The 54547-nt window shown below is 73.6% G+C and carries 53 protein-coding genes and 2 pseudogenes (1 of these 55 cut by a window edge); 19 read left to right on the top strand and 36 right to left on the bottom strand.

What is annotated here, in order from left to right:
* Together HMPREF3159_RS12875 and HMPREF3159_RS12870 are read left to right on the top strand one after the other, a co-directional pair.
* Nucleotides 1-24, top strand: the end of a protein-coding gene (locus HMPREF3159_RS12875) for a UvrD-helicase domain-containing protein (protein WP_070501455.1). It extends 3273 nt beyond the left edge of the window; only the last 24 of its 3297 coding nucleotides appear in the window; its start codon lies beyond the left edge, outside the window; its stop codon occupies nt 22-24.
* Nucleotides 14-664 carry a nucleoside/nucleotide kinase family protein gene (locus tag HMPREF3159_RS12870; protein WP_070501440.1) on the top strand — a complete coding sequence of 217 codons (651 nt, stop codon included), beginning with the start codon at nt 14-16 and terminating at the stop codon, nt 662-664. Before HMPREF3159_RS12875 ends, HMPREF3159_RS12870 begins: the two co-directional genes overlap by 11 nt.
* Here the strand turns inward: HMPREF3159_RS12870 and HMPREF3159_RS12865 are convergent.
* The 4 genes from HMPREF3159_RS12865 to HMPREF3159_RS12850 form a co-directional block, all read right to left on the bottom strand.
* A complete protein-coding gene (locus HMPREF3159_RS12865) occupies nt 651-1151 on the bottom strand; it encodes an FBP domain-containing protein (protein ID WP_070501438.1) in 501 nt (166 codons plus the stop codon). The genes HMPREF3159_RS12870 and HMPREF3159_RS12865 overlap by 14 nt on opposite strands.
* Nucleotides 1152-1505: 354 nt before the next feature.
* The gene (locus HMPREF3159_RS12860) at nt 1506-1721 is read right to left on the bottom strand and encodes a hypervirulence associated TUDOR domain-containing protein (protein WP_070501436.1); all 216 of its coding nucleotides are present in this window, start codon (nt 1719-1721) and stop codon (nt 1506-1508) included.
* Nucleotides 1718-2275, bottom strand: a complete 558-nt coding sequence (locus HMPREF3159_RS12855) for a DUF488 domain-containing protein (RefSeq protein WP_070501434.1) — start codon at nt 2273-2275, stop codon at nt 1718-1720. The genes HMPREF3159_RS12860 and HMPREF3159_RS12855 overlap by 4 nt, the downstream gene beginning before the upstream one ends.
* Before the next feature lie 17 nt (nt 2276-2292).
* A complete protein-coding gene (locus HMPREF3159_RS12850) occupies nt 2293-2862 on the bottom strand; it encodes an XRE family transcriptional regulator (protein WP_070501433.1) in 570 nt (189 codons plus the stop codon).
* A 162-nt stretch (nt 2863-3024) separates the two neighbouring features.
* Between HMPREF3159_RS12850 and HMPREF3159_RS12845 the strand changes: the two genes are divergently transcribed.
* Nucleotides 3025-4293 (top strand): MFS transporter, encoded by a 1269-nt coding sequence (locus tag HMPREF3159_RS12845; RefSeq protein ID WP_070501431.1) that lies wholly within the window; start codon nt 3025-3027, stop codon nt 4291-4293.
* A gap of 62 nt (nt 4294-4355) precedes the next feature.
* Here HMPREF3159_RS12845 and HMPREF3159_RS12840 read toward each other — a convergent pair whose 3' ends face one another.
* The 9 genes from HMPREF3159_RS12840 to HMPREF3159_RS12800 all read right to left on the bottom strand — a co-directional run bounded on the left by HMPREF3159_RS12840 (nt 4356) and on the right by HMPREF3159_RS12800 (nt 13301).
* Nucleotides 4356-6101, bottom strand: coding sequence for a glycoside hydrolase family 3 protein (locus tag HMPREF3159_RS12840; RefSeq protein ID WP_070501430.1), 1746 nt, complete (start codon nt 6099-6101; stop codon nt 4356-4358).
* A 35-nt stretch (nt 6102-6136) separates the two neighbouring features.
* On the bottom strand, nt 6137-7477 hold the full coding sequence (locus tag HMPREF3159_RS12835; protein WP_070501428.1) for an exo-beta-N-acetylmuramidase NamZ family protein: 1341 nt from the start codon (nt 7475-7477) through the stop codon (nt 6137-6139).
* Between the two features lie 107 nt (nt 7478-7584).
* Nucleotides 7585-8226: a TetR/AcrR family transcriptional regulator gene (locus tag HMPREF3159_RS12830; RefSeq protein ID WP_070501427.1), complete on the bottom strand. Its 642-nt coding sequence runs from the start codon at nt 8224-8226 to the stop codon at nt 7585-7587.
* A gap of 84 nt (nt 8227-8310) precedes the next feature.
* On the bottom strand, nt 8311-8745 hold the full coding sequence (locus HMPREF3159_RS12825) for an MFS transporter (protein ID WP_070501425.1): 435 nt from the start codon (nt 8743-8745) through the stop codon (nt 8311-8313).
* Nucleotides 8746-8835: 90 nt separating this feature from the next.
* Nucleotides 8836-9120, bottom strand: coding sequence for an MFS transporter (locus HMPREF3159_RS12820; RefSeq protein WP_070501423.1), 285 nt, complete (start codon nt 9118-9120; stop codon nt 8836-8838).
* A gap of 49 nt (nt 9121-9169) precedes the next feature.
* Entirely contained in the window at nt 9170-10063 is an 894-nt protein-coding gene (locus HMPREF3159_RS12815) for an endonuclease domain-containing protein (protein ID WP_070501421.1), read from the bottom strand.
* Nucleotides 10064-10240: 177 nt separating this feature from the next.
* Entirely contained in the window at nt 10241-11548 is a 1308-nt protein-coding gene (locus tag HMPREF3159_RS12810; RefSeq protein WP_070501420.1) for an alpha/beta fold hydrolase, read from the bottom strand.
* Entirely contained in the window at nt 11538-12437 is a 900-nt protein-coding gene (locus HMPREF3159_RS12805) for a substrate-binding domain-containing protein (RefSeq protein WP_070501418.1), read from the bottom strand. Before HMPREF3159_RS12805 ends, HMPREF3159_RS12810 begins: the two co-directional genes overlap by 11 nt.
* A gap of 114 nt (nt 12438-12551) precedes the next feature.
* Nucleotides 12552-13301, bottom strand: a complete 750-nt coding sequence (locus HMPREF3159_RS12800) for a GAP family protein (protein WP_070501416.1) — start codon at nt 13299-13301, stop codon at nt 12552-12554.
* A gap of 102 nt (nt 13302-13403) precedes the next feature.
* Between HMPREF3159_RS12800 and HMPREF3159_RS12795 the strand changes: the two genes are divergently transcribed.
* The 3 genes from HMPREF3159_RS12795 to HMPREF3159_RS12785 all read left to right on the top strand — a co-directional run bounded on the left by HMPREF3159_RS12795 (nt 13404) and on the right by HMPREF3159_RS12785 (nt 17043).
* Nucleotides 13404-14687 carry a sensor histidine kinase gene (locus HMPREF3159_RS12795; protein WP_246821634.1) on the top strand — a complete coding sequence of 428 codons (1284 nt, stop codon included), beginning with the start codon at nt 13404-13406 and terminating at the stop codon, nt 14685-14687.
* Complete coding sequence (locus HMPREF3159_RS12790) at nt 14684-15397, top strand: response regulator (RefSeq protein WP_070501414.1); 714 nt, start codon at nt 14684-14686, stop codon at nt 15395-15397. The genes HMPREF3159_RS12795 and HMPREF3159_RS12790 overlap by 4 nt, the downstream gene beginning before the upstream one ends.
* Nucleotides 15398-15558: 161 nt before the next feature.
* The gene (locus tag HMPREF3159_RS12785) at nt 15559-17043 is read left to right on the top strand and encodes a DHA2 family efflux MFS transporter permease subunit (RefSeq protein WP_083305945.1); all 1485 of its coding nucleotides are present in this window, start codon (nt 15559-15561) and stop codon (nt 17041-17043) included.
* A gap of 4 nt (nt 17044-17047) precedes the next feature.
* Here HMPREF3159_RS12785 and HMPREF3159_RS12780 read toward each other — a convergent pair whose 3' ends face one another.
* From HMPREF3159_RS12780 to HMPREF3159_RS12755, 6 genes are all read right to left on the bottom strand, one after another.
* Complete coding sequence (locus tag HMPREF3159_RS12780; protein WP_070501413.1) at nt 17048-18088, bottom strand: LacI family DNA-binding transcriptional regulator; 1041 nt, start codon at nt 18086-18088, stop codon at nt 17048-17050.
* Nucleotides 18078-19205 (bottom strand): ArsA family ATPase, encoded by a 1128-nt coding sequence (locus HMPREF3159_RS12775; protein ID WP_246821633.1) that lies wholly within the window; start codon nt 19203-19205, stop codon nt 18078-18080. Before HMPREF3159_RS12775 ends, HMPREF3159_RS12780 begins: the two co-directional genes overlap by 11 nt.
* Nucleotides 19196-19459, bottom strand: coding sequence for a cory-CC-star protein (locus HMPREF3159_RS12770; protein ID WP_062948399.1), 264 nt, complete (start codon nt 19457-19459; stop codon nt 19196-19198). Before HMPREF3159_RS12770 ends, HMPREF3159_RS12775 begins: the two co-directional genes overlap by 10 nt.
* Complete coding sequence (locus tag HMPREF3159_RS12765) at nt 19456-21159, bottom strand: carbon starvation CstA family protein (RefSeq protein WP_070501411.1); 1704 nt, start codon at nt 21157-21159, stop codon at nt 19456-19458. The genes HMPREF3159_RS12770 and HMPREF3159_RS12765 overlap by 4 nt, the downstream gene beginning before the upstream one ends.
* 156 nt (nt 21160-21315) lie before the next feature.
* Nucleotides 21316-22746, bottom strand: coding sequence for a DUF1990 domain-containing protein (locus tag HMPREF3159_RS17985; protein WP_141748223.1), 1431 nt, complete (start codon nt 22744-22746; stop codon nt 21316-21318).
* 42 nt (nt 22747-22788) lie between these two features.
* Nucleotides 22789-23550: a DUF5701 family protein gene (locus HMPREF3159_RS12755; RefSeq protein WP_210388876.1), complete on the bottom strand. Its 762-nt coding sequence runs from the start codon at nt 23548-23550 to the stop codon at nt 22789-22791.
* A 151-nt stretch (nt 23551-23701) separates the two neighbouring features.
* On the opposite strand from HMPREF3159_RS12755, the gene HMPREF3159_RS12750 reads away from it, so the two are divergent.
* The gene (locus tag HMPREF3159_RS12750) at nt 23702-24457 is read left to right on the top strand and encodes an SDR family oxidoreductase (protein WP_070501409.1); all 756 of its coding nucleotides are present in this window, start codon (nt 23702-23704) and stop codon (nt 24455-24457) included.
* 21 nt (nt 24458-24478) lie between these two features.
* Here HMPREF3159_RS12750 and HMPREF3159_RS12745 read toward each other — a convergent pair whose 3' ends face one another.
* On the bottom strand, nt 24479-25576 hold the full coding sequence (locus tag HMPREF3159_RS12745) for a 3-deoxy-7-phosphoheptulonate synthase (RefSeq protein ID WP_070501407.1): 1098 nt from the start codon (nt 25574-25576) through the stop codon (nt 24479-24481).
* 333 nt (nt 25577-25909) lie between these two features.
* Here HMPREF3159_RS12745 and HMPREF3159_RS12740 point away from each other — a divergent pair, with 333 nt between their 5' ends.
* Entirely contained in the window at nt 25910-26119 is a 210-nt protein-coding gene (locus HMPREF3159_RS12740; protein WP_070501406.1) for a CsbD family protein, read from the top strand.
* Nucleotides 26120-26219: 100 nt separating this feature from the next.
* Here the strand turns inward: HMPREF3159_RS12740 and HMPREF3159_RS12735 are convergent, their stop codons facing one another.
* The gene (locus tag HMPREF3159_RS12735) at nt 26220-26858 is read right to left on the bottom strand and encodes a dihydrofolate reductase family protein (RefSeq protein WP_070501404.1); all 639 of its coding nucleotides are present in this window, start codon (nt 26856-26858) and stop codon (nt 26220-26222) included.
* Nucleotides 26859-27029: 171 nt separating this feature from the next.
* Here HMPREF3159_RS12735 and HMPREF3159_RS12730 point away from each other — a divergent pair, with 171 nt between their 5' ends.
* Together HMPREF3159_RS12730 and HMPREF3159_RS12725 are read left to right on the top strand one after the other, a co-directional pair.
* On the top strand, nt 27030-27779 hold the full coding sequence (locus HMPREF3159_RS12730; protein ID WP_070501402.1) for an AraC family transcriptional regulator: 750 nt from the start codon (nt 27030-27032) through the stop codon (nt 27777-27779).
* Between the two features lie 52 nt (nt 27780-27831).
* Nucleotides 27832-28476, top strand: coding sequence for a dihydrofolate reductase family protein (locus HMPREF3159_RS12725; RefSeq protein WP_070501400.1), 645 nt, complete (start codon nt 27832-27834; stop codon nt 28474-28476).
* A gap of 15 nt (nt 28477-28491) precedes the next feature.
* Here HMPREF3159_RS12725 and HMPREF3159_RS12720 read toward each other — a convergent pair whose 3' ends face one another.
* The 8 genes from HMPREF3159_RS12720 to HMPREF3159_RS12685 all read right to left on the bottom strand — a co-directional run bounded on the left by HMPREF3159_RS12720 (nt 28492) and on the right by HMPREF3159_RS12685 (nt 37772).
* On the bottom strand, nt 28492-29403 hold the full coding sequence (locus tag HMPREF3159_RS12720) for a hypothetical protein (protein ID WP_070501399.1): 912 nt from the start codon (nt 29401-29403) through the stop codon (nt 28492-28494).
* Between the two features lie 36 nt (nt 29404-29439).
* On the bottom strand, nt 29440-31107 hold the full coding sequence (locus HMPREF3159_RS12715) for an amino acid ABC transporter ATP-binding/permease protein (RefSeq protein WP_070501397.1): 1668 nt from the start codon (nt 31105-31107) through the stop codon (nt 29440-29442).
* On the bottom strand, nt 31104-32867 hold the full coding sequence (locus HMPREF3159_RS12710) for an ATP-binding cassette domain-containing protein (RefSeq protein WP_070501394.1): 1764 nt from the start codon (nt 32865-32867) through the stop codon (nt 31104-31106). The genes HMPREF3159_RS12715 and HMPREF3159_RS12710 overlap by 4 nt, the downstream gene beginning before the upstream one ends.
* 6 nt (nt 32868-32873) lie before the next feature.
* Nucleotides 32874-33911 (bottom strand): ABC transporter substrate-binding protein, encoded by a 1038-nt coding sequence (locus HMPREF3159_RS12705; protein WP_070501393.1) that lies wholly within the window; start codon nt 33909-33911, stop codon nt 32874-32876.
* Nucleotides 33912-33978: 67 nt separating this feature from the next.
* Nucleotides 33979-34890 carry an ABC transporter ATP-binding protein gene (locus tag HMPREF3159_RS12700; RefSeq protein ID WP_083305944.1) on the bottom strand — a complete coding sequence of 304 codons (912 nt, stop codon included), beginning with the start codon at nt 34888-34890 and terminating at the stop codon, nt 33979-33981.
* The gene (locus tag HMPREF3159_RS12695; protein ID WP_083305943.1) at nt 34890-35972 is read right to left on the bottom strand and encodes a FecCD family ABC transporter permease; all 1083 of its coding nucleotides are present in this window, start codon (nt 35970-35972) and stop codon (nt 34890-34892) included. Before HMPREF3159_RS12695 ends, HMPREF3159_RS12700 begins: the two co-directional genes overlap by 1 nt.
* 90 nt (nt 35973-36062) lie before the next feature.
* Nucleotides 36063-36593, bottom strand: a complete 531-nt coding sequence (locus HMPREF3159_RS12690) for a Dps family protein (RefSeq protein ID WP_070501391.1) — start codon at nt 36591-36593, stop codon at nt 36063-36065.
* A gap of 528 nt (nt 36594-37121) precedes the next feature.
* The gene (locus tag HMPREF3159_RS12685; protein WP_070501389.1) at nt 37122-37772 is read right to left on the bottom strand and encodes a VOC family protein; all 651 of its coding nucleotides are present in this window, start codon (nt 37770-37772) and stop codon (nt 37122-37124) included.
* Between the two features lie 301 nt (nt 37773-38073).
* Here HMPREF3159_RS12685 and HMPREF3159_RS12680 point away from each other — a divergent pair, with 301 nt between their 5' ends.
* A complete protein-coding gene (locus HMPREF3159_RS12680) occupies nt 38074-39486 on the top strand; it encodes an FAD-binding oxidoreductase (protein ID WP_070501387.1) in 1413 nt (470 codons plus the stop codon).
* 3 nt (nt 39487-39489) lie between these two features.
* Here HMPREF3159_RS12680 and HMPREF3159_RS12675 read toward each other — a convergent pair whose 3' ends face one another.
* The 3 genes and pseudogenes from HMPREF3159_RS12675 to HMPREF3159_RS16780 all read right to left on the bottom strand — a co-directional run.
* Nucleotides 39490-41163: an ABC-ATPase domain-containing protein gene (locus tag HMPREF3159_RS12675; RefSeq protein ID WP_070501385.1), complete on the bottom strand. Its 1674-nt coding sequence runs from the start codon at nt 41161-41163 to the stop codon at nt 39490-39492.
* Nucleotides 41164-41222: 59 nt separating this feature from the next.
* The gene (locus HMPREF3159_RS12670) at nt 41223-41675 is read right to left on the bottom strand and encodes a hypothetical protein (protein WP_070501384.1); all 453 of its coding nucleotides are present in this window, start codon (nt 41673-41675) and stop codon (nt 41223-41225) included.
* A 70-nt stretch (nt 41676-41745) separates the two neighbouring features.
* Nucleotides 41746-41910 (bottom strand): annotated as a pseudogene (locus HMPREF3159_RS16780) (PH domain-containing protein); the annotation flags it as partial.
* Between the two features lie 92 nt (nt 41911-42002).
* On the opposite strand from HMPREF3159_RS16780, the gene HMPREF3159_RS18095 reads away from it, so the two are divergent.
* Nucleotides 42003-45506, top strand: coding sequence for an exonuclease domain-containing protein (locus HMPREF3159_RS18095; RefSeq protein ID WP_256374543.1), 3504 nt, complete (start codon nt 42003-42005; stop codon nt 45504-45506).
* 329 nt (nt 45507-45835) lie between these two features.
* Here the strand turns inward: HMPREF3159_RS18095 and HMPREF3159_RS12660 are convergent, their stop codons facing one another.
* Nucleotides 45836-46498: a CPBP family intramembrane glutamic endopeptidase gene (locus HMPREF3159_RS12660; protein ID WP_070501382.1), complete on the bottom strand. Its 663-nt coding sequence runs from the start codon at nt 46496-46498 to the stop codon at nt 45836-45838.
* 120 nt (nt 46499-46618) lie between these two features.
* Between HMPREF3159_RS12660 and HMPREF3159_RS12655 the strand changes: the two genes are divergently transcribed.
* Nucleotides 46619-47644: an NAD(P)H-binding protein gene (locus HMPREF3159_RS12655; protein ID WP_070501381.1), complete on the top strand. Its 1026-nt coding sequence runs from the start codon at nt 46619-46621 to the stop codon at nt 47642-47644.
* Here the strand turns inward: HMPREF3159_RS12655 and HMPREF3159_RS12650 are convergent.
* Entirely contained in the window at nt 47631-48953 is a 1323-nt protein-coding gene (locus tag HMPREF3159_RS12650) for an MFS transporter (RefSeq protein ID WP_246821632.1), read from the bottom strand. The genes HMPREF3159_RS12655 and HMPREF3159_RS12650 overlap by 14 nt on opposite strands.
* Nucleotides 48954-49175: 222 nt before the next feature.
* Between HMPREF3159_RS12650 and HMPREF3159_RS12645 the strand changes: the two genes are divergently transcribed.
* A complete protein-coding gene (locus tag HMPREF3159_RS12645; protein ID WP_070501377.1) occupies nt 49176-49415 on the top strand; it encodes a hypothetical protein in 240 nt (79 codons plus the stop codon).
* Nucleotides 49416-49453: 38 nt separating this feature from the next.
* Nucleotides 49454-49729 (top strand): SDR family NAD(P)-dependent oxidoreductase, encoded by a 276-nt coding sequence (locus tag HMPREF3159_RS17965; protein WP_070501375.1) that lies wholly within the window; start codon nt 49454-49456, stop codon nt 49727-49729.
* Nucleotides 49730-50139: 410 nt separating this feature from the next.
* Here HMPREF3159_RS17965 and HMPREF3159_RS12635 read toward each other — a convergent pair whose 3' ends face one another.
* Nucleotides 50140-50397 (bottom strand): metal-sensitive transcriptional regulator, encoded by a 258-nt coding sequence (locus HMPREF3159_RS12635; RefSeq protein WP_070501374.1) that lies wholly within the window; start codon nt 50395-50397, stop codon nt 50140-50142.
* A 139-nt stretch (nt 50398-50536) separates the two neighbouring features.
* Between HMPREF3159_RS12635 and HMPREF3159_RS12630 the strand changes: the two genes are divergently transcribed.
* From HMPREF3159_RS12630 to HMPREF3159_RS17545, 4 genes are all read left to right on the top strand, one after another.
* Nucleotides 50537-51424: a sulfite exporter TauE/SafE family protein gene (locus HMPREF3159_RS12630; RefSeq protein ID WP_070501372.1), complete on the top strand. Its 888-nt coding sequence runs from the start codon at nt 50537-50539 to the stop codon at nt 51422-51424.
* 54 nt (nt 51425-51478) lie between these two features.
* Nucleotides 51479-52921 carry an MBL fold metallo-hydrolase gene (locus tag HMPREF3159_RS12625; protein WP_070501370.1) on the top strand — a complete coding sequence of 481 codons (1443 nt, stop codon included), beginning with the start codon at nt 51479-51481 and terminating at the stop codon, nt 52919-52921.
* Nucleotides 52918-53508, top strand: a complete 591-nt coding sequence (locus HMPREF3159_RS12620; RefSeq protein WP_070501368.1) for a rhodanese-like domain-containing protein — start codon at nt 52918-52920, stop codon at nt 53506-53508. The genes HMPREF3159_RS12625 and HMPREF3159_RS12620 overlap by 4 nt, the downstream gene beginning before the upstream one ends.
* A 142-nt stretch (nt 53509-53650) precedes the next feature.
* Entirely contained in the window at nt 53651-53815 is a 165-nt protein-coding gene (locus HMPREF3159_RS17545) for a hypothetical protein (RefSeq protein WP_166649429.1), read from the top strand.
* A 548-nt stretch (nt 53816-54363) separates the two neighbouring features.
* Here the strand turns inward: HMPREF3159_RS17545 and HMPREF3159_RS17695 are convergent.
* Nucleotides 54364-54547: pseudogene (locus HMPREF3159_RS17695) on the bottom strand (hypothetical protein); the annotation flags it as partial.

The raw sequence follows: 54547 nt of genomic DNA, 5'->3' as shown, positions 1-54547 counted from the left end.
GGGGAGCCGGTCGATGCCCACTGAGCTGAGCGCCGAGCGGGCGGTCGACGCGGCGCGGACCCTGCTGGACGAGGCGCTGCGCAGCGGGAGCCGACGGATGCTGGGCATCGCCGGAGCGCCCGGGGCGGGGAAGTCCACCCTCGCCGCGCGGCTCGCCGAGCAGCTCGGTACGCAGGCGGTGCTGGTGCCGATGGACGGCTTCCACCTCGCCGACGTCGCCCTCGCGCGCCTGGGGCGGCTCGCGCGGAAGGGCGCGCCGGACACCTTCGACGCCGGCGGCTACGCGGCGCTGCTGCAGCGCCTGCGCACCGCCCGACCGCAGGATGCGCCGGTATGGGCGCCGATGTTCGAGCGGGAGCTCGAGCAGCCGCTCGCCGGGACGATCGAGGTGCGCGCCGAAGTGCCGCTGGTGATCACCGAGGGGAACTACCTGCTGCTCGAGGACGGGCCGTTCGCGCAGGTCCGCGCGATGCTGGATGCCTGCTGGTTCGTCGAGGTGCCGGAGCGGCTGCGGCACGAGCGGCTGATCGCCCGGCACGAGCGCTTCGGGAAGTCGCCGCAGGCGGCGCGGGACTGGGCGCTCGGACCGGACGAGGACAACGCCCGCCTGGTCGCGGGCACCCGCGACCGGGCGGACGCCCTGGTGGGGGTCAGCTGCGGCTGAGCACGCTGCGCACGAACGCCGTGGAGCGCTCGCGCAGGCCCTCGATCTTCTGCTCGCGGTGGTAGGCGAGCAGGGCCGGGTCCTCCGAGCGGAGCTCGAAGGAGCTCGGCTCCCGGCGCACGTTGCGCGAGCAGCGGAAGTCCGCGCAGATCGCGGTGCCGACGGTGTTGCCGCGTCGGCCGGACGCGCCGGCGAGCGGGGCGACGAAGCTCGCCGCGTGCACGCCGTCGACGATGTCCTCGCACCACGCGCACAGCATCTTCTTCGCCGGCGGGTTCTCCGGGCCGCGCAGCAGCAGCACCGCCACCTCCCCGTCGAGCTCGAGGGCGATGTAGTGATGGCGCGGCTTCTTCGCGTCCTGCCAGCCGAAGTAGTCGAGGCGGGAGAAGTCGACCTGGTCGAGGTCGGGGATCATCGCGCGCTTCGCCTCGCCCTTGGAGGCGTTGACGAAGGCGTCGCGGAGCTGGGATTCGGTGAGGGTGTTCATGCGGTGTCCTCGCAGAGGGCACGCTCCCGCATCGGGGCGTGCAGAAGTCGGGGGGGGGTCGTCGCGGCGCGCTCGAGGGCGCGCGGGCTCAGACCGAGCAGGCCGCTCGGGCCGCCTCGCTCCCTGCATGCGCGGTGGGCATGCCGACTCCTCTCCGTACGTGGACGGGTGCCACCCTACGCCCCGCGCCGGCCAGGCGCGAAGGGATATCCGTCAGCTCACCGGGCGAGTATCAGGCGCTGATGCGGTCGAGCTCGGCGCGCCCCTCGTCGGACAGCTCGGGGGAGGGCGCTTCGGCGGAGTCGGCGATCGAGGCCTCGCCCGAGGAGCGAGCGATGTCGCCCTTCGTGGCGGTCAGCTCTCGACCTTTCTCAGCGCCGAGCCCTTGTGCGCGGCGACGTGGTCGGTGCGGTCGCTCTCGATCTCGTACTGGGGCTCGTCCTCGCTCGCGCGTCGGCGATGGCCCTTGTAGTCGAAATCCGCGGTGTGGACCTTCGTGATCGTGCCGCTGACACGGCCGGCCTCGGAGTCCCAGCTGACGTGGTCGCCGACGGCGAACTCGGTGCTCATGCTTCCTCCTGTGCTTCCGGTGGATAGATCACGGTGCCGTCCTCGCGGACGACGGGTCGGGCCCCCCAGGCCCCCAGCTCATGCACGGCGGGGGCATTGCCGACGCGCAGATGCACGACCTCCCAGCCGCGCGCGACCAGGGTGTTCGAGATCAGCAGCCGGTGGCAGCGCCAGGGCATCGGCTCCCCGCACATCACCGCCACGTGGTGCTCCGCGGCCAGAGCCTCGAGCTCCTCGATCCCCTGCTCGTACTCTGCACTCAGGGTGTGGTCGGCGTAGTTGCGGAAACTCGTGTTCTGCCAGCCGGCGTTGAGCTGCGGGTCGACATCGCGTTGCTTCGGGCGGCGCCCGGTGAGCTCGACAGAGCGCCGGTAGCCGATTCCCGCCCCGCCGAGCCAGCGGGTCATCTCCTCGGCATCGAACTGGGGGCTGCGGCGGGAGCCGGGCAGCTTGCGCACGTCGACCAGCTCGTCGATCTCGACGCTGCGGAGTGTCGCGAGCACGGCGTCCACGGGGCTGGTCCAGTGGCCGAGGGTCCAGATCGTGCCTCTCATCGCACCTCCATGACGGCTCAGCCCCGCCCGGGCCGCGGCAGCAGGGCGACGGAGAAGAACACGGCCGCCTGCGCGTCGCGGGCGCGGTAGCGGTAGGGGCCGGGGGAGGCGATCCGCGCGGAACCGCCGGCCTCGATCACCTGCAGCCCGTCGGCGTCATCGATCTCGAGGGCGCCCTCGATGACGTGGTGCATGATGCCGGGCAGGGCGATGCCGGAGCCGCCCTCGTAGCAGTCCTCCCCCACCAGCTTCCACTTCCAGGTCTCGACCGACAGCGACTCGGTGTCCACGGCGCCCAGCAGCACCGCCCAGCTGCCGGCGTCGGTGGACCAGATCTCCACGCCGTCGGGGGCGTCGTCCGCGCCGACGCCCATCAGCGCGGCGAAGGTGGTGCCGAGCCCGGCGGCGATGCGGTCGAGGATCGCGACGGAGGGGTTCGCCTGTCCGAGCTCGATCTGGGTGAGCATGCGACGGGAGACCTCGCTGGCCTCGGCGAGCGCGCCGACGGAGAGGTCCTGCTCCTGGCGGGCGGCGCGGATCCGCTCGCCGAGCCGCTCGACCACGGCCGGGCGCATACCACCGCTCATCGGGGCCTCCTGGTCGCTCGGGCGTTCCGTGCCCGGAAGCCTATCGCCGACCGGGGTGACGGGAACTATATTGCGCACCCTCGGCGTTGCGCACTATGTTGCGCAGTAGCGGCCGGTGCGCCCAGCCGCCCCCTCTCCCCTGCGCCCCGAAGGAGGTTCCCCATGACCGCGCCCGCTCACGCGAGCCCCGCGACCGCCCGGCCCGAGTCCCGCCTGCTGCGCTGGTTCGGCTCGTACGGGACCTTCGCGGTGCCGCAGGCCGCCGCGCCCATCGCCTTCTCCCTCATCGCCCTGCCGCTGACCGGCAGCGCCTCCGCCGGCGCCGCGATGATGCTCGCGATGACGATCGCGCAGGTCCTCGGCGCGGTCCCGCTCTCCCGGCTCGGCCGACGCTTCGCCCCGGTCCCCTTCGTCCGCGCGCTCATCGGCCTGCGCACCCTCGCGCTGATCGCGATCGCGGTGCTCGCCGGGCTCGGCGCCCCCTTCGCCCTGGTCGTCGCGGGCGCGGCGCTCGCGGGACTCGTCAACGGCGCGGCCTACGGAACGCTGCGCGCGGTGTTGAACCACCTCGTGCCCGCCAGCCGCCTGCCGCGCTCCCTCGGCATCGCGGCCACGCTGAACGAAGTCACCTTCGTGGCCTCGCCGGTGATCGCCGCCGTCCTCGGCGGGATCTCCCCGCAGCTCGCCGCCTGGGCGATGGTGCTGCTGGGCGCGGCGCCGCTGCTCCTGCTGCCGTCGATCCCCTCGGCCACCGCGCCCGGCCCCGAGCAGCGCGGCAGCGCGCTGCGCCTGAGCCCGATGATCCTGCTGTGGCTGGTGTGCGGCGGAGCGAGCGCCGCCTCGATCGCCGCGATCGAGATCGGTGCGGTCTCCCTCGCGGTCTCCTTCGGCATGCCGGCCGCCTGGGGTGCGCTGTTCCCCGTCGCGATCTGCGTGACCTCGGTCGCCGGCGGCGTGTGGGTGAGCATCCACAACCGGGAGCCGCGCCGCCGCACCGTGCTGGTGTGGCTGGGCGTGACCGCGCTCGGCGTCGCGATCGTCGGCTTCGGCCACTCGGTCGCCGCGACCATCGTCGGCGCGCTGCTGGTCGGCGCTGTGCTCGCACCGCTGGCCACCTACTACTCCCTGGTGCTGGACCGGCTCGTCGCGCCCGAGCACCGCGCCGAGGTGTTCGCGCTGCTCCGCACCGCCAACGCGCTCGGGATCATCACCTCCTCGGCGCTGATCTCGCTGGTCTCCCTGGAGGCGACCTTCACCGTGGTGATCGCGGTGATGGCCGTGGTGCTGGCGGTGACCGGTGCGGTGTTCACCTCCGGCTGGGTCAAGGCCCGCCGCCGGCGCCTGGCGCGCGAGGCCGCCGAGGCGCGGGCGCACGGCGAGGCCGCGGACACGATGGATCAGCAGAAGGGGGCCGCCAGCGGCACGCGCTGAGGCTCAGCGCCGCGCCGTGCCGCTGGAGTCCCGATTCTGCAGGCGGAGGGCCGAGTGCCTGTTCAGCCGAGCCCGTGGCCGAGCCGGAAGGCCTCCCCCGTCCCGTCGGCCGTGGGGATCGCGACCGGAAGCTTCCCGCGGGCCTTCACCTCGCCCGCGAGCACGCCGGCGAGCGCGCGCAGGGAGGCGTCGGCGTTGCCATAGGCCGCGAGGGAGGCGGTCACCTCCCCCACGTGCACCACGTCGTAGGGATTGCGCAGGGAGGCGTGCACGACGGGCGTGCCGGTCTCGGCGAGCGCCCGCACCAGGGAGACCTGCGCGGCGGGGGTGGTGAAGCCGGAGGACGAGGTGAGCACGAGGACCGCGTCGACCGCGGCGGCGGCCTCGGCGGCCTGCTCGGGCGTCGCGCCGGCGAGCGCTGTCGCGGCATGGCCCAGCGAGGTCAGCGCGTCGACCACCACCTCGAGCTTCGCCGCCGTGGCGGAGCCGGTGACCAGCACCGTCGCGCCGTCCGCGAGCGGGAGCGCGCCGTCCTCGGCGGTGATCAGGGTGATCGAGTCCTCGGCGATCCGCTCCGCGGCCGCGAGCGCGCGGGAGGTGCCGATCAGGCCCTCGGCCCGGGCGGCGTCCACGCGCACGTCGTCGAAAAGGCCGCGGCGCAGCTTCTGGGCGAGGATGCGCCGCACCGACTGATCCAGCCGCTCCTCGGTGATCTCGCCGCTCGCGACCGCCTCGCGCACCCCGCCGATCGCGACGACGAGGTCCGGCGGCATGAGCATCTGGTCGGCGCCGGCGAGGATCGCCTCGACCGGGACCCGGTCGTCGTCGAACAGGGTGCGCACGCCCTCCATCGCGAGGGAGTCCGTGACGATCACGCCCTCGAAGCCGAGCTCCTCGCGCAGCAGCCCGGTGAGGATCGGGTGGGACAGGGTGGCGGGGACGCCGGAGTCGTCGAGCACGGGCACGACGATGTGCGCGGTCATGATCGAGTCGATGCCCTCGTCGATCGCGGCGACGAAGGGCGGCAGGTCGAGGGTGTCTAGCTCCTCGCGGGTGTGGTCGATGACCGGCAGGCCCAGGTGCGAGTCGGTCGCGGTGTCGCCGTGGCCGGGGAAGTGCTTCGCGGCGGCGGAGCAGTCCGCGCCCTGCAGGCCCTTGATCTGGGCGGCGGCGAGGCGGGAGACCGCGCGGGGGTCGGCGCCGAGGGAGCGCACCCCGATCACGGGGTTCTGCGCCTCGACGTTGACGTCGACCACCGGGGAGAAGGCCTGGTGGAGGCCGGCGGCGCGCATCTCGGCGCCGACGATCTCCCCCGCCTTGCGGGCATGGGCGCGGGAGCCGGTCGCCCCCATCGCCATCTGACCCGGCAGCGGGGTCGCGGGGGCCGGCAGGCGGTAGACGACGCCGCGCTCCTCGTCGGCGCTGATGATCAGCGGGATCCCACCGCTCTCGAGCGCCGCGTCCTGCGCGTCGTTGGAGAGCGTCGCGACCTGCTCGATGCTCTGGAGGTTCTCGCTCCACACGAAGTAGATCAGCCCGCCCACGTGGTGGGTGCGGACGATCTCCGCGATCGTGTCCACGCCGGTGGTGGAGGTGTTCGAGGCATGAGGCTGGTCGGCGCGGGAGCCGTAGCCGACGGCGACGAAGAGCTGGCCGATCTTCTGCTCGAGGCTCATGCCGGCGAGGATCTCCTCGATCCGGTCGGCCTGGCCCTTCGAGGGCGCGGCCTGGGCGGCGACGGGCAGGGCGACGGCGGCGCCGGTGCCGGCGAGGGCCGCGGCGAAGGCGCGGCGGGAGAGGGATGACATGGGGATCTCCTGGGGTTCTCGGGACGTCGGCGTGCTCAGTACAGGCGGTAGCGCTTGGTGGTGACCTCGAAGCGCCTCGCCTCGCGGCGCCAGGCCGCGACGATCGCCTCGGGGGACTCGCCGTCCTCGAGCATCGCCCGGGTGCGCTTGGTGCCGGTGAGCTTGTCGATCCAGCACACGTCGTCCTCGGTGCGGCAGTCATCGCCCTCGCGCCAGTCGACCTCCTCCACCGTGCGCAGCAGCGCGGCGATCACGTGGATGCCGGTGCGGACGGGCTCGTAGGCGGCGGCATCGGTGACGTGCAGCTGCAGGCCGCCGCAGAAGACACCCGCGTGCTTGGAGGTGGTGGGGGTGGCGAACATCGGCCGGTAGAGCACGCCGGGGAGCTCGGCCGCGCGGAGGGTCTCGATGATCTCGTCGACCTGGGCCTCGGTGATGAAGGGGGCGCCGAACCACAGGAAGGGCGTGGTGGTGCCGCGGCCCTCGGAGATGTTCAGCGACTCGATCAGCCCCGTGCCGGCGTAGACCACGGCCGTGTCCGGGGTGGGGATGTTCGGGGAGGGCAGCACCCAGGGCAGCTCCTGGACGGGCGGCTCCTCGGGGTCGTAACCGCTCATCTCGACCACCTCGAGGGTGACCTCGCCGTTCAGGAACTCGCCGTTGAACAGGCGGGCGAGCTCCCCGACGGTGAGGCCGTGGGTCTGGGGGATCTCGCGCAGCCCCACGAAGGAGGACAGCTCCGGCTCGAGCACGAAGCCCTCGATGTCGGTGCCCAGCGGGTTCGGCCGGTCCAGCACCACGAACCGCTTGTCGTTCTCGCCCGCGGCCTGCATGGCGTAGTAGAGGGTCCAGATGTAGGTGTAGAAGCGGGCGCCGATGTCCTGGATGTCGAAGACGAGCACGTCGACGTCGGCGAGCATCTCCGGGGTGGGCTTCTGCGTCGCGCCGTACAGGGAGCGGACCGGCAGGCCGGTCTTCTCGTCGATGTAGTCGCCGACGGCGCCTCCGGCGGGCTCGGCGCCGCGCACCCCGTGCTCGGGCCCGAACAGGGCGGCCATGGTGAACCCGCCGGCGCCCTGCGCCTCGACCAGGAGGTCGATGGTGGAGCGCAGCGTGCGGTCCGCGCCGGTGGGATTCGTGATCAGGCCGACGCGCTGGTCGCGCAGGGTCTCGAGGGCGGCGGGCTCGAGGAGGTTCTCGACGCCGAGGCGGAAGTCCCCGTCGGCCCTCTTCTTCCCGCGGGCGGGGGCGGCCTGGGCGGAGGCCGCGCCGGCGAGGACGGCGCCGGCGGGAAGGGCGCCGAGGGAGGCGAGCACGCGGCGTCGTCCCGGTCGGGCCGGCTGCGCGGCGGGATGGGGCGAGGGTGCAGGGTTCACGGGGGACCTCCGTCGTCGTCGTCGGATCGTGGCGCACAGGCGCGATCCACCACGCTACCGGGGCGTGGTGCGGGTCACAACCGATTCGGGGAGGTCCGAGGCAGATGTCAGGAGAGCTCGGCGGGGCCCGTCCCCCAGCGGCGTCGGAGCTCCTCGACATAGCGTCCGAGCTCGGCGGGCATGTCCACCGAGGGATCCAGGAGCCACTGCACCTGGAGCCCGTCCATCAGGGAGAAGGTGGTGCGGGCGATGTGGCGGGCCGGGGCGTCGGCGGCGATCTCGCCGGTGCGCTGCCCCTCGCGCACGGCGTCCTCGAGCAGCGCGAGCGAGACCTCGAAGTGGCGGAGCATCCAGTCGTGGGCCGGATGGTCCGGGCCGACGGCCTCCCCGATCACGCTCGTGTACAGGGCGACGAGCTGGCGACGGCCGGCATTGATCCGCGCGAGCTCGACGAGTCCGTCGAAGACGGCCCAGGTACCGGCGTCCTCCGAGACGGGGACGTTGTCGATCGCGTCGCGGTGGTCCAGGACGGCGCCCAGCAGCGCGGCCTTCGAGGGGAAGTGGTGGGCGAGGCCGGAGGGGGGGATCCCGGCGGCCTCGGCGACCTGCGCCATGGAGGTGGCGGCATAGCCGTGCTCGGCGATGAGGTCGATCGCGGCGCGCAGCGCCGCCTCGCGCACCACGGAGGAGTCCTGACCACGGGGCCTGCCGGGTCGTCGGCGGCCGGGGCGGGGCTCCGTCGTGCTCATGGCGGTCCTTCGAGAGGGTCGAAGGACAGTGTTCCACCAGCGGCGAGGAGCCCCGGCCGCCGACCGTCCCGTCAGGTCAGGGGGTCACTTCACGCCGCGGATGAACATCGTCAGGATCGCTCCGATCACCGCGGCGATCAGGGCGGCGACCAGCAGCGCCGTGAAGTCGGTGCCGCCGCCGAGGTTCGCCAGCAGGAAGCCGCCGAAGGCGGGGGCGAGGAACTGCGGGAGGGCGTTGGCGATGTTGAACACGCCCATGTCCTTGCCGGCCTGCTCGCGGTCGGGCAGCACCTCGAGGACGAGCGCGAGGTCGACGGCGATGTAGGCGCCGTAGGCCAGGCCCATGATCGCCTCGACCACGTAGAAGGCGGTGACGGTGTCGGCGTGCAGGAGCAGGTAGGTGGCGATGCCGAAGATGAGGATCGAGGCGGCGACGAGGATCTTGCGCCGGCCCAGCACGTCCGAGAGCCAACCGGCCGCCAGGCTCGCGACCATCGAGGTGACGGTGTAGATGGTCACGCCGGTGGCGACGGCGCGGACGGCGTCGCCGGGCTCCAGCCCGAGGCGCCAGGTTGCCGGCGGCCTGGGCGAGGAACCAGCCCACTGCCATCAGCGCCGCACCGGGGCCGGGGCGATCAGGGCGAGGCCGACGAGCATGCCGAGGGCGCCGACGATCAGCCAGGGGCGACGGCGGCCGAAGCGGCTGGTGGAGCGGTCGGAGATGCGGCCGCCGAGGGCATTGAAGATGACCGCGGCCAGCGCCCCGGGCGCGACGGCGAAGGCGGTGATCGAGGCGGCCTCCGCCGGGCTGCTCGCGAGCTGGCTCGCCTTGATCTGGATCGACACGGTCGCCGGCCCCATCAGGGCGATGAAGATGCCGAGCTGGCCCAGCATGATCGGGTGACGTCTGCAGGAACGGCACTCCAGTGGCACGGCGAGGAACTCAGCGCCGCGGCGTGCCGTGAGAGTCCCCTTCCTGCAGGCCGGCCCCGCCGATGCGCTGCCCCCGATGCACGCGCCGCCTGATCAGCGTGTCCAGCGCTCCCCTGGTCTCCTCCCAGCGAAGCCAGATGTCCTCCCAGGTCAGCCGCAGCACCAGGCAGCCTTCGATCAGGGATGCCCGATCCCTCGACCGGTCCGCGTAGTACCGGGACCGCTCTCCGTGGTGGCGCACGCTGTCGCACTCGATGACGAGACGGTCGCCGACGAGCAGATCCACGCGCCCTCCCCGGAACACGGTCACCTGCTCCCGCACGCGCACCCCGCGCCGCTCGAGGTACCGACGCACCCGGGTCTCGGACCCGGAGCCCGCGAGCGCGCTGACCCGACCGATTGCACGCCGTCGACGGGCGGGGGCCTCGGCGAGCAGGAGGTCGACCTGCGAGGGGACGAGCAGCCGGCGCTCGAGGGCCGATTCGAGGAGCACCGCAGCGGAGTCGGCGTCCAGACAGGAGAGGGCGTGGGAGAGAGCCGCATCCAGCGGCAGCACCGGCTCGTCGTCCGGCCAGCGACGAAGCGCTGGACGGTGCCTCGAGACCACCCCTGCATGCTCCTCGCTCGTGGGGCGGCGGGAGGTCTCGTGCACGTCGGGGCCGAGGTCCGGCGTCCACAGCCCGTGGATCCGCGCGGCCGAGAGACAGGTCAGGCGATTGCCCCGGGAGAGCGCACCGGCCACGTCGTCCGGGGTCTCGGCGACGCCGAACCAGCCGCCGCCGTACCCGCGCAGCGCCCCGTCGGCGACGAGGTGCTGCTGCCGGTGCCGGGAGATGCCGGCCGCGCGCAGGTCGGCGGTGGTCCAGACATGCAGGCGTCGACGGAGCGGGGAGCGCGGATCCATCCCCGGAGCGTCCCCGGATCTCGATCTCGCCGGGGCCGGCAGGCGCGAGATGTGGACGGGGCGGCGTGGGGAGGAACGGCGGGCTCCTGCAGAAAGGGGACTCCAGCGGCACGGCGAGGAGCTCAGCGCCGCGGCGTGCCGGTGGAGTCCCGTTTCGGCTGACCGGGTGCGGGGCGGTCAGGCGGCGCGGAGCCCCGTGGCGAGGTCGAGGAGGTGGTCGAGCACGCCCTCGCCGCTCGCGCGCAGGCCGTTGTGCTCGTACTCGCTGGTGACCCAGGTGCGCAGGCCGGGCAGCAGCGCGGCGGTGGTCATCGAGTGCTCGCGCGGGACGTAGGCGTCGTCGTAGTAGACGGCGGCGGCGCCGGGCACCTCGGCGGCGCGCAGGGCCTGCTCGTCGTAGAGGCGGGGCCATTCGTGCTCGGCGAGGAGGTCCGCGGCCTCGGCCCACACGGCGAGCTCGGGGTCCTCGGCGAACAGGTCGCGGTGGATGTGCTCGCCGGCCAGGAGCGTCGGGTCCTCCGCGACCGCGGCGGGCATGGTGCGGTCCGCGGCCCAGCGGGTGGCGAGCCCGTCGGCCCAGCAGCTCTCGTGGATCACGGCGTACAGCGGGTTCCGGCCGGAGAAGGGCAGGGCCGCGGCGAGGTCGTGGGCGAAGGCCGGGGAGGCGGGGTCGAGGTCCAGGAGGAGGTGGAGGCGCTCGGCGCCCTGAGAGGCGCCGAGCAGGTGGCCGAGGCGGCGCAGGGACTCGACGCCGATGCGCCTCCCGCCCGGGGCGCGCAGCCGGCCCGCGGCGGCCTCGTCGGCCAGGCGGCGGAAGCGGTCGCGGTCGCCGGGGAAGCGGGCCCAGTACCTCTCGGAGCGGGCGATCATGCCCTCCCACGTCGTGGCGTAGACCTGGTCCATGTGGGGGCCGACGGTGGGGAGCCCGCCCGTGAACAGGGCCTTCTCGACGCTGCCCGCGGCGGCGGAGAGATAGCGCAGGGTGGTGAACCCGCCGAAGGACTGCCCCAGCAGCGACCAGCGCGGAATTCCGAGCGCCTCGCGCAGCAGCTCGGCGTCCGCCACGATCGCGTCGGCGCGGAAGTGCGTCAGGTAGCGGGCCTGCTGGTCGGGGCTCGCTTCGCGCAGCGTGCGGGCGCCCGAGATCGCTCCCTCGGGCAGCGGGGCGTCGGGGCCGACGGGGGTGGAGCGGCCGGTGCCGCGCTGGTCGAGCATGAGCACGCGGTGCTCGCGCAGGGCGCGGGGCAGCCAGGGCGGGGAGGCGGGGTCCAGGGGCCGCGGCGCCTCGGAGCCGGGCCCGCCCTGGAGGTAGACGAGGACGGGGAGGTCCTCGCCCCCTGGCCGGGCGACGAGACGGGCGAAGAGCTCGATCCGGGGCCCGGCGGGGTCGGCGTGGTCCAGCGGGACGGGGAGGGTGAGGTCGGCGAGGGCGAGGCCGGGCAGGGTCCAGTCGGTGCGTGCGGGAAGGGCGGTCTCAGCGGTCATCGGGTCTCCTGGAGGTCTCGTCGTCGCGGGTGGTGGTGCCGGGGAAGTACTCCCAGTCGAAGCGGTGCAGACGGCCGGGCCGGTCGCCGCGCTCGACGGCGCGGTCCACGACCACCCCGGACAGGCGTGCGAAGACGTCGTCGACGCCGTAGTAGCTGATCGGGCCGAGCAGCTCGGCCTCGGCGGGGATGTCGCCGATGGCGATGATCTCGAGCTCCTCCGGGACCTCCACCCCGGCCCGCGCCGCGGCGAGGCGGAGGGCGACGGCCTGGTAGCCGGTGTAGCAGAGGGCGGCGGAGGGGCGGTCGGGGCCGTTCAGCCAGTCCAGGGCGATCTCGAAGGTGCCGCGGGTGCCCTCGGGGGTCAGGCGCATGCGCTGCTCGGCCGGACCGTCGTCGTGGACGGCGACGGCGTCGACGAAGGCGGCGGTGCGGGGCATGCTGAGCGCGCCGCCGGGTCGGGAGCGCAGATCGGGGGCGAGGAGGTGGACGCGGTCGTGGCGGGCGCGGAGGCGGGCATAGGCGTGATGCACGGCGGGGACGGGGCTGGAGCTGACCACGTCGAAGCGCTCGGGCTCCATCTGCGCGCTGAAGGCGACGAGGCCGCTGCGGGTGCGGTCGGAGAGGCTGCGCACGCGGCGCGGACCGTCCTTTTCGAGATCGATCGCGGTGAGCAGCGCGGCGTCGGCCTCGGCGCCGAGGAGGTGCTCGTACCAGCGCGGGTCGGTGAGGACCAGGGTGGACAGGCCCGTGCAGAGCGCGTCCTGACGCACCTGGCTGGTGAGCTGGACGCCCCACGGATCACCCAGGCTGCTGAGCGCCAGGACGACGCCCCCGCCCCGGCTCGCGGCGGCCGGGGGCGCGATGCTGTCGTCGTTCGCTGCGACCACCGGGGATGCACCTCCGCACCAGACGGGCATTGCGGCCGAAATGACCACGAAGTAGGAGAGTACACGCTGGTCACGGCGATGTCGCGTCCTTCGTCGCAGAACTCTTGCGCACGGTCAGGCGCTGGCTCCCCCGCTCAGCCAGCCGATCGCAGGACCTGCGGTGTTCAGCAGCAGGATCACGCCGATGATCCCCACCGTCCAGGAGAAGGCGCCGCTCGCGTGGCGCACCGCCCCGTCGTGGACCCGCTCGAGGAATCGGTCGCCGCGCTCCCCCAGCAGCACCCGCGCCCCGCACAGCAGGAGGGCCGGCAGGATCATCACTGCGCAGTAGCCGACGAGCACGAGCGCCCCGCGGGGCAGGCCGATGCCCATGTCCGCGATGATCCCGAGCGCGGCGAGATAGGGGATCATCGAGGCCGCCTCGATCAGGCCCGCGCCGAGGGCGAGCGTGATCAGCGCGGAGGGCCGTCCCGAGGCGCGGCGGGCGCGGGCGGTCCATCGCCGCGCGGACGCCTCCGGGTCCCCGCCGCGCTTGACGATGGCCTTCGGGTCGAGGCGGAAGGACCACCACAGCAGGGCCGCCCCGGCGGCGGCGAGCAGCACCATGGTCTGCGGGGCCGCGAGCAGGTGGCCGAGGCGCTCCATGAGCGGGAGCAGGCCGGCGAGCAGCGCCATGCCGAGCAGCAGGTAGAACACCCCGATCACCGCGAGGTACAGCAGCGTGCGCCCGGCGACGCGGCGGGCCCCGCCCTCCCCCACCACGAGCAGGATGAGGGGGATGACGAGGGTGCCCATCGAGGTCGAGTCGACGAGGGCGAGCACCATGAGCCCGAGCGGGCCGGCGAGGGAGGCGAGCTGGTCCATGGCTCCATCGTGCGGGGCGGTGAGCGCGCCGGTCCTCCTCCCTTGGGACGAGACCCGGCGGAGGCCCGAGGCCGGGCGGGCGCGGCCGCGTAGGCTCGCACCATGCCCGCCGACGTCCGCGCCGACGCCTCCGCCGCCCCCGACACCGCCGCCGTCGGCGCGCCGCGGGTCACGGGGCGCGACCTGCTGACCGCGGGGATCTATGCGGCGCTCGTCGTGGGGCTGGCCCTCTCGGGGGTCTCGAACTCGGGGTTCGTCGGCGAGGGTCCGCAGTGGTCGCGCGGGGTCTCGGTCGTGCTGCTGCTGGCGGCGTGCGCGAGCCTGTGCTGGCGACGCAGCCGCCCGCTGGTGCCCTTCGTCGTCGCCGGGCCGCTGGCGACCGCGGAGATCATCGGCGGTGGGCAGATCTCCGCCTACTTCCTGCTGTTCGAGGCGCTGTTCGTCCCGGTCATGCACGGCACTCGGCGCGTGGCGCGCACCTGCACCGCGATCTCGATCGCCGCCGCAGCGGCCGCGATGCTCGCGGCGTTGCTCGGCGGCCTGCCGGGACCGGCGGTGTTCCTCGTGGCGATGATCGCCGGGCTGATGGCGAGCACGCCGCTGCTGTGGGGCTGGGAGGTGCGTCACCACCGGGAGGCGCGCGGCGCGGCCGAGCGGCTGGCGGGCCTCGAGCACGAGCTCGCCGAGAGCCGGGCCGCGCAGGCCGTCGAGGCGGAGCGGCGCTCGATCGCCCACGACCTGCACGACGTCGTCGCCGGTCATCTCAGCGCCGTCGCCCTCCACTCCTCCCTCGCCGCCTCGCTCGAGGACCGCGAGGCGAGGGAGGGTTCCCTGGCCGCCTCCCGCTCCTCCGCCCAGGCCGCGCTGCGGGATCTGCGCTCGATGATCGGGGTGCTCGCCGACGAGGGCACCGGCACCCTGCCGAGCGCCACCCTGGACTGGCCCTCCCTCGCCGCGCGTCTGCGGGCGCGGGACCCGTCGGCCCGGGTCGAGATCGCTCCCGAGCTCGCCGATCCCGCCCGGGTGGGACCTGCGGTGCAGGCCGCGGCGTTGCGGATCGGGGCGGAGGCGGTGACCAATGCGGTGCGGCACGGCCGGGCGCCGATCCGGCTCACGGCGGGGATCCAGGAGGGCGCGGTGCGGATCGAGCTGGTCAACGGCCGCGACGGTGCGGAGCCGCTGGGGGCCGGGATGGGTCGTGCGGCCCTCGCGCACCGGGCGCTCGCGGTCGGCGGGACGGCGAGCTCGGGCCCGGTCCCGGACGCGGACGGGTGCCCGGGGTGGCGGGTGGAGGCGGTGCTGCCGCTCGACGCATCGGGCGCCCCGCCGGCCGAGCCGCCCCTGACCGGCACGACTCTCACCGCCACGGAGGCCTCGCCGCGATGACCGTTCCGTCCCCCTCCCCTGCGGCGTCCGACCGCCCCTCCTCCGCCCCGATCCGGGTGGTCGTCGCCGAGGACCATCCCGCCGTGCGCTCGGGGCTCGTCGCGCTGCTGAGCTCCGCCCCGGACATCACCGTGCTCGCCGAGGCGGCCGACGGCCCCGCCGCCCTCGAGGCCGCCCGCGCCCACCGCCCCGACGTGGTGCTCACCGACGTGCGCATGCCCGGAGCGACCGGCATCGAGATCACCCCGCGGCTGCGGGAGACCGGGGCGAGCGTGCTGGTGATCTCCGGCTTCGACCTCGACGAGTTCGTGCTCGGCGCGCTCGCGGCGGGGGCCGACGGCTATCTCGTGAAGTCCGAGGACCCGCAGCGGATCCTCGCCGCGGTGCGCGACGTGCACCGCGGCGACGCGGTGCTCTCGGCGGCCGCGACCCGCACCGTGCTCGCGGCGCTGCGGGGGCGTGAGGGCGGTGCACCCGACGAGGCCCCGCCCGCCTCCCCGGCGCCCACCACCCCGGAGCCCGCGCTCACCGGGCGGGAGGAGGACGTGCTGGCGCTGGTGGCGCAGGGGCTGACGAACCAGCAGATCGCCCGCGAGCTGTTCGTCGAGATCACGACCGTGAAGTCCCATCTCTCTCATGCGCTGATGAAGCTGGGCCTGGGCTCCCGGGTGCAGGCGGCGCTGTGGTGGCAGCAGCACCGAGGCTCCTGATCGTCCCTGCCCAGCCGCCTCCCTGTCCCTGATATCACGGTGACGAGAAGCAGGGTCGCATGGGACGATCGGTGCGGGCCCGGACCTCGTCCGCCGCCCCTCCGACGGGTGGCCTTCCGGTCCCGGCCCGCCGGACCGCACTCGACGAAAGCGCGCCAGCCATGCACGCCCCCTCCCCCACCCCGACCGGTGAGCTGCCCGCCGTGGACGCCGGCCCCTCGACCTCCGCCCCCGAGCCTGCCGCGACGACCCGGGTCACGCCGATCATCGCCGTGCTCGTGGTCTCCGCCTTCGTCATGATCCTCAACGAGACGCTGCTCTCGGTCGCGCTGCCGGTGCTGATGGAGGACCTGTCGATCACGGCCGTGACCGCGCAGTGGCTCTCCACCGGCTTCATGCTCACCATGGCCGTGGTCATCCCGACCACCGGTTTCCTCATGACGCGCCTGTCGGTGCGCACGGTGTTCCTCCTGGCGATGGCGCTGTTCCTCGCCGGGACGGCGCTGGCCGTCATCGCGCCGAGCTTCCCCGTGCTGCTCGGGGCGCGCGTGATCCAGGCGGCGGGCACCGCGATGGTGCTGCCGCTGCTGATGACCAGCGTCCTCGCGCTGGTCCCGCTCCGCTCCCGCGGCCTGGTGATGGGTCTGGTGGGCGTGGTGATCTCGGCGGCGCCCGCGCTCGGGCCGACGATCTCCGGCGCCATCCTCGCCCGCGGCTCCTGGCATCACCTGTTCGTGATGATGCTGCCGATCATCGTGGTCGCGCTGGTGATCGGGCTGCTGTTCATGCGCAACTACACCGAGCCGCGCGCGGTGCGCCTGGACGTGCTCTCCGTGGTGCTCTCCGCGATCGGCTTCGGCGGCGTGATCTATGCTCTCGCCTCGATCAGCGCGATCGTCGACGGGCATGCGCGCCTGGTGCCGCTGCTCGCCGCCGCCGCGGGCCTGCTCACCCTCGCGGTGTTCGCGGCGAGGCAGGTGCGGATGCGCGCGCGGGGCCAGGAGCCGCTGCTGGACCTGCGCCCGCTGACCGTGCGCACCTACCTCGTCTCCCTGCTGGTGATCCTGCTGTGCTTCGCCACGATGCTCGGCACCGTCGTGGCGCTGCCGCTGTACATGACCGGGGCGCTCGGCATGTCGACCCTCGCCGTGGGGCTGACGATGCTGCCCGGCGCGGCGGCCTCGGGGCTGCTCGGGCCGCCGGTCGGCGCGCTCTACGACCGGGTCGGCCCGCTGCCGCTGGTGCTGTTGGGTGCGGCGCTGATGGCGCTGGTGAGCTGGGCGTCGATGCTGCTGCTGGACGGCGACGCCACCCAGGGTCTGGTCATCGCGCTGAACGTGCCGCTCGGGATCGGCATGTCCATGGTCATGACTCCGCTGATGGCGCTGTCCCTCGGTGCGCTGCCGAAGGAGCTGTACGGCCACGGCTCCGCGATCCTCAACACCCTGCAGCAGCTCGCCGGAGCGCTCGGCACCGCGGTGTTCATCGCGCTGCTGACCCTCGGCGCTGCGGTCGCGGCGGAGTCCGGGGCGGGTGCCGAGCTCGCCCAGGCCTCGGGCGCGACCTGGGCCTTCGCCGCCGGCGGCGTGATGTGCTCGATCGCGGCGCTGCTCGCGACGACGCTGCGCCGGCCGCAGGCCGCCTGACCGCTCAGGCGTCGTCGGCCGTGGTGGTGCCGGGGAAGAAGCGCCAGTCGAAGACGTGCGTGGTCCCCGGCCGGTCGGTGCGGTCCACCGCCCGGTCCACCAGGATCCCGGCCAACCGCGAGAAGACGTCCTCGACGCCGTAGACGCTGATCGGTCCGAAGAACTCCGAGCTGGCGGGGATGTCGCCGATCGCGACGAACTCGAGGTCGTCCGGGACCGACAGGCCTGCCCGCTCGGCCGCGAGCTGCAGCGCCACCGCCTGGTAGCCGGTGAAGCAGACGACCGCGACGGGCCGGTCCGGGCCCGCGAGCCAGTCGAGCGCCGCGCGGTAGGTGTCGTGGCTGCCCTCGGGCACGACGTGCACGAGCGCCTCGGCGTCGTCGCCGTGGGCGCGGGCCGCCTCGAGGAAGGCACGGGTGCGCTGATGGGCGAGGACGCCGCCGGGCCGGTCGACCTCCGGGGCGAGCAGGTGCACCCGCTCGTGCCGCGAGCGCAGCCGCGCGTAGGCGCTGCCGATGGCGGGCAGCGGCGAGGAGGAGACGACGTCGAAGCCCTCGGGCTCCATCTGCGCGCTGAAGGCCACCAGCCCCGTCTGGGTCGAGCGGGCCAGGCGCCGCATCTGCTCGGGCCCCTCGGGGACGAAGTCGATGCTGGTGATGAGGGCGGCGTCGGCGGAGGCGCCGAGGAGGTACTCGTACCAGCGCTCGTCGGCGAGGACCAGGGTGGACAGCTCGTGCGCCAGGGCCCGGTCGCGGACCCGGGTGGCGAGCTGCACGCCCCAGGGGTCCTCGAGCGTGCCCAGCGCCAGCACGATCCCGCCGCCGCGGCCGGTGCGCATGGCCTGCGCGTGACGGTTGGGGACGTAGCCGAGCTGCTCCGCGGCGGCGCGCACCTTCGCCTTCGTCTCGGCGGAGCCCGCCGAGCGCAGGCCGCCGCGGCCCGAGAGCACGAAGGACGCGGTCGCGATCGAGACGCCGGCCTCGCGGGCGACGTCCGCGAGGGTCACGGGGCCGCGCGTCGGCCGGCCGCCGTCGTCACTGGTCATGCGGCGGTCCTCCTCGGCACGTCTCCTCGCGCCGTCCGGCGCGGGTCCCGCGAGTCCAGTCGCGACGCGCCCCGGGGCCGCCTGTGGCCGCGGGGTCGAGCAGCTCGGCGAACCGGGCGAGCGCCGCAGGGCCGACGACGTCCTCCTCCCCCAGCGGGACCTCCTGGCACGGCACCTCGGGCAGGGCGGTGCGGAGGGTGGCGAGATGCTCCTCCTCCACCGCGCGGCGGCGGGCGAGGAAGTCGCCGCGGTCCGCGGGCGAGCGCTTGTTCACCACGAGCGCGCCGACGTGGACGCCGGTCCGCGTGAGCTCCTCGTGCAGTTCGATCGTCTCCAGCACCGGCAGCCGCTCGGCGGCCAGCACGATCGCGAAGGAGGTCGCGGAGGGGTCGGTGAGGGTCTCCCGCAGTCCGGCGAGCCGGTCGCGGCGGCGCAGCAGGATCGCACGGATCTCCTCGTCGCGCTCCTCGAGCGGGTCCCGCGGCGCGGTGGAGCCGAGCACGGAGGTGCCGAGGTCGCCCTCCCCTCGTCGGCCGGATCCGCGCCGTTCCAGTCCGCGCCGTGCCGCGCCCAGCCGGGCGGACTTCTCCCGCCGGGCGAGCAGCCCGTCGGTCCAGGCGGTCATCACCTCCGGCAGCGCCATCAGGCGGGCTGTGTGGCCGCTCGGGGCGGTGTCGAGGACGACCAGATCGAACTCCTCCCGCCCCCGCTCGACCAGCTCGGTCATCCGCTCGAGCACCGCGGCCTCGTGGGTGCCCGGGGAGCGGCGGGAGAGGTCCATGTGCTTGTCGACCTCGCCGTGGAGGGTGCGGGGCATGAGCCGCTTGAGGGTGGTGGCGACGTCGCGCAGGTGCTGGTCGGTGGTCGCGTCGGGGTCGATCTCGATGCCGTGCAGGGAGCCCCCGTCAGCCCCGTCGGCCAGCGGCGTGACCCGGTCGCCGATGCGCCGCTCCCACAGATGGCCGAGGTTGTGGGCGGGGTCGGTCGAGACGACGAGGACGCGCCTGCCGGAGCGGGCGGCGTCGAGGGCGACCGCCGAGGCGAGGGTCGTCTTGCCGACCCCGCCCTTCCCGCCGAGGAAGAGCACGCGGCGGGACCGCGCGAGGCTCAGCAGCATCGGTACTCCTCCAGCGGCGAGCGCTCCATCCCCATCCTGCGGTGCCAGTCGTGGAAGCCGTCGTAGAGGACCGGGAGCAGCTCGGCCGTGTAGTAGGAGGCGGGGTTGGGGACGCCGAGCATCTCGCTCATCACGAGCATGCGGAACAGGTCGTCCTCGTCCCGCTGCGCGCGGGCGAAGGTGCGCCGGTAGGGGCCGACGTAGAACTCGTGCAGCCCCTCGGCCAGGGCGCGCAGACGGGACGAGACCGTCATCGGGCCGAGGAGTCCTCGAGCGGCTCCTCGTCGGCGCCCTCCACCTCGGGCGGCTCCGTCCGCGCGCGGGTCAGCGCGATCGCGGACTCGACGATCACCCACACCGCGGCGATGAGGATGATGACGTCGAGGACCAGCAGCAGCCAGCTGCCCTCGGCCGCGTACTGACCCACCTGCACCAGCAGCGCGAACACGCTCACGAAGAGCACGAACAGCAGCGGCAGCAGGACCGGCAGCACCGGGCGGCGCTTGCGGGTGAGCATCACGGCGAGGATCGCGAGGGTCAGCGCGGCGAGGATCTGGTTGGTGGTGCCGAACAGCGGCCAGATCACCATGCCACCAGTGCCCCCGGAACCGGCGCCGAAGGCGAGGGCCAGACACACCACGAGCACGATCGCGGTCGCGACCAAGGTGCCGAGCCGCAGGCCGAGGATCTGCCCGATCTCCTGGACCACGAAGCGCTGCAGGCGCACCCCGGTGTCCATGGTGGTGGCGGCGAAGAGCACCGCCATGGTGGCGAGGATCGTGGCGGACAGGGAGGTCGGGATGCCGAGGCCCGCGTTCAGGATGGAGCCGCCGCCGACCACGAACGCCTCCACGCCGCCCTCGTTGAACGCGGAGTAGACCGCCTCCCAGTCCGCGAGGGTGCGGAAGCCGGCGGTGGTCGCGATGATCGCGCCGAGCGCCAGCAGGCCCTCGCCCACCGCGCCGAAGTAGCCCACGAACCGCGCGTCGGTCTCCTTGTCCAGCTGCTTGGAGGAGGTGCCGGAGGAGACGATGCCGTGGAAACCGGAGATCGCGCCGCAGGCGACGGTGACGAACAGCAGCGGCATCATGCCCGGGGTCCCCTCGGGCACGGCCTGGTTGAGCATGGGGGCGACGACCTCGGGGCGGAAGATCAGCACCGCGCCGTACAGCAGGGCCAGGCCGACGAACAGCTGCAGGCCGTTGATGTAGTCGCGCGGCTGCAGCAGCACCCACACCGGCAGCATCGAGGCGATGCCGGCGTAGACGAACAGCACCAGGATCCAGAACGGCTCGGCGCCGATGCCGAGGAAGCCCTCCGGCAGCGCCACGGGGAACCTGTCGCCGAGCAGGATCAGGCTGTACAGGGCGACCACGCCCACCACCGACACGATCGGCAGGTTCCATTTCAGGCGGTAGATCGCCTGCCCCACCAGCACCGCGACCACGAGCGCTCCCCAGGTGGGGATCACGGCCGACGGGGTGGAGACCAGCAGCCCGGAGATCACCACGGCGAAGACGGTGTTCACCATGAGCAGCAGCAGGAAGATCACCACGAGGAACAGCCGGCTGCCGCGGCGGCCGATGTACTTCGCGGCGAGGGTGCCGATGGACTGGCCGCGGTTGCGGGCCGAGGCCCACAGCGCGCCGAGGTCGTGCATGCCCGCGAAGAACACGGTGCCGAGGGTGACCCAGAGGAAGGCCGGGCCCCAGCCCCAGATCACGGCGACGGCGGGGCCGACGATCGGCGAGGCGCCGGCGACGGAGGTGAAGTGGTGGCCCCACAGCACGAACTTGTTGGTGGGGACGTAGTCGACCCCGTCCTGCAGCTCATGAGCGGGGGTGCGGAAGCCGGCGTCGAGCCGGTACACCTTCTTGGCGAGATAGCGCGAGTACAGCAGGTAGCCGGCGATCATCATGCCGACTCCCACGATGGCGAGGACCAGGGAGTTCACGAGGAGTCGTCCTTCGGGGCGGGGGCGGGGAAGCGCGACCGTCGTGGTGCGGGGACGGGCGACCTCCCTCGGCCTCCGGCTCCTCCGCGTCCTCGTCGAGCGCGTGGGTCCACTCTAGGGCAGGCCACGGGCCGACGGGTGGAGCTCGAGCGGCGATCAGGTCAGCGCGCGCAGGTACCGCGTCGTGACGAGGGACTGGACGAGTCGGGCCGCGGGGGCGCCGAGACGCGCGTACCAGGTCGCCGGTCGGGAGACGGCGTCGAGGTGGAGTCGCACCAGGCCCGTCGGGGTGCGGGTCAGCAGGAACTGCTCGATCCCGGCTTCGGGGTGGCCGGGCAGGGTGCCATAGGCGAAGCCGGCGCGGTCCGGCTCGTCGATCACCCGCAGGACGCGGCACGGGGCGGTGATCCGCAGCGGTCCCGCCCCGATCCGGAGATGCACCTCGGCGCCCTCGCGCAGCGGGGTGTGCGACGCGGAGACCCCCAGCCCGGCACGTCGGTGCAGGTTCCAGCGGAAGAGGCGCGCCCGCGCGTCCTCGAGGTCCGCGCCGAGGAGCACGGTGCTGCGGTGCAGGCGACGGAACCCCGGCGGCGGGTTCTCGAGCGCGTCGAGGGGGACGGTGACCTCCTGCTCCCCGACGGCCTCGAGCGCGATGTACGCGCGGGAGGTGACGGTCCCCGCGTGGCCCGGGCGGAGCGCGTCGAGCCGCCGGGCGAGCGGGCTCGGGAGCGCCCATATCACCGTGTCCAGCCGACGGGAGGGCCAGGGCTCGCGGAGCATCTCCTCCGCCCACGGCTCCTCCCCCGGGTCCAGCATCGGATCCATCGGTCGCGGCGTCCACCCCTCGACCCAGGGGCCGGCGGTGAGGACGGCGTTCACCTCGGGCTGGTCGACGCCGGCGCCGGCCGAGGCGCCGAAGGAGGAGCGGTCGCTGCGTCCGCGCGGGGAGATCAGGGCCTCGTAGGAGCCGTCGACGATCGAGAGGATCACCTGGTCGAGCTGCTCGAGCAGATCGCGGGAGCCGGAGTCGCAGGCGTCGCAGCCGCAGTCCGGGATCGTCTCGACCGGGAGCGGCGGGTCGCCGGCGCCGACGACGAGCCCGGGCAGCAGTGCGTCGGCCGGGGCCAGATCACGGTCGCCGTCCTGCCCGTCGGGGGCGGTGCGGGCCAGCAGCAGGGGCTGCGCGCCCGGTCGGTGCGGGCGCAGGACCGTCGCTCGGTGAGTGGTGACCAGCGGGTCGGTCAGCCAGGTCAGGGCAGCGCTGTCCGCGATCTCCTCGCGCTCGGCCCAGCCCTTCGCGACGAGCACCTGGGCCCAGGCCTCGGCGCGGGCGGCGAGGATCCTGTGCTTGCCGGGGTCGAGGCAGCGGCTGTACTCCTCCTCACGCACGGGGATGTCCTCGCCGTCGGGCCCGAGATGCGGGTCTGGCCAGGGCGGGGTGTCGGCACCGGTCACGGCGAAGCTGCGCTCGACGTCCGCGAGCAGGTCGAGCAGCTGCGGAGAGAAGGGCGGGCCGGCGTCGATCTCGCCCTCCTGCAGGAAGGCGTGATGCTCCTGCCACCAGGTGGGCGTCTCGTCGTCGGTCATGAGGCGGAGGCTATCCGCGGCACCGGGCGGAGTCCACGTCTTTCAGCCGGCCGTGCGTCCGCCCGCCGAGGCGATGCCGAGCCAGGTGCGGCGGTTGTTCCACCAGCACCAGCCGAGCTTCGGCGCGTCCTTCCGCTCCTTCCCGTCGCGGCCGGCGCCGCCGGAGATCCACAGCGCGGGGGTGCGGGAGTCGAGCGTGCCGCTCGACTTCCGGGCCCGGGAGCCGATCGTCATGAAGGAGTGGTTCCGCTCGAGGACCTCGGGGACCTGCAGCACCCAGAGCAGCCCCTCGGTGAGCAGCAGCGGGCTGCGTCCCGCGGCGGTGATCCACTCGAGCGCCTCGGCCGGGGAGGCGTTCTCGAACTCGTCGCCGCGCTCCGGGGCCTGGACGAGGTAGAGCGGCGCGTCGGGCAGGTCGAGGCCGGTCGGGGCGAAGGCGTCGACGTCGGTCATGTCCTCGACGACGAAGCCCGGCTTCTCGCCGCGCCGCAGGAGCGGGGCGAGGGACGAGGGCGGGGCGAGGGCGGGGTCGATCGCGAGCAGCGCGTCGGTGCGATCGGCGCCGGCGCGCTCTGCGGTCCCGCGCAGCGCGTCGGCCGAGAGACCCGCGACGGTGTGGAGGTCGAGCGCGATCAGGCGCTCGGCCTGGGCGGCGAGGGTGGGCAGGGCTGTGGAGGCGGTGATGGGAGCTCCTCGGAGGAAGCGGCGGGCGGGATGAGACGGACCGGGGACAACGCGGGCGTTGACGGGAATGTTCCCCGCCGCGATGCTGCCGGGCAGTGGTCGGCGGGAGGCGGTGCACACTTCTGCGCTCCCTGCGTAGCCTCGGCGCCTCTGGCGGTCTGAGGTCATGAACAGGACGCCGAAGTGTGCGCACGGGGGTTCGGTCCGCTCGACGGGCGGGGCCGGGTAGGGAAGAGTGGGCGGCAGCGCCGGGACCGAGGAGAGGGTCAGGATGAGGATCGCGATCGCCGGGGGAACCGGCATGGTCGGACGACGCATCACCGAGGCCGCTCGACACCGCAGGCACGACACGGCGGTGCTGAGCCGCCGCGAGGGCGTCGACGTGCTCACCGGGCAGGGGCTGGACGCCGCGCTCGAGGGGTCCGACGTCGTCATCGACGCCCTGAGCATCACCACCCAGAACGCCCGGAAGGCGACCGAGTTCTTCAGCGCCACCAGCAGGAACCTGCTCGAGGCGGAGGAGCGCGCCGGCGTCGGCCATCACGTGCTGCTCTCGATCGTCGGGCTGGAGGCGGCCGATGCCGCCTACTACGCGGGAAAGCTCGCCCAGGAGCGGCGGGTCGAGGCCTCCGCGCTGCCGCACACCATCGCCCGCGCCGCCCAGTTCCACGAGTTCGCCGGCCAGATCATCGCGCAGACCACGCTCGGCCCGCTCACCCTCGCCCCGCGGATGCTCTCCCGGCCGGTCGCCGCCCGCGAGGTCGGGCACCACCTGGTGGATCTCGCGGAGGACGGCCCCGCTCGGCGCGCCCCGGACCTGATCGGGCCCGAGGAGACCACCCTCGCCACGATGATCCGCCGCCAGTACGCGCACGACGGGATCTCCCGGCGCGTGCTCGAGCTGCGGCTGCCCGGCACCTACTGGCGGGGACTGGCCTCCGGGGCGCTGCGCGGCGACCCCACGACCGCGAGGATCGGCGAGATGACCTTCGCGCAGTGGCTGGACTCAGAGGACCACCGCGGCTGAGGAGCCGGGAGCCCGAGCCGCTCAGCCCCGACGGCGGCGTGCCCCGGCGGCGAGCTCGCGCAGCGCCTCCTCGGTCGCGTCCCAGCCCATGCAGGCGTCAGTCACCGAGCGGCCGCGGACGAGCCCGACGGGGCCGACCTCGGGGTCGAGCTTCTGCGCGCCGCCGAGGAGGTTGCTCTCGAGCATGATCCCGGCGATCGCGGCGCCACCTGTCGCGACCTGCTCGGCCAGCAGCCCCGCGACCTCCCGCTGGCGCACGTGGTCCTTGCCGCTGTTGGCGTGGGAGGCATCGATGATGAGGCGCTGCGGGAGCCCTGCCGCCTCCAGCCGGCCCGCGGCCTCCGCGACCTGGGCGGGGGCGAAGTTCGGCCCGTCGGCCCCGCCGCGCAGGATGAGGGAGAGGTCGGGGTTGCCGGTCGTGGCGACCAGTGCCGCCCTCCCGTCGGCGTCGATGCCGAGGAAGGATTGCGGGGCGGAGGCCGCGCCGAGCGCGTCGAGCGCGACCTGGATCCCGCCGTCGGTGCCGTTCTTGAACCCGATCGGCATGGACAGTCCCGAGGCGAGCTGGCGGTGGATCTGCGACTCGGTGGTACGTGCCCCGATCGCACCCCAGCTGATGAGGTCGGCGATGTACTGAGGGCTGATCGGCTCGAGGAACTCGGTCGCGGCGGGCAGGCCGAGCGCGGTGACCTCGCGGAGGAAGGCGCGGGCGGTGCGCAGCCCCGCGGCGATGTCGTGGGAGCCGTCCAGGTGCGGGTCGTTGATCAGGCCCTTCCAGCCGACGGTGGTGCGCGGCTTCTCGAAGTAGGTGCGCATCACCAGCAGCAGGTCGTCCTGCACCTCGGCGCGCAGGTCCGCGAGACGTCGGGCGTAGTCGAGCCCCGCCTCCGGGTCATGGATCGAGCAGGGGCCGACGACGACCAGCAGGCGGTCGTCGGCGCCGGTGAGCACGTCGCGGATCTGCTCGCGGTGCGCGGCGACCTGGGCGGCGGAGACGCCGGTCAGCGGCATCTCGGCGCGGAGCTCGGCGGGGGTGGGCAGCGCGGTGAAGCCCGCGACGTGACGGTCGGGGGCGACATCGGCGTCGGCCTGGACGGGGGTGGTGGCGAGAAGGGTCATGGGTCCTGTCCTCCGGGTGGGGCGGACCCGCTGCTGCAGAGCCCGCCGGGAATGGCGAAGGGCAGAGCGGATGCTCTGCCCTTGTCGGCTCTGGAGAGGGTCGGTGGCGCTATACGGCGGCTGGCCCCTCCGGAGCCGACTTCGCATAGAACTGCCAACGCTTCTGCATGGGAGGCACCCTACACGTCTCCGGCGCCCGCGCCATCCCGGGAGTCGAGGCGGAGATGTGAGGCCGAGCCGTTCGACCGGAGGGTCGGACGGCGTGCAGGGTCGGCGCGTAGGCTCGGGGCATCGCACGGGAGCCGTGCGTCCACTCGACCGAGGAGGTCCGCGATGAGCACCGACGAGAAGTTCGAGAACAGCAAGGACAAGCTGGGCGGCCAGGCCAAGGAGGGCCTCGGCAAGCTGACCGGCGACAAGGAGACCCAGGCCGAGGGCCAGGCCCAGCAGGGCAAGGCCGACGCGAAGGACAAGCTCCAGGACGCCCGCGACACCGTCAAGGGCGCGCTGAACGGCCTGGGCGGCCAGGACAAGAAGGACTGACCGCCGCCGGGCCGAGGCCCGACGCACGTGAATCCCCGAGGGCGGCTCCACCAGGTGGGGCCGCCCTCGTCGTGCGCTCCGGCGTCTCCGCCGCGGGCGCTCACTCCAGCCGGGTGACCTCCTGCCCGTCCTCGACCGCGTACTCGCCGGACCGGAACGGCTCGGGGGAGAGCACGAGATGCACGGCGCCGCTCGCGGTGGTGCGGGTGCTGCGCACTGCGAAGCCGCGCGGCGGTGACCCGTCGGCGAAGAGGCGCTTGCCGCCGCCGACCACCACCGGGAAGACGATCAGGTGGTACTCGTCGATCATCCCGGCCTCGTGGAGGGCCGCGGCGAGCTGCGCGCTGCCGCTGACCTTCAGCTCCCCCTCCGCCTTCAGCCGGGCGATCGCGGGCAGCGGGTCGGCGCTGTCGATCACGGTGGTCTCGCCCCAGTCCGGCTCGTAGCCGGCATGGGCGACCACATAGCGCCGTGTGTGGTTGATGGCCCGTGCCACGGGGTCGCTGTCATCGACCTGCGGCCAGAAGGCGCGGAACATCTCGAAGGTGGTCCGGCCCAGCAGCGCCGTGTGCGGGGTCTCGAGCCAGGAGGTGACGATCTCGCCGAAGTCGGCGTCGGCGGTGTACGGCACCTGCCAGCCGCCGGCGGTGAACCCGCCCGAGGAGTCCTCGTCGGCGGCGCCCGGCGCCTGCATCACCCCGTCGACGGTGAGGAAGGTGTTCACGGTCAGAATCATCATCGGTCCTCTCGAAGGGGGCGGGTCGGGGTCGAGTCTCGGCCGACGGGGGCGGTCCGGTCTTGGACGGGAACGACACCTTCCCCGACCAGGACCCCGATAACGCATCGACCCGAGGTGTCCTCCCGGCGACTATGTGTCCATGCGACACCGCAGCGCGGACACCGGTGCGCGATGATCCGGATCGAGCACCGGCCCTCGGTCTCGCCGTTCGTCGCGCAGCTGTGGCGCGCGCACGCCAGCGGGGTGGAGACGATGACCTCGGTCGCGAACTCGACGTGGGAGCTGGTGGTCTGGACCGAGGGCGAGCAGCTGCTGACCTCCGTGCGGGGCCCGGAGACCTGCGCGACCACCGCCCCGGTCCCGCTCGACTCCTCCTCGCTCGGGATCCTCTTCGCGCACGGCGTGCACATGCCGCACCTGCCGGTGACCGGGCTGGTCGACGCCGAGACCCCGCCTCGGCCCGTGCGGGACGGCGCGTTCCTGCTGCGCGAGGGCTCGTACCCGCTGCCGACCTACGACGCCGCGGAGCAGCTCGTGGAGCGGCTCGTCACCGACGGGGTCCTCGTGCGGGACGCCCTGGTCGCCGACGTCCTCGACGGGCTGGCGCCGACGGTCTCTCCCCGCACCGTGCAGCGCCGGGTCCACGCCACGACCGGGCTCACCCTCGGCACGATCCGGCAGATCGCGCGGGCCCGCGAGGCGGCGCTGAGGCTCGGCGACGGGGTCCCGATCCTCGAGGTGGTGCATGAGCTGGGCTTCTACGACCAGTCCCATCTCTCGCGGGCGCTCGGCCGGTTCATCGGCCGGACCGCGACCGAGCTCGCGCAGGGACGCCATGCCCGGCCGCTCTCGCTGCTGTACAGCCCCCGAGAAGGGGCGGGCGCCGCGGCTCCGGGACGGTCGACGGGCCGCGACCGGTGACAGGCGGCGCTGCGAGGCGCACCATGGAGACCGCCTCCGAGAGGACTCCCCCATGACCCAGAGTGTGCGTGTGCAGAACTTCGGCGTCTCCCGCGACGGGATCGGCGCCGGCGAGGACCAGACCTTCGAGCAGCCCTTCGGGCACGTCGACCCCATGGAGCTGCTGGGCTGGGGCTTCGCCACCGCCAGCTTCCCGTCCCATGAGCCCGGCGTCGGCACCCGCGGCTTCGAGGACCGCCTGACCCGGGACTTCGACCACGGGATCGGGGCCGAGATCATGGGCCGGCACAAGTTCGGCCACCAGCGCGGGCCCTGGACCGACGACGGCTGGATCGGCTGGTGGGGCGAGGAGCCGCCGTTCCACACCCCTGTCGTGGTGCTCACCCACTACGAGCGGGAGCCACTGGTGGTCGGCGAGACGACCTTCCACTTCATGAACGCCTCTCCCGCCGAGGCCCTCGCGCGGGCGAAGGAACTCGCGGGCGGTAAGGACGTGAGGATCGGCGGCGGGGTCACCACCGTGCGGGAGTTCCTCGACGCGGACCTGATCGACGAGCTGCACGTCTCGATCGCGCCGGTCGAATACGGGCACGGGCTGCGTCTGTGGGAGCGCCCCGAGGAGCTCGAGGACCGCTTCCACCTGGAGAAGGTCATGGCGCCGAGCGGCGTCGAGCACTGCTTCCTGTGGCGGCGGTGACCGAGCAGGTCTCGGTCAGCTGAGCTCCTCGAGCATCTCGAGCGCGCCGTACGCCTCGATGAGCACCTCGGCGGTGCCGCGGACGCGGACGTCCTGCCCGTCCGGCGTCTCCTCCCTCTCCAGCAGCCCGTAGGCGGCGAGGGTGGAGAGGTCCCGCTCGGCCTGCCAGTACCGGGTGATCTCGTCGACGTCGGGATCCCCGGCGGGATCCTGAGGGACCAGGCCGCGGTCGAGCGCGACGCGGATCGTGCCCGGGAGCAGCAGCCCCTCGGGCGCGACCGTGTGCAGCAGCGCGGTGAAGGTGTCCGGGCCGCCGAACAGTCCGCCCTCCTCCGGATCCTGCCGCAGGCTCTCCAGGACAAGCAGCACCATCAGGGCGCGGGCGAAGCGGACGAAGCCGGCCGGGTCCTCGGCCTCGTCGGCCGCCGGCACCATCCCCTCCCCCGGCATGACCTCGGTGCCTTCCGCGGTCAGCCAGCCCCCGGCCACGAGCGCGTTCCAGGGGCCGACGATCCCTCCGATCTCCCGCATCGTGGTGGGCTCCGCGTCGCCGAGGTCGAGGGCCTGGGCCAGGGCGCGGACGTCGGCCGCGGCCAGCTCGCCCTCGGGGCCGAGCGGGAGGCCGTCGCCGACGTGCTCGAGCAGGGTCACGGCGCCACGCACCAGCGGGATCCGCGCGAGCGCCCCGGCGGCGGCGGACGGATCCTCGTCGAGGTCGGCCGCCCGTTCGAGGTCCTCGCGGTGCAGCCCGTCCTGCGGGAGGAACCAGGGCCAGCCGGTCGGTTCCGCGGCGGCGGGCGCAGGCTCCTCGGGCTCCGGCGGCGGCGCGGAGGAGAAGACGACCGACAGGTCGACGGGGTCGGAGCCCGCGTCCGGAGGACGACGGCGTTCCTGGTGGTCGTGTCGCGTGCTGTGCTGCTCCGGCATGCCGTCCATGATGACGCCTGGTCGCGCCGGACGCGATCACCGCCGCCCGGGCACCACCTGGCCGTTCTCGAGTCGGATCACGTGGTCCGCTCCGCGCAGCGCCTCGAGGCGGTGGGCGACGACCACGGTGGACGCTCCGGTCCCCTGCACGCCGGCCACGATCCGCTCCTGGGTGAGGGGATCCTGGTGGCTGGTGGCCTCGTCGAGCACCAGCACCGCTGCCGAGATCCCTCCGGGTGCCCGGGAGGCGCGCAGAAGGGTGCGGGCGAGGGCGAGCCGCTGCCGTTCGCCCCCGCTGAGCGCGCTGCCGCGCGGCCCGACGGGTCGATCGAGCGGAAGCGGCGAGCAGGCCGTGCGCAGGACATCCCGCATGTCCTGCTCCGAGGCGTCGGGGTCGGCCACGAGCAGGTTCTCGGCGACGGTCCCCTCGAGCAGGAACGGCTCCTGGTCCGCGACCGCCACGATCCGCTGCACCTGGGCGGAGCCGAGATATCGTGCGTCGACGTCGCCGAGCGAGACGGCGCCCGCACTCGGATCGCGGTGGCGCTGGAGGAGACGTGCGATCGTCGACTTGCCCGATCCCGTGGGCCCGGTGACGCCGAGGGTGGCTCCGGGTGGCAGGCGCAGGTCGACGGCGTCGAGCACCGGGACCGGCCGTCCGGGGTAGCCGAAGGTCACCTCGGTCAGTGCGGCGGCCGACGCCTCCATGCTCGACCCGGGACCGGCGAGATCACACGGCGTCCCCGGCTCCGCGACGAGCGGAGCGGCCTCGGTGAGCTCCCGGACGCGCCGGCTCGCGTCGAGACCGGCAGGCAGCGACACGGCAAGGCGCTCCAGGGTGTCGAACTCGGACGCGGTCGCATGCACGAGCGCCGCCGCCATGAGCACGGCGGGCAGGACCTCCGGCGCCGAGGTGAGTCCGACCAGGAGCACGAGCAGCGTGCCGCCCCACAGACGCAGGGCGCTCGCACCATGACGGAGGCCCGCACGGCGGGCCCGGGACCGCAACGCCGCTCCGAGCCCGTCGTCGAGCGCGCGCATCTCCGCGAGACGTTGCGCGCGGGTCCCGGCACCGAGGATCACCTCTCGCGCCTTCAGGGAGTCCGCGACGTGCTGGGTGAGATCGCCGCGCAGTCGGCCGAGCTCGCGAGCGGTCACGCGGTCCGGGCCGCGGCCGAGGATGGGGACGACCCAGCCCGCCGCGAGGACCAGGGCCAGCGTCGAAGCCGTGGTCGGGCCCGCGGTCGCGGCGGTGAGCGTGATCGCCGCGACGGGGAGGACGGCGGCGCTGAGCGCGGGAGCAAGGGTGTGGGCGAAGAACACCTCGATGCGGTCCACCTCCCGCACCGCTACATCCAGCACGCGGGCCGACCCGCCCGCGTCGGTCACCGCCGGAGCCTGCGGGAGGAGTCGCTCCATGACCAGGATCCGCAGCTCGCCCAGGAGACGGAACGCGGCCAGGTGCCCGGTGAGCTGCTCGAGATAGCGCAGCGTCCCCGCGGTGAGCGCGAGCGCGACGAGGTCGGCGAGGAGTCCGGCCATCGGCGCGGTCCGCCCGCCGGTGAGCGCGGCACCGATCGTCCACGCGGGCAGGGCGAGGAGCGCGGCCGACGCCGCGTGCCCGAGGATCCTGCAGAGTGCGGAGAGGGCGAGCAGCGCCCGCTCGCGGGCGGCGAGGGCGAGCAGCCAGCGCAGATCCGTCATCGCGCCGCTCCGTCGGCGAGCGTCTGTTCGGCGGTCACCGGGTCGACGGACTCCGCTGCGAGTGCGTCGGCGTAGTAGCCAGGGCGGGAGCGCACGAGCGCGGGCGGACCGCAGTCCGTCACGGTCCCGTGCTCGAGGACGACCACCAGATCCGCGTCCAGCGTGTGCCGCAGGCGATGGGAGACCTCGAGCACCGTGCAGCCGTGCAGGCAGGCGTCGAGCCGCGCGCGCACAAGCTGTGCGGTCGCGCGGTCAAGGTCTGCGGTGGGCTCGTCCAGCAGCACGAGGCCGCGGCGCTGGATCAGCAGCCGCGCCAGACCCAGCCTGCGGCGCTGTCCGCCCGAGAGCAGGGCACCGCCGTCTCCGACCCGCGTCCGCTCACCCTCGGGCATGGTGCGCAGGTCGGCAGCGAGCCCGGCCGCTTCGAGGGCGCGCGCGCGAGCGCTCGCATCGGCCGACGGGGCGACCAGGCGCAGATTGTCGGCGAACGTTCCGGAGAGCAGGTCGACGTGCTGGCCGAGGCTTGCGCAGCGGCGGCGGCGCGTGCCGGCGTCAGCCGGGACACCGTCGAGCCGGATCGTGCCGCGGGAGGGGTCCTCGAGCCCGCCGAGCACCCGCATGAGGGTGGTCTTCCCCGCGCCGGAGGGGCCGACCAGGGCGATCCGCGCGCCGGCGGGGAAGTCGAGGTCCACCCCGTTGAGCACAGGGGTGCTCCCCCACGCGAAGACCAGGCCCTGCAGGGCGATCGATGGGGCGCGCTGGTCGTCGCCGGGCGCTTCGACTGCGGGAGGCTCTCCGCCTGCGCGGTCTGCGCCGTCTGCGGAGGCAGCCTCGGTCGGGTCGCCGGCGACGAGGTCGTCGAGCTGATCGCGTCGGGCCCGGCCGCCGAGGGCGACGTAGAAGGTGCGCCCGATCCTGCCCATCGGCTCCTGCAGTAGCACGATCAGCAGGATCCCGGACAGGGCCTGACCGGGGCCGATCCGTCCACTGTCCAGTCCGTGCAGGACCAGGGCGACGGCGACGCACCCCATCAGCACCCCGAACACGGCGTCGTGCACCACGATCACCATCTGGTTGCGCGCGAGCAGTCGAGTGAGCTCACGCATCGACCCCCGCGCCGACTCCGCATAGGCGGACAGCACCCGGGTTCCGGCGCCGAGCACGCTCAGCGTGGACAGTCCCTCCACGAGCTCGAGATAGCTTGCCGCGGCCCGGCTCTGCGCACGACGGAACGCACCGTTCGAGCGGCGCAGCACTCGGTCGCCGAGCACGATCAGAGGCGGTACCAGCGCGATCGCGCACAGCAGCACGAGCGCACCGACCGTGTCGATCACCACCGCCCACAGTGCCAGCACCAACAGCGGGGCGGTGAAGGCGGCGAGCGTGGGGGTGAGGAAGCCGGCGCGATAGTCGGCGACCTTCTCGACTCCGGCCGTGGCGGCGTCGAGCGTCAGCCCGTCCTCGGCGCCGGGACCCGGGGCGAGGGCAGAGCGCATCACCCGCTGCCTCCAGTCGGTCTCCGCCTCCTGCGCCATGCGCCCCACCCTGGCCTCGGCACCGGTCCCCGCCGCGGCGGCGAGCACCACGAGCACGAGGGCGGACACCGCGGGCGGGGTGAGAGCACGACCGGCGAGCGCGGCGTCCACCACGGCGCCCAGGCAGACGGTCGCCCCGGCCAGCGTGAGGGTCCGCGCCCAGGTCAGCACCAGGGCCGTACGGGATCCGGCCGGCGGATCGCAGAGCGCCTCACGGATCCACACGGGTGCTCAAGCCTCCTCGTCGACGAGGTCCGGGTGGAGCGCCGCGGCGATCTGGCGCAGGCCCTCCCCCAGCCGTGACCCGGCGGTGCCCGAGGTGGTCAGCGCGTCGACGAGGTGAACGCGCCCCTCCGCAACCGCCGGTACCTCGGCGAGCGCCGGGCTCTCCAGCAGGGAGGCGAATGGACCCATCCCCGCGCCGTGGAAGTCCTGGACCAGGATCACCTCGGGGGCGGCGTCGATGAGCACCTCCGGATCGGCGGCAGGGGCGGAGCGCCATCCGGCCTCCGTCGCGATCGAGGTGCCCCCGGCGAGCTCGATCAGGGTGCTGGTCGAGGAGGAGTCCGCGAACATCATGGTCGACGGGCCGCGGGCGAACAGTCCCAGGGTCCGCGGGGCGTCCTGCGCGGCCTCGACGGCGGTGGTGACCTCGTCGACCTGCTGCTGCACGGCGGCGGTGACGCGTGCGGCGGCATCCTCCGCCCCGAGGAGCTCCCCGAGGCCGGTGATCACATCGATCACGGACTGCGGGGAGTCGAAGTCGGAGGAGACGAAGGCCGCGCAGGGCACGCCGGAGGCAGTCAGCGACTCCCCCACCGATTCCTCGTCGCCGTGGCGCTGCGTGAGCAGGACCAGATCCGGTGCGAGCGCCAGGACCTGCTCGGGATCCGGCGAGGGTGCGCCGACGACGGTGTGCTCGACCTGCTGGGCGAGGTCGGACTGGTTGGCACTGGAGGGGTCCTGCGCTCCCTCGACCACGCCGACCACGCGCTCGGGCCCGACGAGCTCGAGGGCGAGGTCGCCGGTCTCGGTGGAGACCGCGACGATGCGCTGCGGCGCGCTCTCGAGCCTCACCTCGGCCCCGCCGATCGTGACGGTGCGTGGCCAGGTGCCTTCTGCCTCCGTACCGCCGGCGTCGGAGGCGCCTGCGGCGGAGGTTGCGGCGCGATCGTCGCTGTCCGCGGAGGCGCAGGCGGCCAGGGCCGCGAGCGTGCCCAGGGAGAGCAGGGAGGTGCGGCCGAGACCGCGTCGGGTGAGGTGATGCATGAGTTGTCCTGTCCGTGTCGTGGGTGGTGGGGGTGGCGACGGGTGGCCGCCGTGGGACGTCGTCGGGTCAGGGCCGACGATCGAGGCGACCGCGGACCGCGATCCGGAGCCGGTCGGTGAGCGGGTCGAGGTCGACGTCGGCGCGGATCCGGTAGGCCTCGGCGAGCAGATCCGCGCGCAGCACCTCGTGCGGCGAGCCGCCGGCCAGGACGCTCCCGTCTCTCAGCAAGGTGAGGTCGTCGCAGGCCCGGGGGGTGAGGTTCAGGTCGTGCAGCACGACGCCGATCGCGCGTCCTTCTGCGGCGAGGTCCCCCAGCAGCTCGATCACATCGGCCTGGTAGCCGAGGTCGAGGGCGGAGACGGGTTCGTCCAGGAGCATCACCTCGGAGTCCTGGGCGAGCTGCTTGGCGATCAGCACCAGCTGCCGCTGACCGCCGGAGAGCTGGTCGATCCGTCGCTCCCGGAGGTGCCAGGCGCCGACCCGGGCCAAGGCAGTCTCGACGACGTCGCGATCCTCGGCCGTCAGGTCCCCCTGCAGGCGCGAGAGAAGGCCGTGGTGGGCGTAGCGGCCCAGCCCCACCACGGTATCCACCTGCAGTCCGGCCTCGGCGTGGGTGTCCTGCGGGAGCACCGCGATCCGGCGTGCGCGCTCGCGGGCCGTCAGGGCGGTGACGTCGTGGTCGCCTACGAGCACCGCGCCGCCGCTGAGCGGGACCAGACCGGCCAGGGCACGCAGGAGAGTCGACTTGCCCGCCCCGTTGGGGCCGACGAGGCCGTGCACGCGCCCCCGGTCGAGGGTGAGGTCGACCCCGTGCACGACCGTGCGTCGGCGGTAGGCGACGCGCACCCCCTGGGCACGCAGCGCGCCGTGGTGAGCGTCCGCGGTGCGGACCGGGGTCTCGGGCGAGGCCGCGAGCGGGGGCGCGACGGGGGTCGGGAGTGGAGCCGCGACCGAGGTCGGGAGCGGTGGCCGCGGCATCAGCGCCCTCCTCTACGACAGACGAGGGCCAGCAGCACCGGTGCACCGACGAGTGCGGTGACGATCCCGGTCTGGAGCGTGACGGGGTCGAAGAGGTTGCGGGCGACCACGTCGGCGAGGACGAGGAAGACCCCTCCGACGAGCACCGAGACGGGCAGCAGCACCCGGTGGTCGGGGCCGAGCAGCAGACGCGCCAGATGCGGGACCACGAGTCCGACGAAGCCGATCACGCCGGTCACGCAGACACCCGCTGCGATCACGACGGCGCTGAGTGCGAGCAGGACTTGGCGGGTGCGTGCGGTGCGCATCCCGGTCGATGCGGCCTGGTCCTCACCGAGCAGGAACAGGTTCAACTCCCCGGCGGTGCCGAGCAGGACCACGATCCCGACCAGTCCGGGCAGGGCCGCGACGGCGACGTCGGTCCAGGTGGCGCCGGTGAGGTCGCCGTTGAGCCAGAACATCGCCGCCTGGGCGTCGTCGCTGCGAGGCGCGTTGGCGATGGCCGCGGAGATCACGGCTCCGAGCAGGGAGTTCATCGCGATGCCGACCAGCAGCAGGGTGCCCCCGCCACCGCCGCGCAGGCCTGCGACCAGCTGCACCACGAACACGGCGGCGAGCGCGCCGAGGAAGGCTCCCAGGGGCAGCGTGAGCGGGGTGGCGAGGCCGGTGACGATGAGGATCACGGCGACCATGGCGGCGCCCGAGGAGACGCCGGTGACCCCGGGGTCGGCGAGGGGGTTGCGGAACACCGCCTGCATCACTAGGCCCGCGGCCCCGAGACCTGCACCGACGACCAGCGCGAGCAGCACTCGCGGCAGTCGGATCGACCACACCAGACTGGCGGTGGCGGCAGACGGCACAGGCGGCGAGATGCCCACGGCCTCGAGCATCGGGCGGGTCGGCTCCAGCAGGATCACGAGCGTATCGACCGGACCCGTGGCCGAGGGGCCCAGCGAGGTGGCCGCGAGGACAGCAGCCGGGACGAGTCCGGCGAGACACAGGGTCAGCAGCGCACGGCCGCGCGGGACTGCACGGTGCGGCGCGGCGCGCAGGCGCTGCGGAGGGACGACGTCAGTGACCACGGATGGACATGATAGTCATTCTCAACAGTGAAGTCACATCAGTGTCTGCGGCCGCCCGCGGCCACGGGCCCCACCCCCCGGGAGCTGCGCTCAGCGCTCCTTCGGGGTGCGGGTCTCCGCGCTGAGGAACCAGGCCTGCTGCTCGAGCTTCTCGATGATCCCGTGCAGGATATCCGCGGAGGTGGGATCCGCCTCGTCCACCTCGTCGTGGACCGAGCGCATCGTGCCCACGGTCCCCTCGATGGAGGCGGTCACGAGGTCGATGGCATCATGCGTGAGCACCTCGCCCTGGGGGAACTCGGGCAGCGTGGTCTGCTCGGCGACCACCGCCGGGCGGGCATCAGGCGCGGCGTGGAGGGCGCGCATGCGCTCGGCGACGTCGTCGGCGCTCGCCCGGGCGATGGCGACCACCTCGTCGAGGTTCAGATGCAGGTCGCGGAAGTTCGGACCCACGATGTTCCAGTGCGCCTGCTTGCCCACCAGGTGCAGGGCCGTGAGGTCCACGAGGACCGCCTGGAGGTTCTTGGTGAGTGCGGCGGGGGCGAGGAAGCCCTGCTCGGCGTTCTGGCGTCCGGTGCGCGTGGATCCTGCCGGATCGGGCACGGTGACGGTCTCGTTCATGGGTGGTCCTCCTTGTCGATGACCTGCGCGATCCGCGAGGGCCGCGGGCCGCGATCACTGCTCGGCACGCTAATCAGCGGGCCCGGGCACAGCAAGATTCCGGGCCGAGCGGTCGATGCGGCGCCCGCCGGCGGGTGCCGCAGGAGGGCCGAGATCCGGCACGGCAGGACTGACGGCGCGCCCTGCTCGGGGGGCAGTGCCGTGCAGGCCCGTCCCGATGCTTCCGAGCCGCGTGCCTGTGATGACGGTGCCGCGCGCGCCTCGGCTCTTGTCAGCGGCTGCGGGCCCGGCGCCTCGCACCCTGGGACTCGCGCCTGGTTCCTCGCGCTCTTGGCCTCGAGCCCCCTTCCTCGCACCCCGGCCCCTCGAGCCCCGTTCCTCGCACCCTGGTCCTCGAGCCATGGTCGAGTACTGGCGTGTGGCGTACCAGTACGCCTATATAGGCATAGCGGTACGCCATACGCCATCACCTGACCACGGGCGGCACGCACCCGGGGCGGGACGATGCCGGGGCGGCCGTCGACCGTCTCAGATCTCGATCTCGCGCCCGTCCTCGGTGCGCAGCTGCAGCACGAAGCGGGAGCCGGGCCCCTCGTGGACCGGGGCGACGCCGTCGCCGAGGTCGAGCGCGGCCAGGGCCTTCTGCAGCGGCTCGGGGCTCACCTCGATGCGCTCGAAGGAGACCAGCTCGATCGTGGGCAGGTCGGTGAGGCCGGGCTGCTCGGCGGTGCCCCAGTCGATGAGGAAGGGCACGCCGTAGTTGCGCGGGGCGCGCGCCTGCGTGAGCCGCCACTGCAGGAGCTCGCCGCCCGCCGTGGTGCGGGAGAGGTCCTCGATGGGACCGGGATCGACGCCGGCGGCGCGGGAGCGCTCGGCGACCTGGTCGATGCCCTCGGGGTGCACGGCGTAGGTGATCAGGGTGGGGCGCTTCAGCCGGTTGATGCTGAAGGTCTTCGGCAGCTCCTCCCCCGCCCGCTCCGGGTCGGGGCCGATCAGCTCGAGGTAGTGCGGGCGCCGCTCCCCGTCGACGGTGAGGGCGACCAGGGCGTTCGCGGTGCCGGTGGGGTGGCTGCCGCCGGGAGCGGGCGTGACGCCGGTGAGCTCGCGGAACCACTCGACGGTCTCGGCGAGGTCGGGGCCGGCGATGACGATGTGGTCGAGCAGATGGGGGACGGACATGATGCTCCTTCGTCCGGGGTGGGGCGGGTGTGCCCAGCCTGCCACCTCGCGCGGACGGGAGGAGCATCGGCCGCGTCGGCATGGTCGTAGGCGTCGACGTGTCCGGGCACGACGAGCGGGAGGCCCGTTGCCCTCCCCCTCGCCGCGCAGTACCGTCGAGATCAGCTCCACCCGCCTGCCGACGGGCCGCCCGCCCGCTGGTCAGGCACAGTCCGCGGAGGGCGCCCGGGCGGTGCGTCCCGGCACCCTTGCTTGGTCATGGGCGGCCTGTTCGCCCACCATTCCAGGAGGTCGCCAGGCCATGACATGGACGACGGGCGAGGATCCGATCCCGGAGGCACGCGCGGCCCTGGACCGGCTGCGCGACCGGGTCGCGGGCGAGGTCGTGGCGCCCGGCCATCCGGACTACGACGCGGCGCGGGCGGTGTGGAACGGGCGCGAGGACCGCTTCCCCTACCTGGTGGTGCGCGCCGCGACGGTGGACGACGTGCTGCCCGTGCTGGACGCCGTGCGGGAGACGGGCCTGCCGCTCGCGGTGCGCGGCGGCGGGCACTCCGTCGCGGGGCTCGGCACCGTCGACGACGGGATCGTGCTGGATCTCGGCGCGCTGCGCGAGGTCACCGTCGACCCCGCGGCCCACCTGGTCACGGCCGCGCCCGGGGCGCGGGTCGGGGACGTCGACGCCGCGACCGCGCCGCACCGGCTCGCCGTGCCGCTGGGCACCGTCCCCTCCCCCGGCATCGCCGGGATGACCCTCGGCGGCGGGGTGGGCTGGCTGTCGCGGAAGGCCGGGCTCAGCCTGGACCGGCTCGAGGCCGCCGACGTGCTCCTCGCCGACGGCCGGCTCGTGCGCGCGAGCGAGGACGAGCACCGGGACCTGTTCTGGGCCCTGCGCGGCGGGGGCGGGAACTTCGGCGTGGTCACCGCGTTCACCTACCGGGCCGTGCCGATGCCGGAGACGGTGCTCGGAGCGAGCCTGTACTACCGACGGGCGCAGTGGCGGCGCGCGCTCGGCGCCTTCGAGCGCTGGAGCCGCGACCTGCCCGACGAGCTCGCCGCGGTGGTCTCGATCGCCTCGCCGCCGCCCGAGGACGGGCCCGAGGACGCCCCGTGGCTCGCGATCCACAGCGTCTGGATCGACCAGGACCATGCCCGCGGCGAGACGCTGATCGGCGCGCTGCGCCGCGCGCTGCCTCCGGACCGCGAGCTCAGCGGGCCGGTCAGCTGGGAGGCCTGGCAGGGGGCGCGCAGCGAGGCGGTGCCGACCGGGGTGCGCGGGCTGTGGCGCAACGCGAGCTTCCGCCGCCTGGACGAGGAGGTGCTCGACGCTCTCGCCGCCGTCGCCGAGGCGCTGCCCGGGTCGGGCGCGAGCCTGGACCTGCACCTGCTGGGCGGGGCGTTCGCCCGCGTGCCGGAGGGCGCGACCGCCTTCCCTCACCGCGGCGGACGGCTCATGGTCTCGATCCATCTCGCCTGGCAGGACCCCGGGGAGGACGCCCGCTTCCGCGCCTTCGCCGAGCGGGCCGCGGCCGAGCTCGCCCAGCTGCGGGAGCGCGGCGAGTACGTCAACTTCCGCTCCATCGAGCGGACCCGGCCCGTGCCCGAGGTGACCCGCGAGGCGTACGGGGCGGAGACCTACCGGCGCCTGCAGCGCATCAAGCAGGTCTACGACCCGGGGAACATGTTCCGCCGCACCCTCAACGTGGCGCCGTAGCGGTCAGGAGAGCCGCAGGCCCCGCCACCGGTTCACTGCGGCGTGGATCTCGAGCGCGCGCGGCCGAGCGAGATGGCCGGGATGGCCGCGGTGGGGCGAGAGGGTCTCGAGGCCGCCGTTCTCGATCCGGTCGACGAGCACCTGGACCGCGTCCTCGAGCGGGACCGGACCGTCCTCGGCGAGCACGTCCGCGAGGCGGTCCAGGGCGTGGGCGACGGCGTGGGTCTGCGCGGGATCGAGCAGCTGGGAGACGGCGGAGAGGTCCAGGTGCTCGCGGCCGAGCCGGATCGTGTCGCGGCCGCGGGCGGAGGCGGGCTTGCGAGCGTCCGCCGGCCGGAGGGAGGCCGGGTCCGGGATCCTCGGCCGCGGCGCGGTGAACACGGGCGCTGCCGGGGGCTGCGCCTCCTCGGCGAGGGCGCGGGCCTCGGCGGTGACGTCGCGGGGGACGTAGGAGTCCATCGCGATCACGTGGTCGGCGACGTCGAAGAACGCCCCGGAGCCGCCGGCGACCAGCACGGTGGAGACGCCGCGCTCGGCGTGCAGGGGCCGGACACGGTCCACGAACGGGGTGATCGGTTCGCGGTCGGCGGGGATCAGCGCGCGCATCCTCGCGTCGCGGAGCATGAAGTTCGTGGCGGAGGTGTCCTCGTCGATCAGCAGCGCCGACGCGCCGGCGTCGGCCGCCTCGACGAGGGACGCGGCCTGTGAGGTGGAGCCCGAGGCGTTCGCGGTGGTGAAGGCGCGGGTGTCGGCCCCCGAGGGCAGCCCGCTGATGAACGGGGAGATGTCGACGCCGGTCACGGCGCGGCTGTCCTCGGCGCGGATCGCCGCGGCATCGGCCCGGGTGATCACCCACTCGCGGCCGTCGCCCGCCACGTGCGGGTGGATGCCGCGCTCGAGGGCGCGCAGCAGCGTGGACTTGCCGTGGAAGCCGCCGCCGACGATGACGGTCACCCCCTCGGGGATGCCCATGCCGCTCACCCGTCGGCCGCTGGGCAGATCGATCTCGACGCGCAGCGAGACCGGGCTCTCGAAGGGGACCGCGCCCTCGGTGAGCGGCAGGTCGGAGTCTCCGGAGCGGCGGGGCAGGATCGCGCCCTCGCCGACGAGGGCGACGAGACCGCGGCCGGCGAGCCGGTCGCGCAGCGCCTCCTGGTCGCGGTGGAGGGCGACATGGGCGCGCAGCGCCTCGGCGTCGTGGCGGGCGTGGAACAGGACGGCCTCGGCGATCCGGGGCAGGTCCTCGGTGAGCAGGCGCGCGGCGCGTCGGCCCTGGATGCGGCGGCCGGAGGCGGGCAGCTCGGCGGCGAGTCGCGCCTCGATCGAACCGTCGGCGACGGCGATGGTGGTGCGCTCGAGCACCTCCTGGCCCGGGGTGCCGACGTCGACCCGCTCCCCGGTGTGCGAGGCGGCCTCGGCGAGCGCCCGCGCCAGGAAGTCGGTGGTCGCGACGCGTCCGTGCCGGTCGGCGAGGAGGTCCTCCGGGAAGCCCGCCGCGGCCCGGTCCACGACCAGGCGCATGAGCGAGGGCGGTGCGAAGGGGTCGGCCTGCACGTGGTCGATCACGAGCCGGCACGATCCCAGGTCGTAGCTGCCGTGCAGCTGCTTGTAGGAGCCGTAGCCGCGGCCGTCGATCGAGGTGAGGAGCTGGGTGAGGCGGGCGGAGTCGGAGGTCATCGCCGGCCATGCTAGGGGTGGACGAGTGAGCGGACGACACCGCGACAATCCGCCGGCGGTCACTTCCTGCCGGCGGAGGCGTCCTCGCCGAGCTCGGCGACATACGCGGCGAAGATGTCCTGACGCAGCGAGTCGATCTGCTTCTTGAGCGTCCTGCGCTGTGACGCGGTGGAGCCCGGGGCGGCCAGGAGCTTCGCGGCACGGGTGGCGGAGTCGAGCTTGGCGGACCACGCGGCAGCCTGCGCGGCCTCCTGCCCGTCATCGGCCGACTCGGTCAGCAGCGTGACCTGTTCGCGCAGGGCCTCCAGCGTCGCGAGCATCGCCTCCGGCGTGGCCTTGTCGTTGCGCCGGAGCTTCGCGAGCTGCTCCTTCACGAAATGCGAGATCTCCGGGTTGTCCCTCATGGTCTGCACGACCCGGATCACGATCGGTGTGGCCGCGCTGAGGAAGGCGAGCGCCTTCTTCAGACTGCTGCTCCTCGTGTCCACCTGTGCGAACTTCTTCGCCGCCATCGCTGCTCCACTCGTCGCATACACGGTCACTGTAGACGGGCCCGTCCCGCCCCAGGCCCGATCCCCCGGCTCAGGATGAGCGCAGCACCGCGTTCGCGATCAGCAGGTCGAGCCGTCGCACGTCGATGTGCTTGCCGACGGCGATCTTGATCCGGCCTGCGCGGGTCCACAGCTCGATCTCGGCGTTGAGGTCGAGGGTGCCGGCGTTCTCCGAGGACCACATGCGGACGGACGAGGCTCGGTTGCTCCCGTTGCGAACGGCGCCTCCTCTGTCCCCGCTCCCTGAGATGATCGAGCGATCATCATCCCTGCCCGGAGAGGACCCTCGTGGGACTGCTCGATCGCTTCCGCGGCCGCGCCTCGGCGCCGTCTGCGACGCCGCCTCCCGCCCCGTCGGGGGCTCCTCGTTTCGCGGTGATCGACGTGGAGACGACGGGCCTCGACCCCGAGCGCGAGCGCGTCCTGGAGCTCGCGATCCTGCGCGCCGACGAGCAGGGCCGCCCCTTCGACCAGTGGGTGACGCGCTTCCACCCGGGCGGCCCCGTGCGCGCCACGCACATCCACGGCATCACCGACGCGGACGTCGCCGGCGCCCCGCGCTTCGCGGACCTCGCCGTGCAGATCGGCACCGCACTGCAGGGCCTGGTCCTCGTCGCGCACAACGCCGAGTTCGACCTCGCCTTCCTCCGGGCGGAGTTCGCGCGGGCGTCGCTGCCGATGCCGCAGGTGTCCACCTACTGCACGCTGCAGGGCAGCACCGTCTATCTCCCTCACCTGCGACGCCGAACGCTCGCCGAGTGCTGCGCGGCGCTCGGGGTGACGCATCAGCAGGCGCACTCCGCACTCGGCGACGCCTATGCGGCGGCCGGGCTGCTCGAGCGGTATCTCGCGATGGACCGGCAGACGGGGTACGACGCTCCGCTGACCGCCTCGCGGGCGCTGCGGGGTGGGGCGGCGGCTCGACCGTCTGCGGCTCCGTCTCCACCGCCTCCCGCGCCCGCTTCTCGCCCGACGGGCAGTGCACTGCGGCCGACGTCGTCGTCCGCGGCGATGCCGCCTCGGGCGGTGACCGCAGCCTCGGCTGATGTGTCGGCTCCTGCACAGCTCGCCGACGAGCCGGCCCCGGAGGTGGACCTCTCCCCCACCGCGATACGTGCATGGGCGCGGGAGCAGGGCATCCCCGTCGGCGACCGTGGGCGGTTGAAGGCCGAGCTCGTGGCCCAGTACCGGCAGGCGATGGGGCTGCAGACCACTGCACCTGACACCACGGCGCGGCCCGAGACGGCACCGGCGGCCGCACCAGGATCGGGTCAGATTCTGAGCCAGAATCCGCGGGAAAGTGGTTCAGAATCACGCACGACTGGCCGACGGCCAGCTCGCGCAGGCGATGCGGGGGCGGAACCGTCCCGCGCAGAGGCGTCCGGCGCGGAGCCCACAGTCGCGTCGGCGGCGCCCGCCGCTTCGACGTTCCGGTCCGAGGCCCCCGCGCCGGCGGCCCGGGCGGCAGCCTCCGCATCCGCCGAGACGTCCTCAGCCCCGCTGGTCATCACCGACGAGTTCGCCGCCGCGCTCGAGCACCTCCACGCCGGCCACCACCTGTTCCTCACCGGCAAGGCGGGCACCGGAAAGTCGACGCTGATCAGGCACTATCTCGAGCAGACCGACCGTTCCACGATCACCGTCGCACCCACTGGGATCGCGGCGCTGAACGTGGACGGGTACACCATCCACCGCCTGTTCTCCTTCCCGCTCGGCGTCACCGAGGAGCACGTGCGCGGCGGCTCCTACTACCCGGGCCGCTTCGGGAAGGCGCTGAAGGAGCTGGACACGCTGATCATCGACGAGGCGTCGATGGTGCGGGCGGACCTCTTCGATGCGCTCGCCGCCGCGCTCGAGCAGTACGGTCCGCGGCCCGGCACCCCCTTCGGCGGGGTGCAGCTGGTGCTCGTCGGCGACCTGTACCAGCTGCCGCCGGTGGTGACCGACAGCGAGGCGGCGTGGATCGAGGAGCGCTACGGCACACCGTTCTTCTTCTCCGCCCGCTCCTTCGACGAGACGACCTTCCCGGTGGTGGAGCTGTCGACCGTGTTCCGCCAGCAGGGCGATGACCAGCTCGTGGACCTGCTGAACGCGGTGCGGGAGGGGGCGCTGCTCGAGGAGGCGCGGGCCGAGCTGAACCGTCGGACGGATCCCGACTTCGAGCCCGGGCTGGACGAGTTCTGGCTGACGCTCGCCACGACCAACCGGATCGTCGGCGCCCGGAACCGGCAGATGCTCGAGCGCCTGCCCGGCCCGGTGCAGTCCTTCACCGCGCAGATCAGCGGGGACACCGACGGATTCGAGAAGCCCACCGAGGACACGCTGCGGATCGCGGTGGGCGCGCAGGTGATGCTGCTGAACAACGACCCTCTGGATCGCTGGGTCAACGGGACGCTCGGCCGGATCACCGCGATCGGCGCCGACTCCGATGGGCCGGTCGTCACCGTGCTGCTGCGCGACGGCCGCACCGAGCAGGTGCGCGAGCACACCTGGGAGATCACGCGCCCGAGCGTCGAGGGCGGCTCGCTCGTGCATCAGGTGATCGGCACGTTCACGCAGCTGCCGATGAAGCTGGCCTGGGCGATCACGATCCACAAGTCGCAGGGGCAGACGCTGGACCGGGTGGTCGTGGACCTCACCGGCGGCACCTTCGCCAACGGCCAGCTGTACGTGGCGCTGTCGCGGTGCACGAGCCTCGAGGGGCTGGTGCTGAGGCGCGAGGTGCTCCCGCGGGACCTGAAGACCGATCAGCGCGTGCGGCGGTATCTCGCGAGCGGGTCCGCCGGGACCGAGACGCTCGGCGAGGCGTACCTGTCGGTGCTGACCGTGGGCACGACCGGGGACCGCTGGCGGCCGCGGCCCGTGGAGATCGCGGTGGTCACCGACGACGGCGACGAGGTCTCCACCGTCGTGAACCCCACCTCCGACCTGTTCTCCGCACGGGACGAGTTCGGGATCACCACGCGGGACGTGCAGCTCGCACCGCTGCTGACGGAGGCGTGGCCGGCGCTGTCGGCGCTGCTGGCCGGGCGGGTGCCCGTCGGCGTGGACATCGACCGTCAGCTCGCCCACGTCGACTTCGAGCTCAAGCGCAACGGGATCGTCGAGCCGGTGCCGCTCGGGCTCGAGGTCCCCGGTGGGATCCTCAGCGCCGACGAGCTGGCGCGGATGAAGGCACCGACGGCGCTCGAACGTGCCCGGGCGGTGCGCGACGCGGTGCGGCGCGTGCGGGCCGCGGGAGAGGAGCTGCCCGGGACCGGGGTGGCGTTCCGGCAGGTTGTGACCGGCCACGGGTATCTTCTCGCCCGCACGACGGGGCCGACGGGGACCAGCGCCCCGACGGGCTTCGTCGTCGGCGGGAACCTCGGCGCGCAGGACGACGCCGCCGAGGTGCTCGCCCACCTGCTCGAGGGGACCTGGCAGCGGGTCCTCTCCCCCGATCAGGAGGTCCTCGAGCGCCTGCGCGGGGTCGAGGAGCACTTCGGGGTGCGGGTGCTGCCCGAGGGCTTCGAGGCGACCGGCCCGATCAGCGCGGCCGACGTGCTCGTGCCGGGCGCGCGGGTGTGCTTCTCCGGCACCGTCCACTCGCCCCGGCACGGCTGGCTCGAGAAGGAGGAGCTGCACGCCATGGCCGAGGCGCGCGGGCTCGTCGCCGTCCCGACCCTCACCAAGACCCGCACCGATGTACTGGTCGTGGCCGAGGCCGGGTCACAGTCGACCAAGGCGAAGAACGCGGCGAAGTGGGAGAAGCCGGTGATCACGGCGGAGGAGTTCCTGGAGTGGGTGGGATGAACCGCAGCGACGAGGCGAGGCCTGACGTGGACGATACGGACGACGACGACCGCTACCTGGTCATCCGGGGACGGAGATGGCGACGCACGGACCCGGCGCTGGAGGCCGACGTGGTCCGGGCGCTGAAGAGCCATCTAGGCAGAGCCCGCTCCGAGGTCGGGCGAGCCGGCCGCGACGACGACCCGGCGAGCGTCCGCTCAGCTCGAGACCGCGTCCAGCTCGCGAAGGAAGGCCTCGGAGAGCGCGGCCCCGCATGGTGGGAGCGCCCCGAGGACGAGCGCCGCCGGCAGGCCGCGGATCGACTCGCTCGACTCGAGCGGCTGGACGCCTCAGCCCGCGATGCCGACACGGACGACGACGGCGGGGAACAGCCCCACCATGGTGAGCGTCCAGAGGGCGTGGACGAAGAGCGCCCCGGCGAGTGAGCCGGAGGTCTCGCGGGCCCACATCGCCACCGGTCCCAGCAGGAGGGCCATCACCGCGAGAGCAGGGCTGCCGGTGCACAGCGTGACGAGGGCGTACACCGCGGTGGGGACCACCCAGCGGGCCAGGCCGGTGAGCAGCCGAGGCAGCGCGCCGCGGAAGAACACCTCTTCAGCGGCGCCCGCCACCAGCGCGACCGCGAGCACACCCCAGCGCCCGTCGGCCGCTGCGGCGACGGGACCTGCCACCGACGGGGCGGTGGCCGGAATACCGGCCAGGACCAGACCGCCCGCCAGCGAGGCCGCGGCCAGGCCCACGCCCGCGGCGGCCACCGCGACCTTCGGTGCGCGCCCCAGGGCCCGGCCGGCGAGATCCGAAGGTGCCATGCGCATGATCAGCAGTCCGCCGACGGTCCAGGTCAGGGCGATTCCCAGTGCCCAGCCGGCGACGCTCCCCGGCCCCCCGCCCTCGGCGCGCAGCGACGCGGCCAGGAGCGGCGCAGCCACCACGACGGCGAGGCCGGCCACCCACCACGCGCCGGGACGGGAGGCGGGACGATCGGGGCTCATGCGCCTAGCGTACGAGGCCGCTCCCCGCGCCGGGGCGAGTCGGGTCTTGCTCGAGGGCGCCGGCTCGTATAGACCTGACGCACGGCTCGCGGCACGGGAGCACGGACACGGAGGTAGCTCATGCGCGTTCTCGTCATCGGAGCCGGGGGGTATGTGGGGAGCCGGCTGATCCCCGCACTGCTGGAGGACGGGCACCAGGTGGTCGCCGGGGCCCGGGATCTCCACAAGCTCGACGCCTTCTGGTGGAGCGACGCCGTCGACAGGGTCGAGCTGGATGCGACCGAGGACGACTCCGTGCGTGCCGCGATCGCCGCGGACCCGTCGCTGGAGGCGGTGGTCTACCTGGTCCACGGCATGGGAGGAGAGGACTTCCGGGAGGTGGATCGCGCCGCGGCCCGGCGCGTGCGCGCCGCCGTCGACGCGTCCGAGGTGAAGGCCCTGGTCTACCTCTCGGGCATCATCCCGGACATCCCCCGCGAGGAGCTCTCCGAGCACCTGGCCTCCCGCCTCGAGGTCGAGGAGGAGCTCTCCGCGGCGCGATGCCGCTTCGTGGGCCTGCGGGCCGCAGTGGTGCTCGGCGCGGCCTCGACCAGCTTCGAGCTGATGACCCAGCTGGCCCACCGCCTCCCGATCACCGTGTTCCCGGACTGGATGGACCATCTGGTCGAGCCGATCGCCGTGGTCGACGCCGTCGCCGCGATCCGGGCGGCCGTGACCACCGAGAGCGCCCACGGCGTGTACGACATCGGCGGGGGTGAGGTCATCGCCTATCCGCAGCTCGTCCAGAAGGTCCTCGAGCTCACGGACCAGGAACGGCCGGGGTTCTCGGTCCCGGTGATGCCCCAGGCCCTGGTCACGGCGGTGGGATCGTGGCTCTCCGACATCCCCGCCCCGACGGTCACCGCGCTGATGGAGAGCCTGCGCGAGGACATGGTCGCGCGGGACGAGCGGTGGCTTTCCGAGCTGCTGCCGGACGGCCATGCGGCGCGGGTGACGATCGACGAGGCCCTGCGCCGCAGCCTGGCCGCACCGGACGTGAGCCGCAGCCCCCGGGAACGGGATCCGCTCGCGGTCATGCCCGGCGATCCCTCCTGGGCGACCAACGGCGAGGGTCAGGAACGGGTGCTGGAGTTCAAGCAGGACTGATGTGCACGGGTCGGCTCGCGACGACCCCGGCGACGAGCTGCCCGACCAGCACCACGCACAGCACGATCAGCGGCAGTGTCCAGCTGTCGGTCGCGCCGTGCAGCGCACCGATGCCGAGCGGGCCGAGTCCGGCGATCAGGTAGCCGAAGCCCTGCGACATCGTCGAGAGCTGGCCTGTGAGGTGCGTGGTCGGCGAGCGCCACACGATGTACGTCAGCGAGAGGCTGATCGAGGCGCCGAGCCCGAGGCCCAGCACCGTCATCCACGCCACGGCGCCGCCGGCGGGGGCGATGATCAGCCCGAGATAGGCGGCGCCGAGGAGCAGCACGGCCACGACGGGCGGCAGCCACGTCGGCCGCAGCCGTGCGGCGAGGGCCGGCGCGAGCAGGGCGGCGAGCGCTGCCGGGAACGCGGAGAAGGCGATCATGCCGCCGGCGGCGGTCACGTCCATCCCGGCGTCCTGCAGGATCGTCGGCACCCAGGTCACCGTCGTGTAGTAGCTGACGCTCTGCAGCCCCATGAACCCGGTGACGGCGATGGCGGTGGGGTCGGTGAGGATCGCTCGCAGCGGCGAGCGGCCGTGGTCGACCGGGGCGTCGGCGACCGCACTGCCGGAGCGCAGGCGTCCGGGCGAGCGGAGCAGCTGCGGCAGCCACACGAGAAGGGCCAGCCCGGCCGGGACCGCCCAGATCGCCAGCGCGGAGCGCCAGCTGCCGCCGAGGACCGGCAGCAGCGGCGCGGTCAGCCCGGAGGCGAAGGCCGCGCCGACGAACAGCGACATCGTGTACAGGCCCATCATCAGCCCGGCGCGGTGGGCGAAGTCCTGCTTGATCGCCGCGGGCATCACGACGTTGCCCACCGCGATCGCGATGCCGACGAGCACGGTGCCGGCGAACAGGGCGGTCATGCTCGGCTCGTGCCGCAGCAGGTTCCCCGCCGCGAGGACCAGCAGCACGATTCCGAGCAGTCGGTGCATGCCGAGCCGCCTCGTCAGGCCCGGGGTGAGGAACGCGAACGCTCCGAACACGAACACGGGGATCGTGGTCAGCAGGCTCACGACGGTCGCCGACAGGCCGAGCGAGGCACGGATCTCGCCGACCACCGGTCCGATCGCGGCGACGCCGATGCGCAGGTTCAACCCGATCAGGATCAGTCCGACGCCGAGCAGCAGCAGGGCTGCGCGGCCGAGGGGCCTCTCCGCGGGCTCGCGCACCTCCGCGGGGGCGGGCGGCGCGCCGGTGGGGACGGGGAACGTCTCCGCCGCGGCGGCGTCCGTGGAGCCGGTCGTCATGGGGGCCTTGCCGATCACGAGGGGATGGGAGGGGTGCCGGCCCCGGCGGGCTGCCGCGCTGCGGGGCGCCGGGAGTCGGTCGCTCGTTGCAATCTACGCCCCTTGGTTGGCGGATATGCAACCCTCGTCCGGAATCGGGCGGGCCGCGGTGTGGCGTGCCATGTTCCCGGTGTTTTAGCGGGAGGTGCGCCGGTCCGGCGGGGGCGTGGATCTGTCGGACCCCAGCCCTACTCTCACCCCATGATCATGATCCTCGGCGACGAGCCGCCGGAGCCGTACGACGAGCCGCGCGGCACCTGCCCCGTGTGCGGGTCGGGCCAGGTGACGCACCATCCGCTCGGCGGTCCGGACCCGCGCCTCGCCGAGGAGGATCCGCCGTGGGTCCACTGGCAGGGGTGCGTCCTGGTCTTCAGCGACCGGACGTGCGAGGATTGCGGCGCCTGGTGGAACGTGGAGAGCGATGAGGACGAGGAGGAGTGAGGGAGGGCTGATCCCGGCATCCGGCTCCGGCCCGGCCGGTGGACGTGCTGGTCAACAGCGCCGGCTTCGGCCTGCCGCTCGCGTTCGAGCGCAACGACATCGAGGACGAGGCCCGGCATCTGCGCCTGCACGTCGAGGTGCCGATGCGGCTGATGCATGCGGCACTGCCCAGCATGCTCGAGCGCCGCTCCGGCACGATCCTGAACATCGCCTCCGCCTCCGCGGTGATGCCGCACTCCACCTACGGCGCGGTGAAGAACTGGCAGGTGCAGTTCTCCCGCTGGGCCAGCGGCGCCTACAGGGTCGCGGCGTGACCGTCACGGCGGTCTGCCCCGGCCACACGCACACCGACTTCCACGCCCGGCTGGGCCTGCCGCGCGGCGAGGAGGGGGCCCGGACTGGCTGTGGCTCGAGGCGCCGCGGGTGGTGGAGGAGTCGCTGCGCCATGCCGGACGCGGGAAGGCCGTCTCCGTCCCGAGTCGGCGCTGCACCGCGATCTGGACCGCCGCCCGCCTCGCCGCCTCGGGGCTCATGGCACGGCTCGCCGCGCGGGGGCGGTGAGCGAGGCAGCCCCCAGGGAGTGCCCGTCGGCCGCCATTCCCCGACGCGGCGCTCCGGGGCCATGGCGGCATCCGGCACAGCGGGGGGACGGCGAGACGATCCCGGAGCGGCTGCCGATGGGGCGTTGCGGGGCACCGGGCGACGGCGCGCTGCGCCCCGCCTCTCATGCGAGCGTGAGGAACAGCTTCTCGAGCTCCTTGCGGTCCAGGTCATTCTCCGGGCTGGTCATGCACTGCTCCATGCCGCTGGCGATGATCGCGAAGCCGGCGCGGTCCAGCGCCTTGGAGACGGCGGAGAGCTGCGTGACGACGGCCTTGCAGTCCTTGCCCTCCTCGATCATCCGGGTGACGGCCGCGAGCTGCCCCTGGGCGCGCTTGAGGCGGTTGACCACAGGGGTCATGTCATCGGGGTTCAGGTCCATGGCGCTCTCCTCGGGTCGGTCCGCACGCCTCAGACTATACCCCCAGGGGTGTCTTGCATACCCCCCAGGGTATGTGGCAGGCTCGGCGACGGAGGCGGTCGCGCCGCGAGCCTCCGACCCACCTCTCGAAAGGCCCCTCGTGACACCCACCCTCGCGCTCACCCTGCTGCTGGCCGTGCTCATCGGAGTCTCCCTGGGACTGCTCGGCGGCGGGGGCTCGATCCTGACGGTGCCGATCCTCGCCTACGTGGCGGGACTTCCGACCAAGGAGGCGATCGCCGCCTCGCTCGTCGTGGTCGGCGTGACCTCGGCCGTCGGCGCCGTCAGCCACGCCCGCGCCGGCCGGGTGCGGTGGCGCACCGGGGTGAGCTTCGGGGCCGCCGGGATGGCCGGGGCCTTCCTGGGCGGGATCCTCGGCGGACACATCCCGAGCACGGTGCTGATGGTCGCGTTCGCACTGATGATGATCGCGACGTCGGTCGCGATGCTCCGGGGCCGACGGGGCGCGCCCGCGGAGGAGGGACCGACCCGGGAGCCGTCCGCGAGCAGGATCGTGCTCGAGGGGCTCGCGGTGGGCCTGGTCACCGGACTCGTCGGCGCGGGCGGCGGCTTCCTGGTGGTGCCCGCGCTGGCGCTGCTGGCCGGACTGCCGATGCCGGTCGCCGTGGGCACGTCACTGGTGGTCATCGCGATGAAGTCGTTCGCAGGCCTCGCCGGCTATCTCACCTCCGTCTCGCTGGACTGGGCCCTGGTGGGCGGGGTGACGCTGGCGGCCGTGCTCGGCTCCCTGCTCGGCGCGCGAGCGGCAGGCCATCTCCCCGAGCGGGCGCTGCGCACGGGCTTCGGGGTGCTCGTCCTCGCCATGGGGGCGCTCGTCCTCGTGCAGGAGCTCCCGGGCGCCGCCGGCGCCGTCGTCGTCGGAGTCGTGGCGCTTCTCGCCCTGCTCGGCGCCGGATGCTGGATGCTGGTGTCGTCCTGTCCGTTGCGCACCGCCCGACCCGCCTCGCATACCCCCCGGGGTACCTGATACCCTCGGGGGTATCCCATCCGCTGTCCATCCCGCACACCCACTGGAGGAACGATGCTTCTCGAACGGATCTATGACGAGGACCTGTCCCAGGCCGGCTACTTCATCGGCTGTCAGGCGCAGAAGGAAGCGCTGGTGGTCGATCCGCGGCGCGACATCCAGGTCTACCTCGATCTCGCCGCCCACCACGGCATGACGATCACGGCCGTGGCCGAGACCCACATCCACGCCGACTTCCTCTCCGGCACCCGCGAGCTCGCCGCCGCCACCGACGCCACGGCGTACGTCTCCGGCGAGGGCGGCGAGGACTGGCAGTACGGCTTCGAGGCCGAGCGCCTGCATGACGGCGAGTCGATCCAGCTGGGCAACATCACCGTCCCCGCCCGCCACACCCCGGGCCACACCCCCGAGCACCTCAGCTACCTGGTCACCGACGGCGCCTTCGCCGACGAGCCCGGCTACTTCCTCACCGGCGACTTCGTGTTCTCCGGGGACCTGGGCCGCCCGGACCTGCTGGACGAGGCCGTGGGCATGGAGGACACCCGCTTCGCCGGCGCGAAGCAGCTGTTCGCCTCCCTGAAAAGCGCCTTCCTCACCCTCCCCGATCACGTGCAGGTGTTCCCCGGCCACGGCGCCGGCTCCGCCTGCGGGAAGGCGCTGGGCGCGCTGCCCTCCACCACGGTGGGCTACGAGCGGAGGTTCGCCTGGTGGGGCCCGTTCCTGGAGAACGACGACGAGCAGGGCTTCATCGACGAGCTGCTGGACGGCCAGCCCGACGCCCACGCCTACTTCGCCCGCATGAAGCGGCAGAACACCGACGGCCCCGCCCTGCTGGGCGAGCGCCCCGACCCGCGCGAGGTGACGACCGGGGAGCTCTCCGGCGGCCTCGCCGACGGCTCCCTCGCCCTGGTGGACACCCGTCCCGTGGCGGAGGTGCATGCGGGCACGGTGCCCGGCGCGCTGTCGATCCCCTCCCTCGGCAAGGCCGCCACCCACATCGGCTGGGCCTTCGACCCCGAGGCCGACGACGCCCAGCTGGTGGTGCTCGCGCCCGACGCGGCCACCGCCGCCGCCTACGGCGACCACTTCGTGCGGGTGGGCGTGGACGCGCTCACCGGCTACATCCCTTCCCTGGACGGGCTGGAGCTGTCCGCCCCCGCCACCGTGGCCCCGGCGGACCTCGCCGCGCTGCGCGCGCAGGAGCCGGATGCGCACCTGCTGGACGTGCGCACGCGCACCGAGCACGCCGCCGGCACGGTGGACGACGCTGACCAGCTCTCCGCCGGCAAGGTGCTCTTCCATCCCGGCGACCTGCCCGCGAAGGACGCCGGGCGCCTGATCACCTTCTGCCAGTCCGGGCTGCGCAACTCCGTGGCCGCGGCCGCGCTGCGCCGCGCCGGCTACGACGTGGTGGAGCTGGAGGGCAGCTACGCCGGCTGGTCCCGCTGGGCCGCCGCACAGCACGAGCTGGGGACCGCCGGAGCGGACGCCCGATGACCGCCACCCCCACCACTCGCACCGTGACCCCTGCCGAGCTCGCCCACCGCCTCAGCACGGACCCCGAGCTGATGGTGATCGACGTGCGCACCCCCGGCGAGTTCGAGACCGTCCACATCCCCGGCTCCCACAACGTGCCGCTGGACCTGCTCACCGCCCACACCGACACGCTCGCCGGCCGCATGGGCGAGCACGTGGTGCTGGTGTGCCGCTCCGGCGCCCGCGCCGGGAAGGCCTGCGAGGCGCTGCAGCAGTCCGGCCTGGAGGGCATCGACGTGCTCGACGGCGGCATCGCCGCCTACCAGGACGCCGTGGGCGGCGTGAACCGCAGCGGCGGCCGCTGGGCGATGGACCGCCAGGTGCGGATGACGGCAGGCACCCTGGTGCTCGCCGGCACCCTCGCCGGACAGCTGGTCCACCGACGCCTGGGCCTGGTCGCGGGCGCGATCGGCGCAGGGCTCACCTACTCGGCGCTCAGCGACACCTGCGCCATGGCCGCGGTGCTCGCCAAGATGCCGTGGAACCGCACGGCCGACTCCCCCACCGTCGAGACCGCCCTGGTGCCCGGCGGCGTCGCGGCGCGCTGAGGCCACCCGCCGAGATCACCCGCCCCGCGCCGGAGCCCGCTGCTCCGGTGCCGGGCGGCCTCCCCCTCCGCGGGGCGCGCCGGACCGTGCCCCGCACCCCGATCGCCCCCTCCTCTCTCACCTCTCACCGAAGGAGCACACCATGTGCCGAGCCACCACCTGCAACACCTGCGGCAAGACCACCTGGGCCGGCTGCGGCCAGCACGTCGACCAGGTCATGAAGGACGTCCGCCCCGCCGACCGCTGCCCCGGCCACGCCGAGGCGGCTCCGGAGAAGGGCTTCTTCGCCCGGCTGCTGGGTCGCTGAGGCCGCCACCGCTTCGCCCTCGCGCAGGGGACCGCGTCCTGGCCGCTGACCTGCATCCGCACGATCTGTTTGGCGGTCCAGAAGTAGCTCGCGAAGGCGGCGATGAACCGCGCCCTCACCTTCGGCGATGACCACGTCGGCCTCCTCGTGATCCGCCGGCCGCTCCGGCCAACGAAGTTGCCGTGGGCGCGGGGCACCACGGTCGAAGTAGGGCTGGGGCCGGAGTCGATGTGGGCGGTGCCGGGGTGAGAGGGCGGGGAGCGGCGGCAAGTGCCCCGGGTCCCGCGAGGGGTGAGGGTGGCGCGACGGATCTCGCAAGAACGCCGCCGCCAGGCACGTCGCAGTGCGCGGGTGCCTATCGCGCGACGTCCGAACATGCACTCCGAGACAACCCGAGACTTCTAGACAACGTTGTCGCACGGACGGTGGCGTCCTCGCCACGTCGATCCGACGTGCGCGCCCCAACGACGGAGCGCGCTTCCCACAAGGAGGGGACTGATACGCGGGTACGGTTGGGGCTGATGCACGATCAGGTGACAATTCAGGTCTCAGGCCGCGAGGCTCACGGCCGTGTTCATGATGGTCTCGTACTCGATGGGGGTCAATCGGCCCAGTCGGGACTGCCGGCGACGTCGGTGATACGTCCTCTCGTTCCAGGTGATGATCGCGATGCGGAGCTCTTCTCGGCCCCGCCAACGTTTGCGGGTGTGTCCCCTAGCGTGGTGGCAATCC

This window comes from Brachybacterium sp. HMSC06H03 (assembly GCF_001807385.1).
In the GTDB taxonomy this organism is placed as follows: Bacteria; Actinomycetota; Actinomycetes; order Actinomycetales; family Dermabacteraceae; genus Brachybacterium; species Brachybacterium conglomeratum.
Note: the sequence above shows the minus strand (reverse complement) of the source record. Positions and strands in the feature narration are given on the sequence as shown.

Coding starts and splice junctions, on each gene's coding strand:
- HMPREF3159_RS12870 (WP_070501440.1), top strand. CDS start 14: ATGCCCACTGAGCTGAGCGCCGAGCGGGCGGTCGACGCGGCGCGGACC.
- HMPREF3159_RS12865 (WP_070501438.1), bottom strand. CDS start 1,151: ATGAACACCCTCACCGAATCCCAGCTCCGCGACGCCTTCGTCAACGCC.
- HMPREF3159_RS12860 (WP_070501436.1), bottom strand. CDS start 1,721: ATGAGCACCGAGTTCGCCGTCGGCGACCACGTCAGCTGGGACTCCGAG.
- HMPREF3159_RS12855 (WP_070501434.1), bottom strand. CDS start 2,275: ATGAGAGGCACGATCTGGACCCTCGGCCACTGGACCAGCCCCGTGGAC.
- HMPREF3159_RS12850 (WP_070501433.1), bottom strand. CDS start 2,862: ATGAGCGGTGGTATGCGCCCGGCCGTGGTCGAGCGGCTCGGCGAGCGG.
- HMPREF3159_RS12845 (WP_070501431.1), top strand. CDS start 3,025: ATGACCGCGCCCGCTCACGCGAGCCCCGCGACCGCCCGGCCCGAGTCC.
- HMPREF3159_RS12840 (WP_070501430.1), bottom strand. CDS start 6,101: ATGTCATCCCTCTCCCGCCGCGCCTTCGCCGCGGCCCTCGCCGGCACC.
- HMPREF3159_RS12830 (WP_070501427.1), bottom strand. CDS start 8,226: ATGAGCACGACGGAGCCCCGCCCCGGCCGCCGACGACCCGGCAGGCCC.
- HMPREF3159_RS12820 (WP_070501423.1), bottom strand. CDS start 9,120: ATGCTGGGCCAGCTCGGCATCTTCATCGCCCTGATGGGGCCGGCGACC.
- HMPREF3159_RS12815 (WP_070501421.1), bottom strand. CDS start 10,063: ATGGATCCGCGCTCCCCGCTCCGTCGACGCCTGCATGTCTGGACCACC.
- HMPREF3159_RS12810 (WP_070501420.1), bottom strand. CDS start 11,548: ATGACCGCTGAGACCGCCCTTCCCGCACGCACCGACTGGACCCTGCCC.
- HMPREF3159_RS12800 (WP_070501416.1), bottom strand. CDS start 13,301: ATGGACCAGCTCGCCTCCCTCGCCGGCCCGCTCGGGCTCATGGTGCTC.
- HMPREF3159_RS12795 (WP_246821634.1), top strand. CDS start 13,404: ATGCCCGCCGACGTCCGCGCCGACGCCTCCGCCGCCCCCGACACCGCC.
- HMPREF3159_RS12790 (WP_070501414.1), top strand. CDS start 14,684: ATGACCGTTCCGTCCCCCTCCCCTGCGGCGTCCGACCGCCCCTCCTCC.
- HMPREF3159_RS12785 (WP_083305945.1), top strand. CDS start 15,559: ATGCACGCCCCCTCCCCCACCCCGACCGGTGAGCTGCCCGCCGTGGAC.
- HMPREF3159_RS12780 (WP_070501413.1), bottom strand. CDS start 18,088: ATGACCAGTGACGACGGCGGCCGGCCGACGCGCGGCCCCGTGACCCTC.
- HMPREF3159_RS12775 (WP_246821633.1), bottom strand. CDS start 19,205: ATGCTGCTGAGCCTCGCGCGGTCCCGCCGCGTGCTCTTCCTCGGCGGG.
- HMPREF3159_RS12770 (WP_062948399.1), bottom strand. CDS start 19,459: ATGACGGTCTCGTCCCGTCTGCGCGCCCTGGCCGAGGGGCTGCACGAG.
- HMPREF3159_RS17985 (WP_141748223.1), bottom strand. CDS start 22,746: ATGACCGACGACGAGACGCCCACCTGGTGGCAGGAGCATCACGCCTTC.
- HMPREF3159_RS12750 (WP_070501409.1), top strand. CDS start 23,702: ATGAGGATCGCGATCGCCGGGGGAACCGGCATGGTCGGACGACGCATC.
- HMPREF3159_RS12745 (WP_070501407.1), bottom strand. CDS start 25,576: ATGACCCTTCTCGCCACCACCCCCGTCCAGGCCGACGCCGATGTCGCC.
- HMPREF3159_RS12740 (WP_070501406.1), top strand. CDS start 25,910: ATGAGCACCGACGAGAAGTTCGAGAACAGCAAGGACAAGCTGGGCGGC.
- HMPREF3159_RS12735 (WP_070501404.1), bottom strand. CDS start 26,858: ATGATGATTCTGACCGTGAACACCTTCCTCACCGTCGACGGGGTGATG.
- HMPREF3159_RS12730 (WP_070501402.1), top strand. CDS start 27,030: ATGATCCGGATCGAGCACCGGCCCTCGGTCTCGCCGTTCGTCGCGCAG.
- HMPREF3159_RS12725 (WP_070501400.1), top strand. CDS start 27,832: ATGACCCAGAGTGTGCGTGTGCAGAACTTCGGCGTCTCCCGCGACGGG.
- HMPREF3159_RS12720 (WP_070501399.1), bottom strand. CDS start 29,403: ATGCCGGAGCAGCACAGCACGCGACACGACCACCAGGAACGCCGTCGT.
- HMPREF3159_RS12715 (WP_070501397.1), bottom strand. CDS start 31,107: ATGACGGATCTGCGCTGGCTGCTCGCCCTCGCCGCCCGCGAGCGGGCG.
- HMPREF3159_RS12705 (WP_070501393.1), bottom strand. CDS start 33,911: ATGCATCACCTCACCCGACGCGGTCTCGGCCGCACCTCCCTGCTCTCC.
- HMPREF3159_RS12700 (WP_083305944.1), bottom strand. CDS start 34,890: ATGCCGCGGCCACCGCTCCCGACCTCGGTCGCGGCTCCACTCCCGACC.
- HMPREF3159_RS12690 (WP_070501391.1), bottom strand. CDS start 36,593: ATGAACGAGACCGTCACCGTGCCCGATCCGGCAGGATCCACGCGCACC.
- HMPREF3159_RS12685 (WP_070501389.1), bottom strand. CDS start 37,772: ATGTCCGTCCCCCATCTGCTCGACCACATCGTCATCGCCGGCCCCGAC.
- HMPREF3159_RS12680 (WP_070501387.1), top strand. CDS start 38,074: ATGACATGGACGACGGGCGAGGATCCGATCCCGGAGGCACGCGCGGCC.
- HMPREF3159_RS12675 (WP_070501385.1), bottom strand. CDS start 41,163: ATGACCTCCGACTCCGCCCGCCTCACCCAGCTCCTCACCTCGATCGAC.
- HMPREF3159_RS12670 (WP_070501384.1), bottom strand. CDS start 41,675: ATGGCGGCGAAGAAGTTCGCACAGGTGGACACGAGGAGCAGCAGTCTG.
- HMPREF3159_RS12660 (WP_070501382.1), bottom strand. CDS start 46,498: ATGAGCCCCGATCGTCCCGCCTCCCGTCCCGGCGCGTGGTGGGTGGCC.
- HMPREF3159_RS12655 (WP_070501381.1), top strand. CDS start 46,619: ATGCGCGTTCTCGTCATCGGAGCCGGGGGGTATGTGGGGAGCCGGCTG.
- HMPREF3159_RS12645 (WP_070501377.1), top strand. CDS start 49,176: ATGATCATGATCCTCGGCGACGAGCCGCCGGAGCCGTACGACGAGCCG.
- HMPREF3159_RS12635 (WP_070501374.1), bottom strand. CDS start 50,397: ATGGACCTGAACCCCGATGACATGACCCCTGTGGTCAACCGCCTCAAG.
- HMPREF3159_RS12625 (WP_070501370.1), top strand. CDS start 51,479: ATGCTTCTCGAACGGATCTATGACGAGGACCTGTCCCAGGCCGGCTAC.
- HMPREF3159_RS12620 (WP_070501368.1), top strand. CDS start 52,918: ATGACCGCCACCCCCACCACTCGCACCGTGACCCCTGCCGAGCTCGCC.
- HMPREF3159_RS17545 (WP_166649429.1), top strand. CDS start 53,651: ATGTGCCGAGCCACCACCTGCAACACCTGCGGCAAGACCACCTGGGCC.